The organism is Nitrospira sp. (assembly GCA_015709715.1).
GTDB lineage: Bacteria > Nitrospirota > Nitrospiria > Nitrospirales > Nitrospiraceae > Nitrospira_A.
Map to the genome: position 1 here is coordinate 915001 of CP054184.1, position 57671 is coordinate 972671.

The following is a 57671-nucleotide window of genomic DNA, read 5'->3' on the forward strand; positions in this document are numbered from 1 at the left end:
TGTCATGCTCGCGTTCCTGATGAATGGCGAGAAACTCCCGAAGGAGCATGGGTTTCCTCTGCGCCTGCTGGTTCCCGGCCTGTATGGGATCAAGAATGTGAAATGGATTGTGGAGATCGAGGCCTACGCCGGTGACTATAAAGGCTACTGGCAACGCAAAGGCTGGACGGATGACGGCACGATCAAGATTTTTTCCCGCATCGACTCCCCAGGACACTATCAAACCTTACGCGGCCCCGAGCAACGGTTTCGCGGCATCGCGTTTGGTGGGCCCAATTCGATCAGCCGTGTCGAGATCAGTTTTGATGCGGCGAGAACATGGGACTCGTGCGAAATCGAAACGCCGATGTCACCCTACTCATGGGTCATTTGGAACTATTCCTGGCGTCCGCCGAAACGAGGGAAATATCAGGTCGCAGTCCGTGCGATCGACACTAAAGGTCAACTGCAGATTTCCGAACTGATCCGTCCGCAGCCGGCAGGAGCCAGCGGACTCCATACGATCATCGCGGACGTGGACACTATCGAGTCAGCGCAAAGCTAAGCGTTTGCGGTCACTGCCCGCCGCTTCCACTTCGCGCTGTTGCAACGGTGGTGGTAAACAACTCGACCATGGCACGCACACCCTTCCGCACGGCTTCCAACACCTCGTCCTTCGGCCCATATCCCAGAATGGCTTGATTCCAAAGACTCCCCGGCGTTTTCTGTGCGGTATAGGCACCTGCGCTGCAATCCACATGGTAAGCCGCGATATACTGCTCGCCCACGGTCCAGACTTCGCAAGTAAAGAATCCCAGCTGATTGAGTCGTTCCGTCGCTTCCGGGGAGGGGCCCGTTGAACCTTCAAGCGCAATCCCTGGCAATTTATTCAGGAGAGTCGCCCTGGTCACGTCGGTTAGTTCAGCGCCGCTGATACCGAGTTTCTCTGCTGTTCCCTGCGTCTGCACTTCCACCGACACGAACTTCTTGATCTGTCGCAGATCAGCCAAGGCCGCAGGATCAAGGTTGGCCGCCAGTGCGGAAACCGCCGATCCACAGATATACAGCAACCACGCCAACACCACCGCTTCTCGCGCCAATCTCATGAGCTATCCCCCAATCATCATCGGTCGTCCACCTCAACCAAGCTACGCCCACCTATAGTCGCTTCATATACCTCAGGGCGATCATCGAGGTCCAGTTCGGGCGAAGATCGGCAGAACGCCCCTAACCGTTCTTCAGTAGCGAACTGCACCTACCTGCGCCGCATACTCCTGAAATATGAGGCGAGCCTCCTCCGCCAGCAATTGGACCTCCGGAACCGTCCGATCTTGAGGGGCACGGCCCAACTGGCGATAGAACTGGTCGTCGTCAAAGCCGATCGCAGCCGCATCCTTCACGCTATTCCCGTAATAGATCCGGTCGAGGCGCGCCCAGTAAATGGCACCCAAACACATCGGACAGGGCTGAGCACTCGTATAGATGTCGCAGCCCTTGAGGTTAAAATGCTTCAGCGTTTGGGTCGCCGCGCGAATCGCCACGATTTCGCCGTGGGCAGTCGGGTCGTTCGTGGCAACTACGCGGTTCCATCCTTCGCCCACGATCATACGGTCTTTCACAATCACAGCACCGAATGGGCCGCCATCCCCTGACTCCATGCCTCGACGGCTCAGCTCGATCGCCCGCCGCATGAAGCCTTCAGCTATATCTCGGTCGAGCCGCTCTCCCGTCGGCACCGCCGAGGCAGTTCGAGTCTCTCCGAGCCGCCAGACACTCTCCATCGCCAACAGTACAACAGCCGCGAGTTCCCGCATCATCCTACGACGGCCGATGTCAGGACCACGGCTGACTCGCCCGTTCCTCGGTGTGCCGCCCCTTGCCGGAATCATGTTCGTACCCTCCTGCCGGATTCGCGCTGCGGTCCGGACTGGCCGGCCTGAACAATCCCGGTGACCTCCTCCCTGGTCAACTCACGCCATTGTCCTGGCAAAAGCCCCCCCAAGGCGATCGGACCGATGGCGACCCTCACCAGCCGTAGCGTCGGATGCCCCACGGCAGCGGTCATACGCCGCACTTGCCGATTCCTTCCTTCGTACAACGTGAGCTGGAGCCAGGCGGTCGGAACGTGTTTTCGAAACCGGATCGAGACCGGTCGATCAGGTAACCGTGGCTCCGCCGTCAATACATGCGCTTGCGCAGGCCTCGTCCGTCTGCCGTTCAGCAGGACTCCCTGGCGCAGATGCTCCAATGCCCTGTCATCCGGGATCCGCTCGACTTGAGCCCAATAGACCTTTGGAAGGTAATGCCGAGGATCGGTAATCGCGCGAGCCAATGCGCCGTCGGATGTCAGCAAGAGCAGACCTTCGCTGTCCCGGTCCAGCCGCCCGGCGGCATACACGCCCCGGACACGGATGAACTCGGCCAGGGTCGTGCGTCCATCGGAATCGGTAAAACAGGGCAACACGTCGTAGGGCTTGTTGAAGGCAAGGGTCCGGCTCGCTGATCGCATCATAGTGACTGCGCCCTCCTCACGCGCGGTGACGATGAGTGACCGTGGCACAGAAGCGGTGAACCCGGTGGCTGTGTGAATGGATCCGCCGATGATTGAAAGACTCGGCCCTGCACACTCGTGTTGTCAGTCGAGGCGTCTGAAGCGGGCCGCGTACTCTTCAAGGGGAACCGGAGTGGTAAAGAAGGCCGATTTACTCTTGGACCGGATACGCATCCACACCAGCAACGTGCCATCCTTCTCTACTGTCAGCTCCTGCGCAATGTCGGAAATGTTCCGCAGCGGTTCTGGAACCTCGCCGCCCTCGAACCGAGTGCGTCGGATTGAAATGTGGTTGCGGCTGCAGGTCACTCGATCCTCCGGCTGCAGATCCAATTGATGGGCGGCAATCGCCCCTCCATGCCGGTTGACAAGTTCCAACGTATCGTCCTGAAGCACCTCGACCCGTGCGGCATCCTGCACGAGCTCCGCCGGCGCCGAAACTCCTAACATTGCATTGAGGGTCAGGCGATTGCTCCGGTCGCGGTAAAAATCCATCGTGCCCGGTAAGGGCTCCCCCTGCAATTCGTAGATCCCACCGAGTTTCGGACATTCGGGTGCTGCTAGGCTCGGTTTCAGATTCGCGCTGGGCGGTAAGCCCACCGTCGTAGCCTGGCATCCGGCCAAAGAGAGGGCCAAACTCAGGCCGCTAAAGACCAGCGAGGGCAGATACAAGCGGGAGACACGAGACTGAGGCGTGGACATGGGCGAAGTGTAACGAACCATCCTCTCGCCTGTCCAGCCTGCCAATGCCGATGGGAGCAGCCGTGCCCCTCAGCCGATGGCCAAGCGGCGCTGCTTGACTTGGCCTCGCGCATCCATCAGCCTGATCCTACGGAAGGCACCTCATCTCGCACGGAGGAGATCGGTCATGCGATGGGAAGGCCAACGGCAGAGCGGGAACATCGAAGATCGACGAGGGTGGGGACCGGCAAGGGCTGGAACGGGCATTGGGTTGGGTGGGCTCGTTCTGGTGCTCGCCATCAGCGCGCTGACCGGCACCAATCCACTGACGCTTCTCAACCTGCTGAGCGGCGTACAGAACATGACCGTCTCCACCGATAGCGACCAGCGCGGACCGACCGGGCCACCAGGGGACAAGCTCGGAGCCTTCGCGTCGGTTGTTCTCGCGGACACGGAGGACACCTGGCGGGCACTGCTCCCGAAGGTAGGACGCCCCTATGGCGATCCGCAGATGGTGCTATTCACCGGTGCGGTTCGATCCGCTTGCGGCACGGCCTCATCCGCTGTCGGCCCGTTTTATTGCCCGGGCGACCGCAAGGTCTATTTGGACCTTTCTTTTTTCCAAGAACTGGAACAGCGGCTTGGTGCTCCGGGTGACTTTGCTCAGGCCTATGTGATCGCCCATGAGATCGGTCACCACGTCCAAAACCTGCTCGGCATCGCAGAGAAAGTCCACCGCCTCCAACAACGGAGTTCCATCGTCGAGCGCAACGCCCTCTCTGTGCAGATGGAACTACAAGCCGACTGTTTCGCCGGAGTCTGGGGCTACCATGCACGTCAGGATCGGAACCTCATCGAGCCTGGCGACTTCGAAGAAGGGCTGCGCGCCGCAGCCGCGATCGGCGACGACCGGCTCCAGAAGCTGGGGCAGGGCTACGTGCAGCCAGAAAGTTGGACCCATGGCTCGTCCGAACAACGCATGACCTGGCTGCGACGGGGTCTGCAATCCGGCGATCCCGCTGTCTGCGACACCTTTGCCGACAACTAAAATCCGATGCCGATTCCTTCGCCGCTTCTGATCCCCCCACCGCCGCCGATCCCGAACCCGCCGAACACACCCCAGTAGGGTCCCGGGATGCGCTGCTCATCGAGCTGATTCGGCTCCCAGCGATGCAGATGTATGACTTCCAGGGTGGGGTAACGGTAGTCCGCCTCATCCAACTTGTCGACGGCCGCACCTGTCACCTCACCGACGATCGTGACCCTGGTACCGTCGGTGACCGTGGCCGGATCGAGAAACTCTCGCTGCCAGGCAAAGAACCGCCCCCGCGACGCTGTGCGTTGTGCCGTAGGCGCGTCGCCTTCATCCAAGGGCAACTGCAAGACCTCAAACTGCGTCCCACCCTGAAGGGCTTTCGTCTTCAACACCTCGCCACCCCACACCACCACCTTGCCTCGATAGGCGTCGGGCGACTCCCATACCGTCGGGAAGGTGCCGGTTCGATCGATCTGTGGTTGAAGCGCGTCGGGAACGACGGAGGTGGTGGCGCAGCCGGACATGACGACCGGCAGCAACAGGAGCAAGGACAAGAAGAACGCCATATCGGGCAGTATAGCCGACGGCAAGATCGGATACCATGACCGCGGAAGCTTGGAGTCTGGATCGCCCATAGGCACGTTCCATCCGACCGCACCTCTGGATTATACTGTCGAATCGACGAATCCCTACGAAAGGACCGACGTGCGTATGAGTTGTTCAACAGTCGCGCAACCAGCCGCAATGATCCGCTGCTCCCTTGCTCTCCTTGCCGGTCTCAATCTAATGTCAGGCCCGTGGGCTACGGATGTAGCGGCCCTCGATGCTGCCGCCCTCGAACGCGCCAAACAGGCCACCATCGGCGTCCTGGAAGACACTCAGGATCAACGAACCCCCGACAAGCCCGGCAGGATCCTCGTGCGTGGCACCGGGTTTCACCTGCGTGACGGATACATCGTCACGGCCCGCCACGCTGCGGAGAAAAACGATCCCACCACCGGCAGCGTCATTCCGAAACAGATTCGGATCCTGACGACCGATCTCCACGAATTACCGGCCGATCTAGTCGGAGACAGCGCCTTCATGGATGTGGTGGTCTACCGCGTCGCCGAGGCCCATCGCGCGAAGGTGGCGGTCGGCACGGCTTTCGCGGCCGGTGACGTCCAACCAGGCCAGGAAGTCTTTACCGTCGGGTATCCCATGGGCTGGGGCCCGACGATGTCGTTCGGCCACCTCGGCAACACCAGCACGTTCCTGCAAACGGTCGACACAAGACTCCTTCAAGCCGACGTCGCCGCCTGCAGCGGCAACTCTGGCGGCGGGCTCTACAATGAGCGCGGTGAAGTGGTCGGCATCATGCATGCGATCATTCAAACCGAACGGGATGACTCCACCGCCCGCTGCAGCCGAATGGCCTTTGCGATTCCCGCACTGCTGGCTGAACGGATCGTGAACGCGGCGCTGGAAGGGAAACCCTTGACCTTCTCCAAGATGGGCATTCAAATGGCGGCCGTACGGGACGGCACGAAGTGGCGCATGGCAGTCAAGGATGTATCGGAACCGGCCAAGTCGGCGGGGATTCAGAAGCATGATGTCATCATCGCAGTGGATGACACCGAGATCGACGACGCGGCCCATCTGAAGAATTATCTCATTGAGCGCACGAGTCCCGGCCAACAGGTCCGCGTCAAGGTCCGTCGTCTCGATGCCGCCCTCACCTTCACCGTCACGCTGGGCGGAGGGTAGGCTCTCAGTTCCTACGCAGGCAGGGCCTGGTACCAGCCGCTCGCCTGCACCAGTTGGAGCGGCACGTCGAAGAGTGCGCTCAGCCGCTGCTGTGTCAAGACGTGAGCCTTGTCACCGTCGGCCATGATACGCCCGGCCTTCAGCAGGATCACCCGCGAAACCTCGGGCGGAATCTCGTGCATGTGGTGGGTGACCAAGATGATGGTCTTGCCCTGCGCGATCAACCGCCTCAAGAGCGCCAGGTAATGGAAGCAGGCTTGGAGATCGAGTCCGCTGGTGGGCTCATCAAAGACCAGCACTCCCGGGTCATGCACGAGGGCCCGCGCCAGCAGGACCCTGCGCTGCTCACCCGTAGACATCTCACCGAACGATCGTGCCTTTAGATTCCCGGCACCCAATTCATCCAGCAACCGCCCGGCCCGCAGCAGATGGGATTCGCTGAACTCCTGGTACCGATAGGTCCCGATACTAGCATAGAACCCGGAGAGCACGACATCCAGCCCCCGCACATGGTCCATGTAGCGATGTTGGAGATCATGCGACACCACACCGAGCCGCTTGCGCAGGTCCCACACGTTCCATCGGTCTTCCCCGAACACGCGGAGGGAGGGGGTCTCTTTGGGAACCGGGTGCAGTTCACCGGCGATCAGTTTGAGGATCGTCGACTTGCCGGCTCCGTTCGGACCGAGGATGACGGTCTGCTGCTTCTCCTCCAACACCAGCGACAACCCATCGAACACCAGCGCATCCCCACGATATACGGCGGCCTGGTTGAGTTCGAGGATCGTCATGGACCGAAGGGAAGCCGGGTCACCGCATTGAGCCGGGAATTTTGGGAGTCGACGTGGACACATCGGCGTTTTGCGCCCGATGCAGCAGCGCATGGTCCATCAGGACGAGGGCCATCATGGCTTCAGCGATCGGCGTGGCCCTGATCCCGACGCAGGGATCATGGCGGCCGCTGGTTTCGACCGTCGTGGGACGGCCCTCCTTATCAATCGACCGGCGTGGAATACGAATGCTCGAGGTGGGCTTGATGCCGATCGTGACGACCACATCCTGGCCCGTAGAAATGCCACCGAGGATCCCGCCGGCATGGTTCGTGATGAACCCCTCCGGCGTCAGTTCGTCGCCGTGTTCAGAGCCGCGCTGAGCCACCGAGGCAAAACCCGCGCCGATCTCCACCGCCTTCACGGCGTTGATGCTCATCATGGCTCCCGCGAGATCCGCGTCCAATTTCGCATAGACCGGCGCCCCCCACCCCACCGGGACCCCTTCAGCCACGGTCGTGACCTTGGCCCCCACGGAATCGCCGGCCTTTCTCAGCTCATCCATAAAGGATTCGAGCCGGCCCACCACCTCGGCGTCGGCGGCAAAGAAGGGGTTCCTCCCGACGGCGTCCCAACTCCGAAACGGTACGTCAATCGGCCCCAGTTGGCTAAGGTATCCGCGGATGAGAACGCCATGCCTCTCTTGCAACCACTTCTTCGCAATCGCGGCGGCCGCTACCCGCACCGCCGTTTCCCGCGCCGAGGCCCTCCCACCTCCCCGATGGTCGCGGATGCCGTATTTCTGCCAGTAGGTATAATCGGCATGGCCGGGCCGGAAGGTGTCGATGAGATTGCCGTAGTCGCGGCTACGCTGGTCTTCGTTACGGATCAACAGGGCGATCGGCGTACCGGTGGTCCGGCCTTCGAAAACCCCTGCAAGGATTTCGACCGTATCGGATTCTTGCCGTTGCGTGACGTGGCGGGAAGTGCCGGGTTTGCGCCGATCGAGATCCTGCTGGATATCCGCCGCACTAAGGGCGAGACCAGGCGGGCACCCATCAACCACGCCACCGATCGCCGGGCCGTGACTCTCGCCGAACGAGGTCACGGTAAAGAGCCTACCGAAGGTGTTGCCGGCCACGCGCGATGGACTCCCTATTCCACGAGGTCGAGCTTGATGCGCAGTTCCTTCAATTGGTCTGACGCCACGCTGGAGGGCGCCTCGGTCAACGGACATTGCGCCCGCTGCGTCTTGGGGAAGGCGATCACGTCGCGGATGGAATCGGCTCCGCCCAACAACATGATCAATCGGTCGAGGCCGAACGCGATCCCGCCATGGGGCGGGGCGCCATACTCCAACGCTTCCAGCAGGAAGCCGAACTTGGCCTGCGCCTGCTCCTTGCCGATCCCCAGCAGATCCAGAATACGCAGCTGAATCTCGCTCCGGTGGTTGCGGATGCTCCCGCCGCCGATTTCGCTCCCGTTCAGCACGAGGTCGTAGGCCTTCGCCCGTGCCCTCAATGGGTCCGTATCGAGGAACGGCAGGTCTTCGTCCATGGGGGCGGCAAAAGGATTGTGCATGAAGACGTAGCGCTTCTCCTCCGGAGAATAATCCAGCAAGGGAAACTCCGTCACCCACAGGGGCTTCCAGGCCTGTTTGTCGATCAGATTCAATTCCTCGCCCAGAAGCAGCCTGATCCGGCCCAACACATCGTGCACGATCGCCGGCTTGTCTGCGCCGAACAGGACCAAGTCGCCCGGTTTCGCCTCTGGCAGCGCGGCCGCGAAGGCCTTGGCGTCGAGGAACTTGGCGATCACCGACTCCAGTTGGCCTTCCGGCGTGAGCTTCAACCAGGCCAGCCCTTTGGCGCCGAAACTCTTGGCGGTCTCGCCCAGCGCATCAATGCGGCTCCGCGCAATGGAAGCCCCGCCGGTCACGATCAACGCCTTGACGAGCCCTCCCTTGGTAGCGGCGTCCTTGAACACCTTGAACTCGCTCGCAGCGGCAAAGGCCGTCACGTCATACAGCGGCATGCCGAACCGGAGGTCAGGCTTATCGGACCCATAACGCCCCATCGCCTCCGCGTAGGTCATGCGAGGGAACGGCGTGGGTAGCTCCACCCCCCCGGCCTGCGTGAACACCGAAACGATCATCCGCTCCATCAAGGCCATGACCTGTTCGCGGTCGACGAAGGACATTTCCAGATCGATCTGGGTAAATTCCGGCTGGCGATCGTTGCGTAGGTCCTCATCCCGGAAGCAGCGGGCAATCTGGTAGTAGCGGTCGACCCCACTGACCATCAGCACCTGTTTGAAGAGCTGCGGCGACTGGGGCAACGCGAAGAACATTCCTGGATTCACCCGGCTGGGCACCAGGTAATCTCTCGCCCCTTCCGGTGTGCTCTTCGTGAGGACCGGTGTTTCCACCTCCAAGAACTGCTCGGCATTCAGAAACGCCCGCACGGCCTGCATGATGCCGTGGCGCAGGCCCAGCAGCCGTTGCATCTTCGGGCGCCGTAGATCGAGGTACCGGTATTTCAGACGCAGGGCTTCGGTGATCTCGAGGTCGTCCTCGATCATGAAGGGTGGCGTCTTGGCCTCGTTCAGCAGATCAAGGGTGTCGACGAAAATTTCGATTTCCCCCGTCGACAGGTTTGGATTGCGCGATTCCTCAGGGCGCGCCATGACCTGTCCGCTGATCGACAGCACGCATTCGCTCCGCAACGTTTGTGCCGCCTGATGGACCGCCGCATTCCGCTCGGCGTTGAAGACAATCTGCGTCAACCCAGTCCGGTCGCGCAGATCGATGAACAACACCGCCCCGTGATCGCGGCGTCGCTGTACCCACCCGTTCAATACGACCTGCTGGCCGACGTTGGCCTTGGTCAATTCTCCGCATCGATGCGTCCTGATCTTCATGGTCGTCTCCGCGTTCCCTCTCTGGCCCGTCCGCCGGTCGTACGTCGTCCTCGGCTGGCATCCGTCACCCCGCTCCGCTTCGAGCGCAGGCCCGCTGGACCGACTGTCCTCGTCCGTCTCCCAGGGGCCGGCTGCCCCGACGCTTTCGGCCCCCGCCCGGTCCGCGCCGGTTTTGGCGGTCGAGGAGGGGCCGGCTGCTGAGGGGCCGTCCAGGGAACAGGTTTTCCGGATGCATCCAATCCCGGTCGTTCAACTCTCGTGATGCGGTCCTCGACCAGCTCGCGTAGACGGTTGGCCTCACGGTCGGTGAGGAAGCGATAGGCCCCTGGCGCCAAGTCGCCTAAGAGAAGAGGCCCCATGCGGATGCGCGTCAACTTGATCACCGAACTGCCGACCGCTTCGATCATGCGTTTGACTTGGTGCTTGCGTCCCTCATGAATGGTGACCTCCAGCCAGGAGTTACTTTCCGCCTTGCTGACCTTGACCACTTTGGCCGGCGCCGTGTAGCCGTCCTCAAGTTTGACGCCGCGTTCCAGCGCGTCGATCTTGGCATCGTCGAGGACGCCTTTCACCTTGATCAAGTAGGTCTTGGGCACGTGGTACCGCGGATGAAGCAGCGCCTGAGCCAGGTCTCCATGATTAGTCAGCAGCATCAGTCCTTCGCTGTCGAAGTCCAATCGGCCGACCGGAAACACCCGCACCGTCACGCCGTGCAGGTAGTCCTTCACCGTGGGCCTTCCCTCGGGATCATCCAGCGTCGACATGACGTTCTTGGGTTTGTTGAGGATCAGGTAGACATACGGCTGCGCCGCGCGCAGGTGCTTCCCATCCACTTTCACGTGGTCGCGCTCGGGATCGACCTTCGTCCCCAGCTCACGGACAACCTGCCCGTTGATCGTGACCCGTCCGGCGATAATCAGCTCTTCCGCCTTACGCCGCGACGCGATTCCGGTTCCCGCGATGAGTTTTTGCAATCGGACGTTCATCGTCTCTTCGTTGCGATCCCTCTTCCCGTCACACCCTACTCCCACTCAATGGTTGAAGGCGGTTTCGAGCTGATGTCGTATACGACGCGGTTCACGCCCTTCACTTCGTTGATGATGCGGTTGGACATGCGACCCAGCACATCCGCGGGAATCTTGGCCCAATCGGCGGTCATCCCGTCAAGGCTGGTCACGGCGCGAATCGCCACCACATGTTCGTAGGTCCGTTGGTCGCCCATGACCCCCACGGTGCGGATCGGGAGCAGCACCGCAAAGGCCTGCCAGATCTCGCGGTACAATCCCGCGCTCCGAATCTCTTGATCGACGATGGATTCCGCCGCCCGGAGAATGGCAAGCCGGTCTTTCGTGACCGCGCCCAGGATACGAATGGCCAGTCCCGGCCCCGGGAAGGGTTGTCGCCAAATGATGGCATCGGGCAACCCAAGCTCCTGCCCCAACACCCGCACTTCGTCCTTGAACAATTCCCGCAAGGGCTCGACCAGCTTCAGCTTCATCTTGGTCGGCAACCCACCGACATTATGATGTGTTTTGATCGTTGCCGAAGGTCCCTTGAAACTCACGCTTTCGATCACGTCGGGATACAGCGTGCCCTGGACCAAATACTTGATGCCGGTAAGGCCTTTCGCCTCTGCCTCGAACAGCTTGATGAACAGCCGACCGATGATCTTGCGTTTGCGCTCTGGATCCGTGACATTCTTGAGCGCGGCCAAGAACTGCGCTGACCCGTTCACGACCCGCAGGTTGAGATGCTCGTGCGCGGCAAAGGTCTTCTCCACCTGTTCCCGTTCGCCGCTCCGCAAGACGCCATTGTCGACGAACACACAGGTCAGTTGGTCACCGATCGCGCGATGAGTCAACGCCGCGGCCACAGACGAGTCCACCCCACCGCTCAAGGCGCACAGGACCCGATCCTTCCCAACCTGTTGGCGGATCTGTTCCACCGCCGTGTCGACATAGGACCGCATGGTCCAAGTCGGCTTGCAGCCGCAAATGCCATAGACGAAGTTCTTGAGGATCGCGGCACCTTCAGGGGTATGTGCGACTTCGGGATGGAACTGCAGGCAATAGACCCGCTGTTTGGCGTCGTGCCGCTTCATGGCGGCCACCGGTGAGTTGTCCGTGTGGGCGATCGACCGGAAACCCGGCGGCATGCGCTCAATGCGATCGCCGTGCGACATCCACACGACCGTCGAGCCGCGAGTCCCGATCCCCTTGAACAAATCAGACCGATCATCCAGCGTCAGGTCGGCACGGCCGAATTCCCGGTGCGGCGCCTTTCCGACCTCTCCCCCCTCAAGATGCGTCACGAGCTGCATTCCGTAACAGATACCGAGAATGGGAATACCCTGCTCGAACAGCTGCTTTGGCACCGACGGGGCCTTCTTGGCATACACACTGGAGGGCCCGCCCGACAACACAATCCCCTTGGGGCGATAGGCCAAGATGGTGGCGAGCGACACCGTGCAGGGCAGGATCTGTGAATAGACCTGCACTTCGCGGATGCGCCGTGCGATCAATTGGGTATATTGCGAGCCGAAATCCAGAACGAGGATTCTGTCGTGCCAAAGTTCCATGAGATCGTATCTCGTCAGGCGTGGGTGATCGTTCGTCTCGTGAGGGGATTTACCGTGCGAGAAACGCTTCGCGAGGAACGCATCACGCGGGATTATTCCCAATCGGTGCGATAATTGGGCGCTTCCTTGGTGATGATCACGTCGTGCACGTGCCCTTCGCGCAGCCCGGCCAACGTTTGTCGAATGAAGGTTGCTTTCTGCTGCAGATCGGGAATGGTCTTACAGCCGCAATACCCCATGCCCGACTTGACGCCCCCGACCAACTGGTAAAGATGGGGGGCCAGCGGGCCCTTGTAGGGAACACGGCCTTCAATCCCCTCCGGCACCAATTTCTTGGCCGGCCGGCCGCCCTGCCCGTAACGGTCGCCGCCTCCCCGCTCCATGGCGCCGATCGAGCCCATCCCGCGATAGACCTTGTAGGTCCGTGCCTGATAGAGCACGGTTTCGCCGGGAGATTCCTCCGTCCCCGCCAACAAGCTCCCCAGCATGACCGAGGACGCACCAGCTGCGAGGGCTTTGGTGATGTCCCCGGAGTACTTGATGCCGCCGTCCGCGATCACGGGCACGCCCGTGCCGGCCAGCACCTTGGCGCAGTCTGCAATGGCAGTCAATTGAGGCATGCCCGCACCGGACACGATACGCGTGGTGCAGATCGAACCGGGCCCGACTCCCACCTTCACAGCATCTACGCCTGCCTTGACCAAATCTTTTGCCGCCTGCGCGGTGGCAATGTTGCCGGCGACGACATCGAGTCTGGGATGCGCCTTCTTGACCAGCTTGACGGTCTCCAAGACCGCCTGCGAATGCCCATGCGCGGTATCGACCACGACCAGATCCACCCCGGCCTTGACCAACAAGGCCACCCGTTCAGGGGTCTCGGGACCGACGCCCAAGGCGGCGCCGACCCGTAACCGACCGTGGGAATCCTTGCAGGCATTCGGATACTTGATCCGCTTCTCGATGTCCTTGATCGTGATCAGCCCCTTCAGCTCGAACTGCTTGTTCACGACCGGCAACTTTTCAATCCGGTGTTCGTGCAAAATTTCCCGGGCCTTTTCCAGGCTGGTGCCCTCCGGCGCCGTGATGAGTTTGTCGCGGCGCATGACCTGAGACACCTTCATGTCCATCCTGGTTTCGAATCGCAAATCGCGATTGGTCAAGATGCCCACCAACTTGCTGCCCTTGGTGACGGGAATACCGGAAATCCGATACCGAGCCATCAACTCGTGGGCATCACGAATGGTCTGATCCGGCGAAATCGTGATGGGATCGAGGATCATCCCGCTTTCGGATTTTTTGACCTTGTCGATTTCGGCCGCCTGGTCGGCAGGAGAGAGCACACGATGGACGATGCCGATGCCGCCCTCCTGGGCCATGGCGATCGCCAATCGAGCTTCGGTCACAGTGTCCATAGCCGCGCTGACGATGGGAATGTTCAGGACGATGTTCCGAGATACGCGCGTCCTCGTGTCGACCTCGCTCGGAAGCACATGCGACTTGGCCGGCACGAGCACGACATCGTCATACGTCAAGCCGACCCGGACCTCCTTTTCCAACATCGCTCCCTACCCCCTCCCGGGCTTCCTGCCCGCTGCCTGCTAGACCTTCGTGGATTTCTCGACCTGTCCCAGTTCCGCGACCGCTTCCGCCTCTTCCTGGAGCCGCTCGCTCCCCTCTTCGGCGGGCATGAACTGCTGCACCCTGGTGTTGCCGCTGTCGACGGCAAAGACGCTGCCCCTTGCATCCACCGCAATCCCGTAAGGGAAATTGAACTGCCCCTGCGCGGCGCCGAACCCTCCCCACTGCGCGATGAAGTTGCCCTCGCGATCGAACTTTTCGATGCGATGGTTGCCGGTATCGGTCACATACACGTCTCCCTGGCCATCGACCGCAATGCCCCACGGTGACCGCAACTGGCCAGCCTCTTGGGCCTGCGGGCTGCTCGCATGCCCAGCTTCCGAGCTGCCTCCCCACTTGGTCAGCAACTGCGGCAAGACGTTTGTGCTCGTATCGAATTTCTGAATGCGATGGTTGCCCATATCGACGACATAGACCGTACCATCGCTCTGATCGACGGCCACGCCGCGCGGGAAGTAGAATTGGCCGTCACCATTGCCGAAGCTCCCCCAGGCCATGATGAATTCGCCCTGCATATCGAACTTTTGCACCCGGAAATTGGCGCTATCGACGACATAGACGTACCCGCGCACCCGGTCGATCGCGATCCCCCACGGCGCGTTGAACTGTCCCTCTCCGTTGCCGCGCGAACCGAACTTCATGAGATAGCCGCCCAACTTGCCGTCGAACTTCTGAACCCGGTGGTTGTTCGTGTCCACCACGTAGACGTCGCCTTTGGCGTCGCAGGCGATGCCGGTCGGGTTATGGAAGTTGGAGTTGGCCGACCCGAAGCTCCCCCAGAGGATAATGAAATTCCCGTTGGGATCGAACTTCTGAATGCGGTTGTTGCCGTTGTCGACGACGAAGATGGACCCCTGCTGATCGATCGCCAACCCGTAGATCGGCGCCATGAATTCGCCGCCGTGCAGGAGGGATGCGCCGCGTCCCGGTTTACCCCACTTCGACACGCAGAGGTAGCCCGACGTATTGACCAGAATGGAAGCGCTGGCCGGCGTAGAAATATTGTTGCCGGCATCCTTGAACCACACGATGACGGTCTTCTGGCCGTCGCCCGGCGAGAGGATGAAGGGAATGGTCGCCCCGAACTTAATCGCGGGTTCGACCTCGACCCACCCCGGTGTCCCGGCCATCGGCGTCATGGGATTTTCGGAAATGTAGTACGCTGCGACTCCGGTATCGAGGTCGGTGGCGGAAATCGTGACTACGACTTCCGGCGAGTTCGTCATGAAGGCGCCGTGATTGACGACCGCATAGGGATTTTGCGGCGCCGTGATGTCGATCAAGACCGGCGTCGCCGACACCTCTTCGGAGAGGGCACTTTCCGTCTCATCCTCATACACCGCAGTCAAAACGTAGTGATAAGCTTGGTCGTTGGTGAGGCCGGTGTGGTTGTAGGGACTAGCGACCCCTTCGATTTTCGTGCCTCCTTCCTTGGTCACATTCGGCGACGTGTGGAAGTACAGGTTGTATGACACCGCCCCCGGCACGTCCATCCAGCTCAGGAAGGTTTCCGTGTCCCCTGCCTTCACCGCCAAGTTGCGCGGAGCCGGATGGTCACCGGCCGCCTGAGCTCGCTCATGCTCGGCCTTGCCCCGATTCAGCTCTTCTTCGGTCGGGATGTACTTAATGACGCGATGGTTGCCGCTATCGACGACATACACCGCGCCCTCTTTGTCGACCGCGACCCCAGACGGAAAGTTCAGTTGGCCCTCGGTTTTGCCGCGATTACCCCAGGCGCACAGGAAGGTACCATTGCCGTCGAACTTTTGGATACGATGGTTGCCCTGATCCACGACATACACATTCCCGACGGCGTCGCACGTCACACCCCAGGGGGCCTTGAATTGGCCCGGTCCGCTGCCCTCTCGCCCCCACTTGGTTAGGAAGCTTCCACGCGTATCGAACTTCTGGATCCGGTTGTTGCCTTCATCGGCCACGAAGATGTTGCCCACGAAGTCCACCGCCACGCCGCGCGGAAAGAAGAATGCGCCGTCGAAACTCCCGTCCCGCCCCCACTTCAACAGCGGCGTGCCGTCGCCCTTAAACTTTTGAATGCGGGCGTTGTTGGTATCGGTCACGTAGATGTTGCCGTCCTGGTCGGTCGTGACGCCCCACGGCGCGTCGAACTTGTTCATGTCGGCGCCGCGCCAGGCGAATCCGAATTTGCCCCAGGTCTTCATGGGATTCCCGTCGCCGTCCACCCGTTGCACGCGATTGTTACCGGTATCTGCGACATAGACATGCCCGTCGGCATTCGTGGTAAGGCCTCGCGGATAGTAATAGCTGCCTTCCGCACTGCTGGCTTCTCCGCCCCAGCGGCCCAGGAACTTCCCGTCCTTATCGAATTTCTGAATCGAATGGTTGTCCGTATCGGCGACATACATGTTGCCGTCCTTGTCCAGCGCGATCCCGGTGGGGGAACTGAACTCACCCTCCTCTACCCCTTCCTGGCCGATGATCTTCGCGATGAGATAGGGCGACGGAATCGCCATCACTTCTTGCGATTCGGGACTTTCACCCTTCTGCGTGACCACCGTGACGACATAGTGATAGCAGGTCCCGTTCGCCAGATCGTCGTGTATGAACGGCGACTGCGCGCCTTCGATGCAGGTTCCCTTCTCCTTGGTTACACCGATGACGGTCTTGAAATCGTCGACGCTGGCGATCGGTCGGGTGAGCTCGGAAAACTTGATCTGCACACCCTTCGTAGTCATGAAATAGAGGTTGTAATACATCGCGTCCGGCACCGGGTCCCACGTGATCATGACCCGACCGTTGCCCGGCGTTGCGGCCACTCCGGTCGGCGCGGGGGGCAGGTCTTCCTCTTCGGCGACCGAGTCCCCGGCACCCCATTCGCTCTGACTTCCATCCACCGTGAGATGATGCCGGTCAAACCGAAACATTTCGTCGAGCAGCCAAGCCTTGATCATGGTGTTCCTCGTGATACGGGATTGGTGGAGATTTGCGGATGTTTCAACAACTTAGAATGGGGGAGTCTAACAAAGCGAAAAGAAGAGAGTCAAGGTGAGGTCAACTCGATTTGTCGTCGGTCTTGGCCCCCCTCTTCATCCCTCCAAAGCCGGATGGACGCATTTCCAACGGATCGCATAGGCTCGGCACTCTCACGTATGGAACAGCGTGACTTCGCTCAGTACAATGATCAATTGGAGGTGCATTATGTGGCTCCCAAGACTGGCGCTCGCTACCCTGATGGCAGGTTTCACCTTCAGTTCCGTTGCGCAGGCGAACGACTCGCCCTCCGTGGAAATGTGGGAATGTCCCGGTCCAGACGGCACGACCCTCTATACTAATAAAGAGCGACCGGGCTGTCAGCCCAAGGTACTTCGAGCCCTGTCCATCGCACCTGCCCTGCCAGACTTGCCCAATACCCCGACACCCGGCCATCCCTCCTTCCAGCCGAGCCCACGAGGGCGAGATTTTGCTTACGATACCCCCATCGGCGCCTTGCGGAATTTGACACAGGTCCCGGACTCGGGACGAGACTGGTTTGCGGGGAACTTGATCGGGGGCTCGGTCCAGGCCGAGGTCTGCAGCATGTACGGGGAATGGATTCAGCTGAACCAGAAAAACCGTGGCGGGTTCTTCTTCGGAACCGACCCCTCGTACGGCGGGGACCCCACGGCTAGATATCGGAATGCCCCAAGCTACTCGTTTTACGACAACGCCCGGTACGTGGCGCTCTCGCGGATCTTTGGGGCGGGATTTATTCCTATCGGCTGCTACTGAGGACGGCGTGCTGGGGCGGGTGACTGGTCGAAGGATCGGAGCGTGGTTTCGTTACGATTCTTCTTGGATGTCCGCCACCACAAGAGCCTCCTCAGCGCCGGCCTCCCCCACGGTCTCTGCCGGAATCTCGGTCGGCGCACCGTTGGACGTCTCGAAATGAGCATCCGATGCGCCGTTTGTGCGCCCGCCTTCCTCCTGGACGGCCAGGGGCGATGGCTCGACAGCGCCGCCGATCGCCACCGACTCCTCGATCGGCAGCATCGCCTGTTCGGCCTCGCCTAATTCCTTGAATTCCCTCAACGGCGGCAATTGGGACAGGTCGCGCAACCCAAAATGTTCAAGGAAAAATTTCGTGGTGCCGTACATGATCGGGCGTCCTGGTTCCTCCTTCCGACCGACGATGCGCACCAGCTTACGCTCCAACAACGTACGGATCACCCCCGACGTTTCGACTCCGCGAATCTGCTCCACCTCGGCACGGACGATCGGCTGTTTATAGGCAATGATCGCCAGGGACTCCAGTGCGGAACGAGACAACTTTGAGGGAGCCTTGGTTTTCTCCAGGCGCTTGAGCCACGGCGCAAATTCTCCTTTGGTGACCAGCCTATAGCCCCCTGCCACCTCGACCAGCTGGAGTCCTCGTCCTTCTTGCTCATAATCTCGGCTCAACTCGGCCAGCGTCCGTTCGACATCCTGCCGGGTGACCGCTCCAAGCAGAGACACGAACTTCGCGGTCGGAATCGGTTCAGTCGTGACGAATAGCAGGGCTTCGAGAATGCCTTTCAATGCGCGTACGTCGGACAACACTGAGTCGGAGGCTGTAGACGCCTCTCCGGGGGCGGAAGCGTCCTCAAGGATCACCGTTCCGCTGGCCTCCTCAGCAGCTGCAGTCACGGACTCGGCCACCACTTTGGCCTCGGCAGACTCCTCCATCGCCCCCTCGATGCCGACAGTCATAGGTTCTTCCATTCAGAGTCCTCCACCACATCTCCTTCAGTGACGGCCGAAAACGCTCGCGACACGAGAATGTTCCCAAAGGTTTCAGCTTGAAAGACCCGCACGACCTTGATGCGAATCAGTTCCAGGAGCGCCAAGAATGTCACGATCACCACCAATCGATGGCTGGACACCTCGAACAGGGCCGTAAAGGGCATGGACTCCTTCGCTTCCAAGGCCTCGATAATGGCGCTCATGCGGGTCCGCACCGTGAGATTGTCGGGAATGATTTCGATGAGGGGTTTGCCGGGGTGTCTGGCCAACACCGCCTGCAGCGCGTCGACCAGATCGAAGAGCGACACTTCGTCGAGCAGACTCTCATCCTTCTTGAGATCGGTCGGCGGCCCAGACTCACGCGGGAAGACATCGCGCCACAAGCGTTCCTTGTAATCCAACTGCGAGGCCGCTTCCTTGAACTGCTTGTATTCGAGCAGTCGACGGACCAATTCCTCTCGTGGATCAGGCCCCTCCTCTTCGTCCACCGTCGCTTCTTCCACCGGTAACAACATACGAGATTTGATGTGCAACAGGGTCGCGGCCATGACCAAAAACTCCCCCGCCACCGCCAGATTCAGCTCCTTCATCACTGAGAGGTAATCCAGATACTGCCGGGCGATCAGCGCGATGGGGATATCGTAGATGTTGATTTCGTTTTTCTTGATGAGGTGCAGCAGCAGATCGAGCGGACCTTCGAAATTCTCGATCTTGACTTGGTAGGGCAGTTCCGTCTGGTCCATCAGGTCCAGGTGCTTTCCTAGATAAATTTCGGATCTTATACCAACTTATGGGGTGACGGGCAAGGTCAAAACCATATGTTGTGGTGAGGCAAGTCGTTATCGCGATTTCAGAAGGTAGAGCAGCAGACCCAGGGCGGCCAGAAACAAGGAGACCGTCACGGCTTGCGACGAGGCGGTGCCATTCGATGAGCCGGGCATCGCCGCCGTGGGGCGAATGGTGCGGGTGAGGAGCGGCGGGCGAGCGAACCAAGCGCCGGCAAGGTCGTCGTTATCCAGGAAGAGCGCATCCGAAAAATCCGCCTGGCCGCCGAAACGCGCCTCGGCAAACGTTACCGGCCGGTGAAAGCGAGCAAACAAGAAAAACGCTTCGCGATCGAATCGTGCCCCTGAAAAGTCGCACTTGCCCCGACATTCCGCCCCCGAGAATCCCGTTCCCATGTGGAACGTGGCTCGAGCAAAACTTGCATCCTGCGTGAACACGACCTCCAGAAACTCGCTCAATCCGTTGAAGCTGGCGCCTCGAAAGACGGCGGGGGCCCCGAACTGGGAACGGTGAAACCGAACGTGAGGACCGAATTTCGTGCCGGAAAAGATGGCGCCCTGGGTGAATTGATCCTGCACAAAAAAACTTTCCTGGTCGAACGTGGCCCCCGACCCATCCACCACCCCGAGGAACACCGTTCGTGACAGGTCCAGCGCACCGTTGAAGTGGGTGTCGGTCAATACGACCGGACCCGTCACCAACAAGAAGCCCTGCTTGAGGCGATTGAGGATATGCCCCTTCACCGACACATGCTTCAGCGCGAACGGACCACGGATGACATGGACCTCCTGCCCCTCCAGCCCTTCCAAGAGCCGTTGATCTTCCGTCGTCAAATCCTTGAGCGACCCCGCCTTTTGCGACGGCAGTTCATCCAAAAACAGGTCTCCCTGAATCACCGCCCCGGCGAGATCGATCCCCTTGCCGGAGGCCAGTGCGTGCAGCAACTCCTGCGCCGACACAGCTTGAGCCTCGCGCTCCGCCTGGGTGCAGGTCTGACTCAAATGCACGGTAAAGGTCGCGGACCCTGCCGACCCCTTCTCGACCCGGCATTCCGCAGATGCCCTCCCCGCGTCCGCCACAATGAGTAGCAGGATGCCCCAGGCGATGACGGAAACAATTCTCACGGAGACTTTACTCCACAAGGTCGTTTGTTAGACTTGCCCCATGCGAGCCGGAAACCGAGCAACCTGGAACGGTCGAGGCCTTCGCCATGCCGGCGCCCTTGCGCTCTGCATCACCCTGCTCCAAGCGGGACCGCCAAGTGCCGCAATGGACACCGTCGTCGAACTTCCCATCCTCGCCGCAATCCAGTCGAACAATCAGGGCGTGTTCGAAGTGTTGCTCTTACGATGGGATCACTCGCCGACCCCCTCGCCCATCGTGCTTCAATGGCAAGGCGGCAACATCCAGCTGGGTCAGGCCAACTTCAGCTCCATGGTCCAGGCATTCCGTTATGCGCTCGAGCAGAGCGAGGCGGTCGAGCTAACGGGAACAGTCACGGCCACCGGTATCACCTACATTCCCATCAACAGTGACGGGCCAAGCGCCGGCGCCGTCATGACTATCGGGTTTGCGGCGCTGCTGAAGGGAGATCAGCTCTTGCGCGGCATCGCCCTGACCGGCACAGTCACCGGGGACGGCGATATCGGTCCGGTCGGCGGCATTCCCGACAAGGTACGCGCCGCCGCCAGGGAAGGATACCGTACCATTTTGATTCCAAGCGGCCAACGATATGGTCCACATTGGAACCTCGACCGACTGGCCATGGATCTCAATGTCGAGATCGAGGAGGTCGGGACGATCGCTGAGGCCTACCACCTGATGACCGGCGAATCCCTCCGCTAGCCACCCGCATTCGATCGAAAGCCCGGTCAGCCCTCGCCGTTCAACCCCTCGACGAGTGCTCGGTACTCGTCCTCCGCCAGCCGATGCATGCCGAGACTGAGCCGCCGCGTCAACTCAGCCTGTTCTTGAATGCCCAAGGTGTTTTGCAGCAGCTGATGCGCGCGTAGCGCGTGCCTCGGCCAACGTCGCACCGGCGTCACCCGCACAAACCCAAAGCGGGCTTCGGTCCTGAACTCATCCTTCAGTAAGTCGTCCAGCGCGTGAAAGGGCTGAACCGGCGACACGATCGCGAACTCAGCGCAAATCCCCTCCTTCAGCACGTACACCAACCCTCGGGAATCCAGCGTGATGAACTTTTGCAGGTTGTCCCGTATCAGAGCCGTACAGAGCCCCCAAATCCCGGCGCCAAGCTGTAACTCCGCACTTTCTTGGGAGCTTCGTTCGCGCAGAGCGCCGGCGATAAAGAGAAAATGGCTCATGAGATCTAGGAAGAAGGGAATTCAGCGGTAGGGGGAGGTGGCGCGGTCAGACTGCCCACAGCAGTACATCGGCAGGAATTGACGTGTCAGCCCACGAAGGCGCAAACCGCCGCTGATGTCGCACGGCATCTCCCTCACGATCCGGAGACTCTGCCGCCCCACTCTCTCAGTTGTTTCGAAACTCGTCGGTATCGTCGAGCAGATCCTCAGACTTTTCCAGATAATCGACGTCGTCATCTTCGCTGTCGAGATCGAGTTCTTCATCGAGTTCGTCCTCGATTTCCTCTTCCATCTCGTCTGACATCTCATCCAGGTCCTCGGCCAACTCGTCTTCCTCATCCAATTCCACCGCGCGCGGCTCCACCTCGACCTTGGGCGGCTTGGAAACTTCGGCCAAAGCAGGTTTCGCCGACTTCTGTTCTGGAGCGGCGGCGACCGGTGCAGCGGCGGCCTTCTCCTTCACCTTCGCTGCGGGCTTCGGCTGCATTGACGACTTGGCAGGCTTCGCCGCCGGTTTCGGCTTGGACGCACGTGTGGGTTTGGCGGTTGCCCGTTTCTTGGCTGCGGGCTTGGCAATCTTCTTTGCGGGCTTCTTCGCCGCAACCTTCTTGGCCTTGGCTGGTTTACGAGCCGAGGATTTCTTGGTCGCCGCGGCCTTCTTGGGTTTCGCAGCCTTTTTCACGGCTTTGGGGACCCGCGCTGCCTTAGCAGGAGCGCTCTTTTTTTTCACGCGTGTCTTCGCCATTCCACGTCCTCCTCATCAGGTCTTCAACTTGGCACGTCGGTGGTAAAGCGGCCTCCATCTAGCATGAACCGGCGGGTCGATGCAACCGTATGGGGCCGCACCCGATCACAGCGGGAAGGAGTCGTCCGCGAATCCTTCCGCCCGCCCCCTGTCTCTATGTATAATGAATCCATTATTCACACATGTGGTGAAGGCTCCATGACTCGTTATGCGCTCTCGTTTCTCATTGCGACAGGCGCCTTGGCCGCCTGGCCGACTCACGCGACTCCACCCACCGCCCAGGTGAGCATGGATAGCGGATCTCCTTACTATGTGCCTGCTTCCGTGACGGTCACCGCCGGGGCGGCCATTCGGTTCGACAATCCGACTCCCACTCATCACACCGTGACCCACGACGGGTGCTTCGAGGAGGGAGGCCGATGCGCCTTCGATTCGGGCGCAGTGGAACCGGACGGGAGCTTTACTATTCCCAACCTGCCGCCGGGCCGGTACCCTTACCAATGTCGCATCCACCCGATCATGCGCGGTATCATCATCGTGACCGACTCCCCTATGTTGCCCTCGCAAACCTAACACCGCCCGGTCCGAGGTTCTTGCAGGTCGCGGCTGCCGTCGTGTAGGCTGCGGCTTCCATCATGGATCGCCGAGATCGATGAAAGCCGCCGCAGCCGTCCAAGAACCTCTCAGCTTGAGTGGTGATGTCCTTCGCCTGCTCGCTTGGCGCATTCCCGATCTGGTCGCCTACCAACATGGGTACGACGAATGGTGGCTGGCCCCTCTCGACGACGATGTTCCGTTGGTGCGCCTCAATCGGACCGGCATCGAGATGCTGACCTCCATGAACGGTCACATTACGGTCGGTGCGCTCCTTGAAAAGTACGGCAGCCGCGTCTGCGGTCCGGACGGCCAGCCTGGCTCCTGGCACTTGGCGCGATGGTCCACCCCGAACTATTCGCTCTGTTATTTCGGCACCGAGCCGCCCGGCGGCCATCGCCACAAAGCCAAGTGGGATCTCCTCCTGCAGCAGATTCGCGAAGGCTGGTCGGGACAACAAAACTTCGAAGGGGAAGAACATCTCGAGGATTTTCATATCCACGAGTTGAAGGAAAGCGACCTGGAAGACGGCCACTTCGACCTGATCGAAACGACGGTCTCACACCTTTTCCGGGAACCTTGTGAGGCCCTCGGCGGCACGACGTACGGTCGCCTCCTCATGCGTCAACTGCGGCGCTTGGGCTGGTTCAAGCCTAAGCCGAAGGTCATTCTCGAAATCGGCGGAGGCCTCGGCTATGTCGCCCGGGAGTTGGGGCAAGAGCTGCTGCCGTTCGAGCGGCAAGGTATTCATTACGTCTCCCTAGACGTCACCCGTCCGTTCCTGCGGCTCCAAACCAAGCGGGCCTCAAGCGCCGGCTGGACCTGTACCGGCACCCATGCCAACGGCGAATGCCTGCCCTTCAAGGACAATTCCGTCGACCTCATCATCGACAACGAGAACATGGCGGACATGACGCCGGTGAAGCTCACCCGAGAGGAACTCACCGACGGGCGCGGGGAGACGGCCCAACATCAGGAAGCACTGGACTGGATCAGGCGACTTCGGCTCCCCCTGGAAGCCGACCTCCCCGAGGAGGTCATCTTTAACTTGGGACCGATCCGATTTGCCGCCGAAGTGTGGCGCGTGCTCAAGCCAGGCGGGCGGGCGTTTCTGACGGAATTCGGCATTGAGGAAGGCTGGCCGGCTGCCGTCAAACTGCCCCACCACACCGAATACGAAGTGCAGTACAGCCACCTCCGACAAGCCGTCCGCTGGCTCGGCTTTCAGGAACGGTATCTGCCGCTGCCGCAGTTCCTGCAAATCAAGCCTGACACGAAGGTCCTCTGCACGGGCGCAGCCTATACGATTCAGCGTTTTTGCCAGGGGCTGGGGCGAGATTTTGCCGTACGAGCCTACACGGAAAGCGAGCTGAACAAGGCCCTGGGCGACATGCTTCCCAAACTACAGGGCTGCCACTACCACGACATTGCCGATCCCGCTTGGTTCGGACTCGTCGACTTCAAGGTACTCCTGCTGGAAAAGCCGGGCGGCACCCCCCAACCCACCTATACCGAGCAGAAAAGCGGGCTTCGTTGGTACTCGCAACGGTAAGAAGCGTTGCTCCATCTAGGGAGACTGCAAACGCATACTCAAGCCCACGCATCGCCCTCGGATCTGCCTGGCTGCTGCAAGACAGACTGACACCGTAAGCTCCCCCGTCAAGGAGACAGTGGCAAAGGAGAACTTTTGGCTTCTGACGTTGACCCCATTCCGAGACAGCTCTTAAGGAGAGCAGACGACTTTTTCGGTGTCCTGTTCTTCCTGACGTTGCCTGACGAACTCGCTTGGCGTCAGGTGCCCAAGTGAGCTGTGGGGACGGCGGGTATTATAGTCCACGCGCCAGGCTTCGATGATCGCCTGGGCCTCAGCCAGCGAGGCGAACTGATGTACATTCAAACACTCATCCCGCAGCCGTCCGTTGAATGATTCAATGAAGGCATTTTCGACGGGTTTCCCCGGTCGAATGAAGTCGAGCTGCACGCCCCGTCGATACGCCCACTCCTCGAGCGCACGGGACTGGAATTCCGTCCCATGATCGACCGTGATGGAGCGAGGCCGCTGGCCCTCTCCCAGGACGCGATCCAGTACCTGACTCACCAGCGCTCCAGACATCCGAAATCCGGCCTCTAGGACAGGACTAGAGCGACTCCAGTTATCAACGACGGTCAGAATCCGATAGGGCCGACCTTCACTCAAGGTATCATGCACGAAATCCATACTCCACCGTTCCGACGGGCCGACCGGCACGGGAGCTGGCCCACGATGCAGGGCGATATGCTTTCGTCGGCGCACCCGCATGCGCAACTGGAGCCCCTCTAAGCGATACCAGCGCCGGACCCGCTTCCGGTTGACCGCCCAACCTTCCCGCCGCAGTAAGACCCAGATGCGCAGATAGCCAAACCGAGGCCGCGCATGCGCCAGATCGCGAATGCGCAGCCGCAGGGCGGTCTGATCCTTGGCCTGACTCTTCCGATACCACGACGCGCGACCAAACTGCGCCAACCGACAGGCCCGCGCACAGCTCACCTGAAACGTCCCGTGAAACCACTGGGCGAGCTCCCGACGGCGCGCGGGCCTTAGACTTTTTTTCGCAACGCCTCCGACAGCATGTGCTTATCCAGCGAGAGATCGGCCACCAGTCGTTTGAGCCGGGCATTCTCCTCTTCCACCTGCCGCAGTCGGCGCAGTTCACTCACGCCGAGATGCGCATACTTCTTTTTCCAGGCGTAGAAGGTTTGCTCGGCGATGCCGAGCTGTCGACAGACATCCCCGATGGGGGTGCCACTCTCGGCTTGCCGGATGGCATAGACGATTTGCTCTTCCGAGAATCGTGACCGCTTCATCGATCCACTCCTTTCGTCGAGGACCGCCGAAGCCGCCATTCTACTCTCGTTTTAGATTGCCGTCGTTTTTGGGGGAGACGTCAACACAAGACTAATCCTAACTCCGTCAATTCAATAGTGCGACACAGGTTATCGGCTATCTGTTTGTCGTTGGCAAGACCCTGCCGTGGCATAACCGATGGCCCTGAACTTGACGCATCACGCAGAGCGACAAGAGGGAGGCGACAACACCACGCACACACGATCAAGTAGATTTACATCCTAAGGACGATGCTCGGTGATATGCGTAGTAGAAAATCAACAAGGTCGTCCGCTGCTCTCTAAACGAAAAAAGACCCTCTGAAATCTCTCCCAACTTTCATTTGATATTTTATAGGAAAAGGTCTCCTTGTCTCTTCGGCACTCAATTGAGAAATCTTCCTCGATTTTTTTCACAATGGCCAAAGCAGTCTTTCGTGCATATTGGATTGGAGCTGTTTCCTTGAGTGGATGGGAAAATCGTCGCCCATCTTCCGGTCGACGATTTTCCGAACGTGGAAATTTTGTATGTATTTTGTCATTTCTTGGAACCGGATATCGCGCTTCGATGTAGGCTGCCTTTAGGATCCGAATCAATTCATCTTCAGAATAAGGCTCGAACTTCTTATTCTGGCCATGCCCTCGGTCCTGCTTTGGCGGAGCTATCGGTAGGACGCCTCTCGATCGAAGACAACTCAGCAACTTTTCCAGGTCATGCCCTAAATCTTTGGCTATTTTGTTAATTCTCTTAGAACGGCGATCCTCCGGCAAGTGTTCCCAAACTGATGCTGAACGGGCAAGAATATATGCTTTACAGATCTTTTCCAGACCTTGATAGCAAAAAAATGTGCTGTATTCAGGCCACTTCCTTGCCGATTCAAATTCAATACTAATGTAAAAATCCTTTATCCCAGAAGTAATCCAATTTTGGATCACTTGGGTCTTGTTCGTGCGGCTCGACTTCATTCGCTCCGCCAAATCGATCAACACTCCCTCCCGCAAGCCCAAATCACTCACCAAAACCTTCGCCGTTCCCAACGTCTCCATCACCGTCCTGAGAATGATCGCGCCGGCGACGATGACCTCTTCTCGACCACGCTCCAAGCCTGGAAGCCCCTGCCGTTGAGCCTTGGAGCGGCTCAGAAGCTGCTGCTCCAACCCGGTCACTGTTTCCAGCGTGAGAATGTAGTTGTGAATCCTGGCCGGCTCATAGGTCGGTAGCTGCTGCGCCATAGCGGCCAGCGCGGTAATCGTGCCGGCTGTGCCGACAAAGGTGAGCCCCTCCCGCCTCGGTATATCCGCCAGGGCCGCGGCTGTCTCACTCCGCACCCAGTCCCTCGCCTGCGCCACTTCGTCACCAGTCGGCGGGTCGTGATGCAGCAGCCGTTCGCTCAACCGCACGACCCCGACGTCGATTGAGCGCACCAGTGGAGAGTGGGCCGGCCGATCCAGGATGAATTCCGTGCTTCCCCCGCCGATGTCGAGGGCCAACATGTCGTTCACACCAGGGGGCAGGCCCGATCGGATGCCCAACAAGGTCCGGCGCGCTTCCTCTTCACCGGAGATGATTTCAACGTCAAACCCCACTTCTTGCCGGACGAACCCGAGGAACTCCTCCCGGTTATAGGCATCGCGCACCGCACTGGTCGCGACCACGGCGGTCGCCGAGACGTGGTGTTCGTTGATCGCGTGCCGCCATTCCTGCAAGGTCGCGATCACCCGTTGCATGGCGTCTGGCCGGATGACTCGATTCCGGTCGACACCTTGGCCCAAATGCAGGATGCGACGGTCGGAGCGAAGCTCACGCAGGCCACCCGATGGCTGCCGCTCCGCGATCAGCAGACGACAGGTCAACGTGCCGATATCGATTCCCGCCAGGATGAGCGGCGCCGAACTAGAACCGACGGTCATGACGGGCTCCTCATGGTCCATCGATTGCGATGTCATTCATTTCCAACAGGAGCTTCGTGCGTTCCTCCTGCAGCGCCTTCACTTGAGCCAACAGGCGGACGACTTCCCCATCCGTCAGAATGCGGTCCAGTGAATCGCCGCGTTCGTGCAGTTCGATAGTTCGCTCGCCGATATCGGCATGCAGGTCATCCAATTGTTGATCGAGCTTGCGCAGTTCCAACCGGTACCGGAGCAACTCGCCTTCTTCCATCGCACGCGTGGCGACCTGAGCCGTGCCCTGGCGCACAGTCACCCACCCAGCACGCAAATCGTGACTCAATCGTTGGAAAAGTCCCATCACTGACCCTCCACGTGAATGGACCGGTTTATGACGGTCAACTTACCTCGCCCAAGGCCAGTTTGCCTTGCCAGCGCCGCAACATCGCCGCCTTCAAGGCCTGATGCTGCGGGGATGCCAACATGGGATCCTGCGCCACCAGCGCCTTGGCTTCCCGCCTGACTTGCTCCAAGAGGTCGACGTCCCGGACGAGATTCGCCGCATGGAATTCCGGCAGTCCCCACTGTCGCAAGCCCCAGAACTCGCCGGGCCCGCGGATCTTGAGATCTTCCTCCGCAATCACAAACCCGTCGTTCGACGAAACCAAGGCCTGGAGGCGTTGTTGGGCATTGGAGAGAGTCTGTTCCGGTGCCCCGTGACGCGCCAGTCTGGATCGCCCCTCGCGCGGCAGGTAACTCGCCATCAGCAGACAGAGGGATTGGTGCGCACCCCGCCCCACACGCCCGCGCAACTGATGCAATTGCGCCAGCCCGAAGCGTTCGGCATGCTCGATCACCATGACGGTCGCATTGGGCACATCGACGCCTACTTCAATCACGGTGGTGGCGACAAGAATCTGAATGGTGCCCGCCTTGAAGGCCGCCATGGTCTGTTCCTTCTCGGCGGCCGAGAGTCGTCCATGCAGCAACCCGACGCGTGCCTGGGGAAAGATCTCGCGTTGGAGTTGTTCAGCCCCCTGGATCGCCGCTTTGAGATCGACCTTCTCCGATTCCTCGACCAGCGGATACACGATATAGGCCTGGCGACCGGCCTGCAGTTCATCGCCGACCGACTGCCAGGCCTTGCGACGCTGCCCCTCGCTATAGAGCATCGTTCGGACCGGTTTGCGGCCCGGCGGCAATATGTCGATGACCGACACCTCAAGATCGCCATACACGGTCATCGCCAAGGTGCGGGGAATCGGTGTCGCCGTCATCACGAGCACATCCGAACGATAGCCCTTGTCGAGCAGGGTTTTCCTCTGAAGCACTCCGAACTTGTGTTGCTCATCTACGATGGCCAACGCAAGATTGGCAAAGGTGACATCCTTTTGAATCAAGGCATGGGTTCCGATCGCAACCTGAGCTTCGCCGTTCGCCAATCGCTTCAGCATCTCCTTCCGATCCTTTGCCTTGCCGCCGCCCTTCAGCAACACCACCGTCAGTCCCAGGGCCTCAAGCGTCGATTTGAGATTCAGGTAATGCTGTTCGGCCAGAATTTCAGTGGGGGCCATCAGGGCCGTTTGGTAGCCTGCCCCACAGGCCAGCACCAACGCATGAAGCGCCACGACCGTCTTGCCCGACCCGACATCCCCCTGCACCAGACGGTTCATGGGCCGGGACGATGCCATGTCGGCCTGAATTTCACGGAACACCCGTTCCTGCGCCGAGGTCAGTTTGAACGGCAGCAGCCGGGCCAGACCGGTCAGGTGCGGCGGGTGCGGGTTGATGTGAAACGGTTTCCGCTCTTCGTGGATGTTCCGTTGGCGCCAAGCCATGGCCGTTTGTAAGAGGAACAACTCTTCAAAGGCGAGCCGGCGATGGGCCGGCGAGAGGCCGCGATTGAGCACGTCAAGATCAGATTGTGCCGACGGATAGTGAACCTGCCGCAGTGCCTCTCCGATTGGCAGCAAGCGATGCCGGGCTCGTAGGGCAATCGGCAGCACCTCTTCCGCATCGGTCTCATGCTCGGCCAGCAACCCATGGACCAGCACACGCATCTGACGTGAGGTCCAGCCCTTCGTCTCATGATAGATCGGGACAATCCTCCCGACGTGGAGCAACTCATCGTCTTCGCCAAGTAGTTCGAATTGGGTCGCCTCCAGCCGCAGATCCATCCACCCACGTCGGCCGGCCGCCACACGACCGGTCATCATCACCCGCAGGCCCTCGACCAAGACGTCCGACAGATAAGGCTGATTAAAAAAAACGGCGTGCGCCACACCGGTCTGATCTTGCACGTCCACTTCGAGAATCGATAACCGGCGAAACCGTGCACGCGTCAATTGAGTATGCACAATGATTCCACAGATGGTCTGGGTCGCGCCCGGGACGAGCTTCCCCACAGGAGTCACCACTGATCGATCGTCGTACCGCCAAGGTAGCGTCCAGAGCGCCTGTTCGACGGTACGAATGCCCAACCGATCCAGCAGGCTGCTGCGTTTCGGGCCGACCCCCTTGACAAACTGAATCGGTACAGCCCAGAGAGGCTGCTGGGAAGGGGACCGACGGGCCTGAGGGGCTGATTGCCCCCCTAGCTGTACGCTGTAGGAGCGATGGGGCTCCTCCACGCTCCCTTGCAACCGCCGAAGCAGGACGAGGGCCTGGGCCAGCCGATCCTGCTGTTCAACCGGAGTCAGCGCCGTATGAAAATCCACAAAAAGATTCCGAAGCACCAGGAGGTCATTTTCGACCGCACGCGGATAGACCCGCTCACTCAAGGCGCCGATGACCTGCTCCGAGACAAACCGGTCGAGGTGTTTGACGGTCGCCAGATGGGCACCGGCATCACGGCAGGCGAATTCGAGGGGTCTGGCGACACGCTGAAGGAAGGCCTGGAAGGGATCGGGCCCATCAGGTCGTGACATGCTGGGCTCGGATCGTACCACAGCCCTCCCTGCCGCTCAACGAGAGGGGCCGGGCGGGAACCTCGCGTTTCGACGCCCCGTCGGTGTCTGGCTTTTCTGACTTTCCTTGGCGCTCGTTCTGCTCAATGCTAGAGTGATTTTGCGTAGGACGGACAGAAGGAGCACTATGTATCGACGCAACATCAAACACATCCTGGTACCGCTGGCGGTCGTGATCGGCCTGTTCATCTTCTACCAAGTGAAGGTGAAACCGACGTATTTTCAGGACCCCGCGCCCCTCCCGCCGCACATCGTCGCCGAGGAAAACCCGTCCAACGCCTCCACTCCGGTGGCCTCTCCACAGAATACGTCCGAGATAGAACGGAAACGCCCTCGCACAATCGATCCCGTGAGTATTCCGGTTCCCAGACATCTTGAACTGCTGAGCGCCATTCACGAGGAACTTGAAAAACATAACGTCGTACTGGCAGAAACAAAACTGACGGACCTGCCCTCCTCGATTCTCACGGAGTCCGCAACCAGGCGGCACGTCGCAATTCTATGGAACAACCTCGGGATCTTGCAGGAAAAAACCGGCGGGACCGAAGTGTCCGTGAAGGCATTCAAGAAGGCGGTCTCGCTTGATCCGCAAAATCCCGTCGCCCACCTCAATCTGGCCAATGCGTATTGGGGCCTCCGCGACCCGGCGCTGACGGAAGAGTTCTTGCGGAAGGTGATGACCCTGGCCCCGGACGAGCCGTTCCCTCACCTGGCTTTGGCCGACTTGCTGCAAGAGAAGGATCAACTCACTGAAGCAGGCAAGCAACTGGCGCAGGCGCAGGCACGCATCAAGAAAGATCCCGCCTTGCAGTCCTACCTGAAAGCGGTCACCGCGAAGGTCCACCGCGCAGAAAAGGCGGAAGAGCACTTCTCAACGCGCAGCAGCGTGCACTTCACGGTGAAATACGACGGGACAGCCGATCCGACGACGTGGACCACCGTCTTGGACATTCTCGAAGAGGCCTATCGAGACATCGGGCAGAAGTTTCAATTCCACCCGTCCCATCCGATCATGGTCGTGCTGCACACCAAAGATCGGTTTCAGCAGGCCTCGGGAAGCCCCGCGTGGGCCGACGGCCTTTTTGATCCTGTGCTGGGACGGATTCAAATTCCCACCCAGGGCGCCGCCACGGATCATGCTTGGCTGACCCGCGTGTTGCGCCATGAGTTTGTCCACGCCCTCGTGCATGAACAATTGGGAGGAGCTGGCGAGCCGATCCCCACCTGGCTGAATGAAGGGCTGGCCATGCAGCTGGCGGGAGACCACTGGCAAGACATCACGGGCACGGTCCCAGCCGAACGGAGTTTGATTCCGTTAACCGCTTTGGAGGGAAGTTGGGAAACGCTCCCTGCCGAGCACGTCGGCATGGCCTACTACGAGGCCAATGCGGCCACCCACTACTTAATCGAACGATATGGCATGCATAAGGTGCACGAGGTGCTTGCCCACCTGAAGGCGCGACAAACTATCGCCGCCGCCATGCAAGACCGACTGTTGGTATCGTATGACCACTTTCAGCAGCAATGGGCCGACAGTCTGGCAAACACCCTTGTCCAACCACGGTCATAACCCCTAGCGCCACCGTACAAAATACGCGTCACGACGCGGCTGTCCGAACCCGTTCCAGAGAGGAATGGCGTGAGGATGGGCCTCCTGCTCTGTCACAGTCGGTGGATCCCCAATCCCCTCCAACTGATCGAACGAATCCTGCCACAGCAACGCCCCGGACATGGTGTCGTAGGCCTGTACAACCAACTCAAACACAGGTGCCGGCGAAGCATCGACCAGACTAGGCGATGCCGATCCAAGCGACGACTGGTCCCACCGAACCGGCTTTCCGTTTCCAGGAGCAAAGCGGTCCTGCCACAGGAGGTTCCCGCTTACGGGATTGAGGGCCCGAACGGAATACAACGTCTGCAGCGTGTTCTGGCTCCGATCCGCAACGGAGGCGGCTGATGGCGTAGTGGGTCGAAGGACGACATCCGCCCCCATCGCGCCCCCATCGCCAGGTTTCAAGAGGTTCAATTGTCCTTCCCAGAGAAAGCGACCGGTCTCGGCGTCGTACACGCGCAATAGAAACATGCGGTTTCCCTTGGAGTCCGTCCCGATCCCGCCGGCAAAGATGCGCCCTCTATTTCCATCCGTTATGGCTGCCCCCTCTTCCTTCACATTTACATCGAAGGAATCTTCCGACAGAATGGTTCCCTTCCGCGCCTCATACGTTCTCACCGTCAGTAGCGAGGAATCGGCGACCTGAAAGCCAAAACCTGCGGCGACGACCTCTGCATGCTCGCCAGATGGTTTGGCCGCAGCCGACACCTCCCTGGGCAAAGGCTCGGCTCCGTCCACCGACGAGCCACCCATCCAATAGCCCAGAAGCATGAATCCGAGAAGTAACCGCAATCTGTGCGGTTCGGCCCCTTGACCGACCTCCCGCGCTCTTGCCAGCCCTTTCGACCCGGAAGCCCCCCCTGTCATGCGTGGAAATGTATAGGACAACACATCCGCCTCCTTATGTGAGGAGCGGATTGTCACTCGATGTCTTGCTGACGGTAAATCACCCGGCGGAGCACCCTTTCCCCTCCTATGCGGGAGAGGAAATGCCGGACGGTAAGGCGCCTTGCAGGCGATGAGGGTGGTCGCTATAGTACACCCCATGGTCTCCACCACCCCTCTGGTTCTGCTACTTTGCGCTATCGTTGCCACAGAGGGGGGACTGCGCTTGGTCGGCTCGCTGCCCTCTCAATCCTCCACGCAGCAGAGTGTGCTTCTGGGGTTTCTCTTTGGCCTTCCGTTGCTCCTGGTGGCGGGACTGCTGACGAATCGACGGCGATGGATCGGCATGGCCACGGTCATGTATAGCACGGTCGCGCTGGCACTGAACCTTGCCACCATCGTTCAGGAAGCTGGGCGGCCTTCGCCTGCACCGTTGGTCTTGGGCCTGACCCTGTTGAGCAGCGTACTGAATTTTCTCGTCATGGTCTTCGGCGGGCGCTTCGTTCTCGCGGACGGATCGGACGCGAGGCCGCTACAATCCCCCCCTCCCAATCCCCGGTTCCCCTCTTGAGGACGATCGGACGGACTTTTACATACCCGGCCTTTCGCAACCATGCGGCAGTCTCACGGAACGGATAGGTATTGCCCCGCTCGGTGAACAGCAGCATGCTCACCGCGAACAAACTGGCCTCTTCGGAGTGCAGGTCTTCGCGCCCATGTAAAAAGGCGTCTTGAATGATCAGCGTTCCCCCGGGGGCCAACGCGTTCAGCACGCGGTGGAAGAGCGCCAGATTTTCTTCCGGCGAGTAGATGTGCAGCACGTTGGAATACCACACCACGTCGAACCGACCGGGAATCGGCTCCGACATGAAATCGAGCGGGAGGTACATAAGGCGCTTCCGCGCCGGATGATTCGCTGCAATATCCTTTGCGACCTCCAAGGCCGCGGCCCGATCACAGAGCGTCGCCGAGAGGCGAGGATGCCGTTCCATGAACGCCAACGCATAAGTTCCCGGGCCGCCGCCCAGATCCAGGATGCTACGAGCCCGCCCCAAGTCCAGCTGCCGAGCAACCCTCGCGGCCACCTCCAGCGACCGATGATGCATGGCCCAGGAAAACTGCCTGCGATAGTCCGGAGTCTCCTGCTCATCCCGATCCACGGGATGCCCGCTGCGCACCGCCTCAGTCAACCGAGACCAGTCCTGCCACTGGCTTTTCAGCAGGTCGAGATACGCTCCCCGGTAGGCTTGATGGCGGGCATTTAACACGGTCGCGGCAAAGCGGCTTGCACGGTACAGCTTCCCGCGCTTCCGCAACAAGCCACAGACTGCCAGGTTGCGGCAAAGAATATCCAATCCGCGCTCGCTGACTTTAAGTTTGTAGGCGAGCGCCGCGATCGGCCAGGCCTTAGTCCCCATGGCCGTAAACAGGTCCAATTCCAGCGCCGTCAGCATGACCCGGGGAAGCCGATAGGCAGCTACCAGATCGCGGAAGGTTTCGATCGAATTGATCGTATGCGGCATGGAGCGTGGAAGTCTCGACGCGACTCGGTCAGGAACGACTCACGAAAAGATTACGGCACCAGCGAACGGTCGTCAGCAGCTCGTCGAGCCGGTGAAAATCACAGAGTTTGAGAAACGTAATGGCGACATACTCGTCATTCATCTCCACCTGTTCAGTAAACCCAGCCTTGAGCAGCATCGGACGCATCTTAGATACAGCGGGGCCCAGAAAATACTTCGCTTGTTTCGCTACCTCATCGGTTCCCAAATCCTCTGTCGTTCCATCGCACATGAGACTTTTCACATCATCCATGGCCACGCCGTGTTGACAGAGTATGTGCCCGTCCGGTCGCACCTCCAGTAGCCAGCCGTCGTCAGAGAGATCCACAGCCACGGCTCCGCCGGGCTCCAATTCGTAGAATTGAGGAACTGCCGCTTGGAGACGAGATCGAACTTCATTCCATGAGACCAGCGCAGCACCGCTCATGAGTGGGACTCCCGATGTCGAGGCATCGTTCCTTCGGCGGCTACACGCGCCCGAAGTGTCTCCAGACGCCTGGTGTTTTCCTCCAATTTGGGGAGACCGTATTTTCGATCCATACGGACCACCTGTTCCAGCAGGTTTACCGCGGTCTGCAGTTGGCCGAGGTCCTCATAACACTGAGCCAGCACGTAACGGGCTCCTCCGGCACGCAACTCGTCCCGGTGACGCTCCGCGATGGACTGGCTGGTGTGGCAGCAGGCGATGGCATCTTCATATCGTTTTTGAATGGCAAAGGTCCGCCCCATCATTCGCCAGGCATCGGCCACGCCACCTTGGTTGTTCAGACGTCGCATCAACACGAGCGATTGTTCATAATGCCGGATGGCCTCGTCAAACTGTCCGGTCTCCCGCGCCACTAGGCCAAGATCCGAAAAGAGCACCGCCTTCCCCAGCTCATCATGGACTCGGGTCATGATGTCGAGCGCCTCAAGATAATAGGCCCGTGCGCGTTCCCATTCGCCGGCATCGGCACGAAGGTTCCCGAGGTTCGCTAAAGTCGTGCCGATCCCCTTTTCATCCCCCAACACCTTCTGGATTTCGAGCACTTCTTGATAATAGATTTGAGCTGACTCGCGCCGCCCGCTGACGGCACAAATGTTACCGAGATTTCCCAACGTGGCACTGAGGGCTCGCTGGTCGCCGGTCAGACGGTCACATTCCAAAGCCTTGGCATAGCAGGCATAGGCCTCCGTGTAGAGGCCGCGGGCAAAGTGTTCATTGCCCTGCCGGTTGAGCTCTTCAGAGAGCCCGTTTCGAAGTGCCATGATTCGCCTACGCCTGAAGAGTTTGGGCCAGTGCGTTTTTGGCCCCACCGACGATACTCGCCCCATCGCCTACCAGAATCGAGTCGAAGGTATATTTCAATAGTCGCCGGAGCCCTTCTCTGGCTTGACCGACATCCAGATATTTCTCCGGCGGCAAGAGGGTCAATGAGCCAACCGGATTGCCGATCACGGCGTCCCCGACGATGAGCACACCTTTTCCCTGCTGGATATAGAACGCCGATTCACCGGGAGACTTTTGATCCTTCAATTGGACGACCCAGATACCGCCCGGCAGCAATTCCCCATCCACGAATGTCTTCGTCGGCGTGACTTCCATCTGCGGCGCGTCAGCCGCCGGAACGTACAACTGGCAGCGAAACTCGGGCTGGTAGGCGGCTGCCTCGCGCACATGGTCCCGATTGGTGACAAGAATGTAATCGACCGGTCCCTGCCGCTGAATGAAGACTCTGGCTTCGGTGGTCATGGGCGGAGGGTCCACCAGAATCTTGTGTTCGCCGACATGAAGGAACAGGCCGTTGAAGTCGAGTTTCTTCTCCTCTGAATACCAAGACCACTGCCAGATTCCTGGAAGGACCGCCTTCATCTCGTCCGCTCCCGGCATTCCATCACAACCCCGCAACCGCATCCTGCACGATCTTCGTCACCTTCGTGCGGATACCGGAGTCGGCCGGAAGGTCGATGATATCGTCCTCGGAAACCGTCATGAACTTGCGGTTGGGTCCCTTGGTCAAAGAGATGAGGAACATGCTGTTCGTCGGCTTGGTAGGAATGACCACCTCCACCGCACCGTTAATCCCCTTGACCACCTCAAGAAACGCCTGTTTCCCCTCTTCCCACTCGTCCATGCGTCCTCACTTCGCGATTACATCGCCCCCGCACCTTGAGCAGGTGTCGAGGCCAACAATTTGTCCACCTCTTGGATAATGACCTCTGCACCGGCCAATTCCATATTCCCGACACGTTGCCATCGGATCACCCCCTGCTGATCAATGACATAGACGTTGGGAATGAACTTGCCGCCGCCATAGAGTTTGTCGGTGGTCTTATTCGGATCCAGCAGGTACGGATAGGTCACTTTGACCGGAAAGGCGCTCAAAAACTCGCCCACATCCCGCTTCGAATTGCCGGATGAGTTCACTCCGACCACGGCGACGTTTTTCCCGCTCAAGGCCTCGTGCACTTTCTGCAGGTTGGTACCTTGCACCATGCAGGGATCGCAAATGTGGAACAAGCCCAACACCACAACTTTGCCCTTGAGACTCTCGAGGGCAAGCGGATCACCCGTCACCGACGTGAGAGAAAAAGCTGGAGCCTTTTCGCCGACCTTGAAAAATCCTGCCGCCAAGACAACTTCTGCGACCCAGAGGGGAGTCAAGAGTATGGCCGCAACGATCAGCAGTCGCTTCATGAGTGCCTCCCTTTCCGCATCCGGATTGGCCTCTGCCTGCAAACACCCGTGGAGCAGCCGGCCCATCTTTGCCGCTCCGCTCGACACCAACAGTAAGGCATCCTAGCACGCGAATTTTTTCGGGAGCAACCGTCTTGGCTCGACGACTGATAGGATTTGGATGCGAAACAGCCCGGCGCAGGAAATCGACGTTTATGCGGAACGCTGCAACCACCGCACGATCACCCGACGCATCCGTGCCGAAGGCAAACACTTGACAGCCAACCAGTGGAACGGCCTGAGCCACACCGCCAACTGCCGCAGGGCCGGCTGCGATACGAACCACGGTAACGGTCGTCGAATCACCGCGGCCTCACTGCGGCAGAGCGAGATCCCGAACTTCCACCGTTCCCACCACGAATCCTTCAGCAGGAAATGCAGCCCCTCCACATTCTGTTCGTCAATGCCGGAGGCGGGAAATTTGAGCAACTGCTTCGGCATATGGCGGAGCAAGCCGGGAATGGTCCGGTCTGTTTCAATCGCATCGAGCACGGCTCGCGGCAAGACGATGTCGAAGAGCGACTTCGCCAAGGCCAGTCCCAGCAAAACCATGCGCCGGCACCGCCATTCCTTTGCTAGGAACAGCAGCCGACTCCAATCCAAGGTTTGACGACGAGTGACCAGTTCCGCCACGTCGCACGCCCACTTCAGCTGCTCCCACCCGTGTTTTGCGCCGTGCACACAGAGGAGCAACAATAATTCTTCAGGACAAAGTCCCGGCACCGATTTGGTTGGCAGATCGACGGCTCTCACACGAGCCCATAGCTGGCTTCGATCCAATCGAAACTCAAAGCGAGGCCCGGCCATGGTCCACTGTAGATCGACCGCGATAATGCCGTTACGCTTCTGAAAGAAATGGTAGGGCTCATCGGAGGATTCGTCGTAGTGCCCGTTCCGACTCGTCAGTTGATAGCCCTGAGACCACAAGACCTGTCGAGCCTGAGACACCGAGGTCTGATCGACGATCAAATCCAAGTCGGCGCACTCCCGCAACGCAAGGTCTCCATAGGCGAACTGGGCCAAGGTGACTCCCTTGAACGGAATGGTCCGGACCCCTTTCGCCGCCATGGCCTCGACCACGGACGCCAATTCCTTGGCCAACAGTGAGTTCAACAGAGCATTGGCTTGAATATGACGTCGGAAGAGTTCATGGACGGTCGCGGGGACCGCAGCAGGACAGATCGCGACCAGATTACGATATACTAGGGGTGCTACTCCGTGAGCCCTGGCCAACCGCCAAATCAGATCCCACTCCACGCCGTCATCGACCAGGTCCGCCACTTCGACACGGATAAAGTCGTTGATCCTCGTTCGGGCGCACAGCACGAGCAAACGCCCTTCCGCGTGCAAATGAGCGAGCCCCGTCGATGGCACAAGCCGCTTTGGCATCGCTCCTCTCCGGCTCGACCGTTTCCAGCCTGTCGTCGTGGGTGTCACCCCTTGCCCCATGTCAGATCTCTCCCTTGCCTGTCCGTTCGAGTAATGGCGTCACCAGCCATGGTAGTTCCAACACATCACGGCCGAAATGCAGCCGGTACGCATCCGCCTGTTCGACGAGGCGCGTCAACGCCTGAAATTCCCTGCGAGCGATATCCGCGTCATACACCAGCAGCGCGTGCGGAAGTATGAGTTGCAGCGCCTGTTTCTTGGACAAGGGCTCCAGGCAACTGTGAGCGGAATCCACAACTTCGGGGAATAGGATCACGGCAGGAAGGCAGGGATCGCCCAACGGTGCCGGATAGAGATCCTGAACACGGAAGTATCGTTTGGGGATCCCGGGCCGGAGAATGGATGTGGGAGCCTGCTGCAATTCAGGAAAGAAGGCGACGGTTTGGTCGGTCACATTGACCTTGAGCGGAAAAGGCAGCAGTTCGACTTGTCCGCCGGACAATCGAAAAAACGGATGATCGTCCGAGAGATACCGGTATCCCCCTCGAAGCAAGGAGAGGAACGAAGTCGTTTTGCCACGGCCGCTGAATCCCGGAATCAGCACTCCCCGACCATTCTTTTCGAGAGCAGTGGCATGGAAGGTATACAGACCGCGCCGCTTGAGCAGTTCCGTCACGCCGAAGTGCACGAAACTCGCACGGATGTCGGCGGTCATGTCATCCGGTCGAACAACGTAGCCCTGCACGTGCCGCTTCGCTCCGTCGATCACAACCATGCCTTCTTCGTGAAAATCAGCCAGGATCAAGCCACGCGCTTCGTACACATCGCAACGCCAGGTCATCCGACGTCCCGTACCCACCGTCAGCCCTGAGCTTCCAAATAGTCGACGGGCATCGGCAGGCAGGCGCATTGGAATGTCGGCAGGGCAGGCGGCTGCCTCAAACTGCATCGTCATCGGCACGTCGCAGAAAGCTGTACACCTGAAAGCATAGAGGAGATCCTCAACCGCGTTCGCCACGGATGGGGACTCGGTCAGGAAGCGGATCTCTACGCCGTGAATAGAAAAGAGCAGTTCATGTGCGGCGATCGTCATTGCCATCGCAACCGTTCCCTTCGGGTTGCTGGTCGGCCATCGTCGCCGACCAGCCCTGACCCTTTGCTCGTGCCGATTACGAAAACTGTTCGTTCTGGACGCGAGAGATGGCAATGGCCGTCACATCACGCAACAACTCATGTGCCACTAACTCCGGCTTGACATACTGCTGCTTTGGCTGCTCTTCCATGCTGATTCACCTCCTTTCAATGTGAAGTAATCCTTCCTCCTCCAAGTGCCGCATCAGCTCCATGAGGTCGCGATGCGCCTGGTCCGCAGGCACATCGAACTCACGGCATACCGACTCCAGAATCTCCGCCAGCGAACGGTCTCCTTGGCACTGATTCCAAATCAGGGCTCCCACTGGATTCAGTGTGTAATAGCGACCGGTGCTCAGATTCAGCACGACGCTCTCCCAGTCCAGCATGGTGCTATGCACATCCTGTCTCTGCTTGGGAACAAGCAGGGAGAGAGACATGAGATCTTCCTTCGAGACTTGGACCGCGTGAGACATGCAGGCCTCCTGATTGGACAGAGTAACGATGAAGTCGTCCGCCGCCATGGAGCGGAAAGGTACCGTCACAGCTCAGCATTCTCTATTCCCACTGCGTCTGGACGACGCCCTCTTTTGAGGGAAACCATTGGGAGGGGATGTGAGGCAGGAACTCAGCTCCAGCGCCCTGCCAGAATTTTCCGCCGTTCGAAACTACGCAGAGACAGGCGGGTGTTCGTGGGATGGACTCGAAGTAGGCGGACAGGCGACGGTAACGGTGAATGATTGCCAATACGGCGAGGGCTCGAGAAAGGCTCCGCCGTTGAGCATGAGCCAGGCATGACCTTCCAAACGCTGATGAAGTTTCATAACGCCGCAGCAGAATTGAACCGGTAAGCCGCGTCGACGTGCGAACCAATAAAGTGCCAACGTACGTGGGAAGCAATTGCCTTTGGGATTGTAGGGGAACAGCGTCAACCAGCGGTCGACGTAGTACACGATTTTGTCCAGGGGAGCCGGCCTGCCCGCCCCCTCCGCAGGTCGACAGGTCAACCAGCGCAACAGGCGCGGCAGTGACACCAGCCGGAGGCTCAACCTGATGACGACCAACGTGATCCCGGTGCCAAAGATCAGCCGATACCGATCAACCACAGACATGCGGGTCAGTGTAACAAGGCATGGAGAGAAGTCCAGACGATCTCAGCTTCGGGTAGCCACGAACGCGAGCAGTGGGGGTCAACGAGAGGGTTCGAACAGTCCTAATTGTAATTCTTCGGCGCGGGTAAAGGAGATGGGGTAGCGTTCGGTGAAGCACGCATTACAGTACTGTTCCGGCCCTCCCGGCGAAGCCTTCAACATGCCTTCCAAGCTGAGATAGCCTAAACTGTCGGCCGTGATGTATTTCCGAATTTCTTCCGTCGTATGGCTCGACGCGATCAGCTCCTTCTTCGTAGGCGTATCGATGCCATAGAAACAAGGCGAGAGAATGGGCGGCGAGCTGATCCGCATATGCACTTCCTTCGCCCCGGCGTGACGCAACATCTTCACGATCTTACGGCTGGTCGTCCCTCGCACCAGCGAGTCGTCTACAACCACGACGCGCTTGCCTTGCAGAACCTCGGGCACGGCATTCAACTTTACCTTCACGCCGAAGTGGCGGATGGACTGCTCAGGCTCAATGAAGGTGCGCCCCACGTAGTGGTTGCGGATCAGCCCCGTTTCAAACGGTACGCCGGCTCCTTCCGAATAGCCCAAGGCCGCAGGCACACCGGAATCAGGCACCGGAATGACGATATCAGCCGGCACCCATGATTCCTCCGCCAATTGACGGCCGAAAGCCTTACGGGTAGCGTACACCGTGCTACCTCCGAAAATCCGACTGTCCGGTCTCGCGAAGTAGACGTACTCAAATACACACATGGCGGGAGTCGTCGCTCCGAACGGCTTGTAACTTTTCACCCCGTTATGATCCAGCACGATCAATTCACCCGGCTCGATTTCACGCACATACTCCGCATCCAACAAGTCAAAGGCACAACTCTCCGATGCGACGATCCACGCATCTCGAAGCCGGCCCAAACAGAGCGGTCGAAAACCGTGCGGGTCACGGGCCGCCACGATGCCGTGGTCGGTCATCAGCACGACGGAAAAGGCCCCACGGACCTGCGACAAGGCATCAATGACTCGATCCAGCAACGTATCCGCCCGAGAATGGGCGATAAGGTGGATGATGACTTCGGTGTCGGAGGTCGATTGAAAGATCGCCCCATAGGCTTCCAGCTCGCTTCGGAGCATGGTGGCATTAATCAAGTTGCCGTTGTGCGCGACGGCCAGATTTCCGAACGCGAAATTGACGCTCAGGGGTTGCACGTTCTTCAGACCAGCCCCGCCGGCCGTCGAGTAGCGGTTGTGGCCGATTGCCATCGTTCCCGGCAACCTCGCCAATGCCTGCTGCGAAAAGATGTCCGCCACCAACCCCTGGCCCTTCTCGATGTAAAAATGCTCACCGTCGTTCGAAACGATGCCGGAGGCTTCCTGTCCGCGATGTTGGAGCGCATAGAGCCCCAGATACGCAAGATTGGACGCTTCTTTATGGCCGTAAATGCCGAAGACGGCGCACTCGTCGTGAAATTTATCCGATGAGAGGAGCGGCAGTTCTTTCGCCATACCGAAATCTATTCCTGTTCCAACGCCCGGGGAATCGCCTTAGACCACTTCTCGTGCAACCGCGCGACGTCGAGGTCGACGATGCACCCGGCCGTGCGCTGATCGCCCGCGACTCGTATCACCAAGCGGTCGCCTCCCACCATTCCGATCCGTGCAGCGGGCACCCCGGCTTCCTGAGCCAGACGAAGCACACGGTCTTCCGCCTCGGCCTTGACGGAAAGCAGCACGCGCGATTGGCTCTCTCCAAAGAGCACGGCATCCCGACGAAGGCCGTTGAGGGCTAATTCTACCACAGCCCCCAGCCGCCGATCCGAACCCGAGATGCAGCATTCCGCCAACGCCACTGCCAATCCGCCGTCAGAACAGTCGTGCGCCGACTGGACCAGCCCCTCCCGTATGAGGTGAATCGTGCAAGCCTGCACGGCCCGCTCCGCTTCCAAATTCAGAAAGGGAGGAGAGCCCTGCTCGCGATGGTGCAGCACTTTCAGATATTCGGTTCCGCCGAGATCTTCGCGGGTCCTCCCCAGCAGAAGAATCACATTTCCATCCTGCTTAAACCACTGGGTGGCTGTACGATCGGCATGTTCGATCAAGCCGACCATCCCGATCATCGGCGTGGGATATATCGACAACTCATTCGTCTCGTTGTACAGACTGACATTGCCGCTCACGATGGGGACCTGCAGCGCTTCGCAGGCATCCTTCAGTCCCTCGATCGCCAGAACAAACTGCCACATCACCTCCGGCCGCTGCGGATTCCCGAAATTGAGACAGTCGGTCGCCCCGATCGGTTCCGCTCCCGAACAAGCCAAATTACGCGCGCATTCCGCAATCGCGATCTTGGCCCCTTCGTAGGGATTCAGCAAGCAATAGCGTCCGTTGCAATCCACCGACAGCGCCAGCGCCTTGTCCGTTCCCTTGATGCGCAACACCGCCGCGTCCGATCCCGGCCTCACCACCGTGTTCGTGCGCACCATGTGATCGTATTGCTCGTAGACCCAGCGTTTGCTCGCAATCGTGGGGGATTCCAGCAACGCCAGCAGCGCCGCGTCCGCATCCTTCACATCAGGCAGCGCGTCGTAATTCAACGACTGCAGCATCTCCTGATACGCCGGCGGCGCACTCGGACGGTCATACCGTGGGGCTTCATCGGCCAGAGCCTTGGCCGGCACTTCGGCCACTACCCGCCCATTCTCCTTCAACACGACCTTGCCCGTCTCGGTCACCCGCCCGATCACCGCCACATCCAAATCCCACTTCCGGCAGATGCGCAGGACTTCCTCTTCCCTACCGGCCTTGGCCACCATCAGCATGCGCTCCTGCGATTCGGACAGCATGATCTCATAGGGTGTCATGCCCGGTTCCCGCCTCGGCACATGGGCCAGTTCCAACTCAACACCGGTCCCTTCGCGCGAGGCCATTTCACAGGCAGAACTGGTCAAGCCCGCCGCGCCCATGTCTTGAATGCCGACCAGCACATCCCCCGACATCAACTCCAAACAGGCCTCGAGCAGCAGCTTCTCCGTGAACGGATCGCCCACCTGGACGGTCGGCCGCTTCTGCATGGCCTGTTCATCGAACGAGTCCGACGCCATGGTGGCTCCATGGATTCCGTCACGCCCCGTTTTGGATCCGACATAGATGACCGGATTCCCGACGCCCGCCGCCTTGCCGAGAAAAATCTTGTCCGCCGATGCGATACCCACGCAAAACACATTCACCAAAGGATTCAATGCATAAATGTCGTTGAAGACGATCTCCCCGCCCACCGTGGGTACACCCATGCAATTGCCGTAACCGGCAATGCCGGCTACCACCCCCTTGAGGAGATGACGCGTATGCGCCTGGTCCAGGCTGCCGAACCGTAACGAATTCAGCAGCGCGATCGGTCTCGCGCCCATCGTAAAGATGTCGCGCAGAATCCCGCCCACCCCCGTCGCTGCCCCCTGATAGGGCTCGATGAACGAGGGATGGTTGTGCGACTCCATCTTGAACACGGCACAGAGGCCGTCCCCGATATCTACAGCCCCGGCGTTTTCACCCGGCCCCTGCACGACGCGCGGTCCGGTCGTGGGCAGTTTCTTCAGATGAATACGCGAACTCTTGTACGAGCAGTGCTCGCTCCACATGGCCGAGAACATGCCGAGTTCCGTCCAGTTCGGCTCGCGCCCCAGAATCTCCAGGATTTTCTTATACTCGTCCTCGCTCAGCTTGTGCTGCTCAAGGACGGCTTTGGTGATGACCGGTGCATTCATAGCGATTCATTCTCGAAGGTCAGAAAGGTCAGAAATGGTCCGCCAGGGTGAGCTGCGGCGCCGAACCTTTCAGGCTGTCCAGCATCGACAAGAAAATGAGGCGGCCGTCTTCGTTGCCCAAGAGCGCCTCCGCGCTCCGTTCCGGATGCGGCATCATGCCCAACACGTTACCGTCGGCGTTCATGATCCCGGCGATGTTGTCCATGGAGCCGTTCGGGTTGACTTCAGGCGTCACCGCACCTTCGGGCGTGCAGTAGCGAAAAATCACCTGTGCGTTCGCCTTGATGCCGGCGAGCGTGACCGGATCGGTGAAGTAGTTGCCGTCGGCGTGGGCGATGGGGATGCGCAGAACTTGGCCCGACTCGCAACGGCTCGTAAAGCGCGTGGCGGCATTTTCCACCTTCACGCACACGTCTTTGCAGATGAAATTCAGCGACCGGTTGCGCAGCATCACGCCGGGCAGCAGGCCGGCTTCCAACAAAATCTGGCACCCGTTGCAAATACCGATGACCAACCCGCCCTTGGCCGCAAACTCCTTCACGCCCGCCATCACGGGAGAAAAGCGTGCGATCGCGCCGGTGCGCAAGTAGTCGCCGTAGGAGAAGCCTCCCGGTAACACCACCGCATGGATGTCGGCCGGCAAGAGGTCCTTGTGCCAGACCATCTCCACGTCTTGCCCCAGCACGTCCTGGAAGATGTACCGGCAGTCATGATCACAGTTGCTCCCGGGAAACACCACCACGCCGATCTTCATTTCACTCACCCTCGCGTCTCCACCGTACTCACTGCAGCTCGTACCGATAATCCTCGATCACCGTGTTCGCCAGGAGTTTCTCGCACATCTGCTTCACCTGCGCATCAGCCTTGGCGCGATCCGACTCGTTCACGTCCACTTCCATGTATTTGCCCACCCGCACGTTCGTCGCGTTCTTGAAACCCAGAGAGTCCAACGCGTGCTCAATCGCTTTTCCCTGCGGGTCCAAAATACCTTGCTTCAACGTCACATGAATCTTGGCCTTCATTGTGCCTTCCCCGCTTCCCGCTGCTCTTTGGTAACCCGCTTCACATATTTCCGAATCTGAAAAATCACCCACACCGTGCCCAGCCCCGCAAGGGCCAGCAGCACGAAGGCCCACCGCCAGGGGGACTCCTTGAGATGGTAGGCCATCAAAGCCACCGTCGCGGCCCATACCAGAATCGCCGCCACCAGGCCGTAGTTCAGGAACAACTGCAGCAACCGATTCATCGCCTCTGCCCTACTCACAGACCCGCTTCAGCACCTCCTGATACGCCTCCTCCACCTTGCCCAAGTCCTTGCGGAATCGATCCTTGTCCATCGATTCCTGCGTCGCCTGGTCCCAGAACCGGCAGGTATCGGGCGAAATTTCGTCTGCCAGGATCAGGCGGTTGTGAAACACTCCGAACTCCAGTTTGAAATCGACGAGAACCATGCGCCGCTCCTTGAAAAAGGGCTGCAGTACCTCGTTGACCTTGCGGCCCAACTCGCGCATTTCCCGCAGCACGGCCGGCGTCGCCACGTTCAGCAAACGCAGGTGATCGTCGTTCACTAAGGGATCACCGAGCGCATCGTCCTTGTAATAAAACTCGATGATCGGCGGGATGATGGCGGCCCCTTCCTTGAGGCCCAACCGTTTGGCCAAACTCCCCGCGACGACGTTCCGCACGACCACCTCGACCGGTACGATCGTCACCTTCTTGGTGAGCATCTCGCGGTCGCTGACGCGCTCGAGGAAATGTGTCTCGATTCCCCGGTCCTCCAGGAGTCGAAACAACCGCTCCGACACCTTGTTGTTGACCACGCCTTTGTCGGCGATCGTCCCGCGCTTCTGCGCGTTGAACGCCGTAGCGTCGTCTTTGAAGTAGTGCAACACCTGGTCGGGCCGATCGGTCGCAAAAATTTTCTTGGCCTTGCCCTCGTAGATCATCGTCCCCTTCGATTCGCCAGCCATCACCGTCCTCCGCTATCGTGCGAACGATTCGAGAATGTCATCCAGCGGGCTGAGGGTTCCCAACAGTGTGGGGTGCCCGATTCGGCGCACGTGCCGGTATTCCTTTACCTGCTCCAGGGCCCGCATCAAACGCTGGAACTCCTCCAACCGGTCCGTTTCGAAATAGGTAATGAAGTCGAAATCGTCCAGGCCGGTCGAGTGGTAGAGTTTCCGCTTCACGACGGGCGTATAGGCCAATGCGGCCTGCGTGTGCTCTTGGATGAGCGCCTGACGCGCCGTTTGATCCAGCGCCCACCAGTCGGCATCCTTACGGATGGGAATGACGATCACATAGGGCCTCGCCCCCACCTCGGCCTGCCCCTTCAACGCTGCCTTCAGCTCGTCGGAAAACTCCGACGCATAGGCGGCTGGCTTCGTGACCCCTTGCAGATAGGTCGCGGCTTCCAGATAACGCCCGAACCTGGTTCCCAAGAGCGACACCAAGAACTGCTGGTTATCCGAGAGGGACCGGGCATGCAGCCGGAACATGAAGTCCGCGTGGTCCGAGAGCCCGCGCAGCAAGTAGGTCTCAACCACGATTTTGCTCGAAAACTGCTCGATCAGCCCCTTCACCTCCGACACGGCAATGACCCGCGCCTCCCCCGTGAGGTTCCACCACTCATGCTTCATCTGAAACGCGGCAAAGGTTGCGTAAACGCCGGGATCCGACAACAGCTTTTCCCGTTCGGCGGAACCAGCCGCCTGCGCCGTCCCTCCCATCAGCAGCCCCGTCAGCAATGCCACAGCACATACCCACCGTAGGATCATGCCCGCCTCCTGCGCTTCCGAGCGGATCGAGCGGCACCCGAACTGAACACGCGTCGAAATACCTGGTCGAGATGTCGCAGATAGTAGGTGGGATCGAAGCAGGCGGCGATCTCCTTGGCGGTCAGGTGGGTGATAATGAAGGGGTCGCGACTCACCAGTTCTTGAAACCCGACGCCGCCCTTCCAGGCCGTCATGGCGTTGCGCTGCACCGCCTCGTACGATTCCTTCCGCTGAGCCCCTTTCTCGATCAAGGCCAACAGCAGCCGTTGCGAATAGACCAACCCGCCGGTCAATTCCAAATTCCGCTTCATGCGGTCGGGATAGACGATGAGGTGTTTCACCAGGTCGGTCACCCGAGCCAACATGTAATCGATCAGGATCGTGCTGTCCGGCATGATGACCCGTTCCACCGACGAATGGCTGATGTCTCGTTCATGCCAGAGCGCCACGTTTTCCATCGCCGTCAGGCTGTTCGCGCGCACCAGACGGGCCAACCCGCAGAGGTTTTCGGAGGCGATGGGATTCCGCTTGTGCGGCATCGCCGACGATCCCTTTTGTCCCTCGGCGAAGTATTCTTCCGCCTCCAGCACTTCCGTCCGCTGGAGATGTCGGATCTCCGTCGCGATCTTTTCAATGCTGGCGGCCAACAGGGCCAAGGCAGCCACGTAGGCGGCATGGCGGTCGCGCTGCACCACTTGATTGGATACCGGATCGGACGTGAGCCCCATCTGGGCACAGACGTACTCTTCGATTTCCGGCCCCTGGTGTGCAAAGGTGCCCATCGCGCCCGACAGTTTGCCCACGGCAATGTCCTGCCGTACCGCCTGCAATCTGGTCCGGTGGCGACAAGCTTCTTCGTACCAAATGGCCAACTTGAAGCCGAACGACACCGGCTCCCCGTGAATGCCGTGCGACCGCCCGACCATGACGGTCCGCCGATGTTCGTAGGCCCGTTTCTTGAGCACGGCGATCAACTCGTCGAGGTCTTCGAGAATCAGATCGAGGGCTTCCGTCATCTGCACCGCGAGCGAGGTGTCGACAATGTCCGACGAGGTCAACCCCATGTGCAGGAACCGATGTTCCGGGCCCACCGAATCCATGAGCGATTCCAGAAAGGCGATCACGTCGTGTTTGGTGACCTTCTCGATCTCGGCAATGCGCGCCACGTCGATCCTGGCCTTCTTCCGAATCCTGGCGCTCGTGCCGCGCGGGACCTGGCCGTCGCGCTCGAACGCGGCACAGGCCTGCAGTTCGACCTCGAGCCAAATCTCATACTTGTGTTTGAGCTCCCAAATGGCGCTCATCTTGGGTCTGGTATACCGATCAATCATGGCGGTCTCTGTTGTTCGCCTCTCGTGAATCGTCGTTCGTGCGCGCGCCGACGTTACGCAGCCGGACGGCAGTGTTACGCCCCTTGCGACACCTCGTTGCTGTCGGCTCCCACCACCGGCAGTTCGGGGAAAGCCCGTTTCCGCTCCAAGCGGTTGTCCGAACTCAGCACTTTGTCCAGGATGCCGTTGACAAACTTGGAGGCTTCCTCGTCGCCGAAACTCTTGGCCAATTCGATGGCCTCGTTCAGGGTCACTTTGGCCGGCACTTCCGGCACGTAGAGTAATTCGAAGCAGCCCAGCCGCAGGATATTGCGGTCGATGATCGGCATCCGGCTGACCTTCCAATTGGTCGCATGCCGCCCGATCAACGCATCCAGGTCCTGCCTATGCGTGAGCACGCCGGCCACCAACCGATCCGCAAAGGCACGCAGCTCCTCCGACAAGGGATACTGCACCCAGAAGTCTTCCAACCAGGCCCCGGCCTGGCCGTGGATGTCGTACTGAAAGAGGACCTGTACCGCCCGTTCACGGGCCTGGTGTCGAGAGGCCATAGGATGTCGCCGGTCAGCGCGCGCGCCTCGTCGCGTTCTTCGAGGGTCGCTGCGAAGAAGCAGGCTTTCGAAGAAGTTTCATGAGATTCGCCATTTCGATCGCCGTGCGAGCGGCATCGGCGCCTCGATTGAGCTTACCGGGATCCGCCCGCTCGGTTGCCTGCGCCACCGTATCCGTGGTCAGGACGCCGAACACCACCGGCACGTCCGTCTCCAGCGACGCTTGAAGGATGCCCCGGCTGACTTCAGTACTGATGTACTCGAAATGGGGCGTGTCGCCGCGAATGACCGCTCCCAAGCAGATCACGGCATCCACTCGACCAGACCGGGCCAGTTGGCGGGCGACCAAGGGAATTTCAAAGGCGCCTGGGACCCGGACCACCTCGATGGCGCCCTCCACCACCCCTGCCTGCTTCAGCACCGCCACACAGGCAGTGAGCAGACGTCCCGTCACAAACGTATTGAATTTACTCGCAACGATGCCGAAGGCCAGCCCCGTCGCGTCATGGGATCCTGTACGGATTTTCATCGCACCGTGTGATGGCTCGCCCGTCTCATCCCGCTGCCTGGGAGAAGAAGGCGCGATCATACCTGGAATGGGCCTCAAATGGCTATACGTTTCGGGGCGATGATCGGTGGCAAAACCGCGGACGCCGGCCGCTACACTTTTTTCAGGATGTGGCCGAGCTTGGCTTTCTTCGTGCGGAGATAGCGTTCGTTATGGGCACGGGGGGCAATCTCGATCGGGACACGCTCGACGACTTTGAGTCCGTAGCCTTCGATGCCGACGATCTTGCGTGGGTTGTTGGTAATCAGACGAATGTGATGCAGCCCCAGCTGCACGAGGATTTGAGCCCCGACCCCGTAATCGCGCAGATCGGCCTTGAAGCCCAACTGCAGATTCGCTTCGACGGTGTCGCTGCCGTGGTCCTGGAGACCGTACGCCTTGATCTTGTTGAGCAGCCCGATGCCGCGGCCCTCTTGATTCAAGTAGAGCAGGACGCCGCGCCCGTCCTTTTGAATAATCTCCATGGCTCGATGCAATTGGTCGCGGCAATCACAGCGCAGTGAGCCCAACGCGTCGGCCGTCAGGCAGCCGGAGTGGACGCGAACCAGGGTCGGGTTTTCATCCACCTGTCCCTTGACCAGCGCAATGTGGGTCGCACCGTCGATCTCGCTCTGGAAGGCGACGGCCTCGAACTCCCCAAACGACGTGGGCAAGGCGGCGCTCGCCGCCCTGGTCACGAAGGTTTCCCGATGCATGCGGTATTCGATCAGAGCCTTGATCGTCACCATTTTCAGCTTGTGTCGTTTGGCAAACTTGGTCAATTCCGGCACCCGGGCCATCGTGCCGTCTTCGTTCATGATTTCGCAGATCACCCCCGCCGGATAGAGCCCTGCCAACCGCGCCAGGTCCACCGACCCTTCGGTCTGACCCGCTCGACGCAGTACGCCTCCCACCTGGGCCTTCAAGGGAAAGATGTGGCCGGGACGCGCCAGGTCCGCCGGCACCGACTGAGGATCGATGGCCACATGGATGGTCGTCGCCCGGTCGGCGGCGGAAATACCGGTCGTGATCCCCTTCCTGGCATCGATAGAGACGGTGAAGGCCGTGCCGAAGGTCGCGGTGTTTTCCACCGCTTGTGGCGGCAGCTGCAGTTGTTCCACCCGCTCCGGCGTCAGCGCCAGACAAATCAGCCCGCGCGCATGCTTAGCCATGAAATTGACGGCCTGCGGCGTCACCTTGCCGGCCGCCATGACCAGGTCGCCTTCGTTTTCGCGATCCTCGTCGTCGACCAGGATGATGAACTTGCCCTTTTTGATGTCCTTGATTGCGTCTTCGATGGGATCAAACAGTTTCGCCATGGTGCCTCAGCTAACCCTTTTCGCCCCGCGCCTGTCAATGGGGAACACCTCGGCATCTGCCTCCTGGCCGAGCATCCGTGCCTGACACCGTAAGGCCGAGCAGACCGTCAGGGCCGCAGCCACGCTCACCAGGGCCAGCCCCGCAAAGCCGATGGCATAGGTGCCCGCGCTGCCGCGCAACAGACCGAACCAGAGGGGCAGGATGAATCCGCCGATCCCCCCGGCGGCCCCCACCAATCCCGAAGCCAGACCGATATCCCGGGGAAACCACTCCGAGACGATCTGGAAAACCACCCCGTTGCCGAATCCCAACAGCGCCACGGTTCCGACGAGCAACCCGACGGCCCAGCCCAGTGGCGGCAGAAACCCTGTGAGGGTGTTCAACAAAGCAAGCCCGAGAAAGACTCCCGCCAGCAGGCGCAGCCCACCATAACGGTCGGCCCACCGTCCACCGAACGGCCGGATCACGCTGCCGATCAACCCGCAGAGCGCAGCCACCGTCCCGCCAAAGACAGCCTCACTCCCATACTGGTCGTGCAACAACACCGGCAGGAAACTCGTCAGCCCGACGAATCCACCGAACGTGATGCCGTAGACCAGGCAGAGCCAATACACCGACGGCTGCCGAATCAAGTCCCACGCGGCTTGCCACCAAACTCCGCCCACCGCCGCCTCTCTTGGCCGCTCTTCCCGCACCGCCAGGGCAAACAGGATGAAGGTCAGGCAGAGCGGAATCAGCATCAGGCCGCAGGCGCCCTGCCAGCCGAGGGTCCCCGCCCAGCGGGGGGTCAGCCAAAAGACCAGCACGGTCCCGATATTTCCCGAAGCCACCAGTCCCAACACCAAACCTTGGTGAGCGGGAGGATAGGCCTTGCTCGCCACTGGCAAGGCCACGGCGAAACTCGCTCCGCCCGCGCCCAGCAATGAGCCAATCGCCAGCAGCTCGGAATAACTGCCGCTACCTGTGGTGGCCCAGATCACCGCGAGGGCTTGGAGCCCCAGCACGGCCAGGCCGGTTACTTTCGTGCCGTACCAGTCGCAACTCCAGCCCGCCACAATACGCAGAAGGGCGCCGCTCAGCAACGGAAGCGCGATCAACAACCCCTGCTGACCCGCCGTCAGCCGCAGCGCGTCGCCGATCGGTACGGCCAACGCACCGAATAGCAACCAAACCATAAAGCTCACGGTCAGGTGCAACCAGGCTCCCACCAACGTCGGAACATGTCCTGTCCGCAGGGCCGATTTCACCACGACAGGGGCTCTCCTACTCCTTGCATCACAGGACCCGTCGCACCTTGCGACAGCAGCCCGTGCAGGCTCCACGCACTATACGAGGCACCATTTCGCCGACGCAAGGACTCCTCACATCTGTTATAGTCTCCATTCGTACCAACCGATTCCCGATGGCATGAGCGACCGCAAACACATCGACGAAGCCGACGAAGAACTCACCGAAGACCACGTCGAGGCCGAACTCCTGGAGCCCACGGACGATGAAGTCACGGAGGAGCACGAAGCGGCGGACCGGGAACAACAGAAGGACGCGGAGGAGCCTCCCCTCTCCACGTCGCTGGTACCCGTCACCACCCTGCAACAGTACCTGACCGAAATCCGTCGATATCCCTACCTCTCCAAGGAAGAGGAGTTGCTCCTCTTCGAGGAATACCAGAAACGAGGCAGCCGCGAAGCCGCCGTGAAGCTGATCCTGGCCAACCTGCGGGTGTCGGTCTCGATCGCGTCCGAGTACCTCCATACCGGCGCCGACCACATGGATTTGATCCAGGAAGGCAATGTCGGGCTGCTACAGGCCATTAAGAAATTCGACCCGACGAAAAACGTCCGTTTTTACGCCTATGCCGCCTGGTGGGCACGCGCCTACATCCTGCGCTACCTGCTGAACACCTATCGCCTTATCAAGGTCGGCACCACGCAAGACCAACGAAAGCTCTTCTACAACCTCAAGAAGGAGAAGGCCAAACTCGAACGGGAAGGCTTCGCGCCTGACAGCAAACTGCTGGCCGACCGCTTGAACGTGCGCGAACGCGACGTCATCGAGATGGATCAGCGCCTGGGCAATTGGGAACTGTCGCTCGACCAGCCCATCGGCCCGGAGCAGGACGGCACCTTGATGGATGTCCTGCCGGCCCATGAACAGCCCGCCGACGAACAACTGGCCGACACGCAACTCAAGGCCCTGTTCCGGCGGAAACTGGCGGAGTTCATCACCACCCTCGACGAGCGGGAAGAAGATATTCTCCGCAACCGCATCCTGTCGGAAACGCCGCTCACACTCGAAGACATGGGCGCGAAGTACGGCATTACCAAGGAGCGCACGAGACAGCTGGAGGCGCGGATCATTAAACGGTTGCGCGACTTCATCAAGAAGGACGTGAAGGACTTTGACCGCCTTCGCATGTAGGGCAAGCTGTCGCTTCCTGGCTTTTGTTCTGAGCCTTCTTGCCCTCACGACCGCCGCTCACGCCGCTTCTCCCATCACGCGGGAAAATGCCAGGCCCGGCACGGCCGAATGGGTCCTGACCGACCCTGCCGACCACGAGGTCGAGGGCTACGCATCGGCCACCAGCATCCAACGGGGCGATATCCTCCGTCTCTTCGTCAGCAGCACGGACCCCAGGGTCTGGCTCACCATCTACCGTATGGGCTGGTATGGGGGGACCGGTGCGCGGCTGGTCCAAGGCGGCATCGTGATCCCCGGTGCAAGGCAACCGGTGCCCTCGCCCGATCCGGTCACCGGACTCATTGAATGCGACTGGCAGGAGTCCTACCGCCTGTCCACCAGCAGCAAGGACCAGCTGGAATGGCTGAGCGGCGTCTATCTCATCAAGTTGACCGCTCAGCCCAGCGGCAAGCAGAGCTACATCATCTTCGTCGTGCGTGAGGACAATCGAACATCCGACTTTCTGTTCCAATCCAGCGTCACCACCTTCCAGGCCTACAACAACTGGGGCGGGAAATCGACCTACCCCTCCAACAGTGTCGGCGAACGTTGGGCCAGAAAGGTCTCCTTCAACCGGCCCTATGCCATGAGCCAGCATCCCCGCGGCGTCAGCGGCACGGGCGCCGGAGAATTCTTGACCGCTCTCTCCATCCACCCCACCCGCACGATTTCCCCCGCTGGCTGGGAATACAACATGGTTCGCTGGCTGGAGCGTGAGGGCTACGACGTGACTTACAGCACGAATCTCGACACCCATCGCCAGCCGGATTTCTGGAAGGGCCACAAGGCCTGGCTCTCGGTGGGCCACGACGAATACTGGTCGCTGGAGATGCGGCGACACGTGGAGGACGCCCGCGACCATGGGGTGGGGCTCGGCTTTTTCTCGGCCAACACCTGCTACTGGCAAATCAGGCTGGAACCCAGTGTCCTCACCGGCGAACCGGACCGTACGATGGTGAGTTACAAGGAGGTCGCGCCGACGGAGGATCCTTTCGCCCTGGATGCCGACCCGACGAACGACCACCTCATCACCGTCCAATGGCGCGACCCTCCGGTCAATCGTCCGGAACAGGCGCTGGTGGGTGTCATGTTCGAAACGGTGCCGGTGGAGGGCGACATCCTCATCACCCTGCCTTCTCACGCGCTGTTTCGCGGCATAGACCTATCGCCGGACCGTCGCCTACATGGCCTGCTGGGCTACGAGATCGACCGAGCCTTTCCGAACGGCCCGCCAGGACTGACCATCCTGGCCCATTCCCCCTATCACAAGGACGGGCAGGAGGTGTTTGGCGACATGACGCTGTATCACACGGCTGGGGGTACGCCGGTCTTCGCCGCCGGAACCATCCAATGGAGCTGGGGACTCGACGACTACAACGCGCCCCAGTTACGGACGGCCCGGGCCAGCGAGCCGGTGCGGCAGATCACTCGGAATGTTCTGGCATTGCTGGCAGACCGGTGAATCCCAAACAGATATAAGCAAATACGTCTTGTATAATCAAAGAGTTACGCATTGACTGCCAAGTTGAACCGGAACTAAATATTTTTATGCCACCCATCCTATTGACTTGCCACACTTTGGCACTATCTTTCCCAACGAGTTTTCTGCAAGGTACACGTCAGAGCTGAGTTTCCAGCTTTCACACACTGTACATCAGGGCCTAGACGCTCATCACTAGTAAGGAGGGAATGGGTATGGCTACGGAAGCGAAGGACAAGAAGTCAACGGCTGCGAAGAACTTCCAACCGCTCGGTGACCGGTTGTTCGTCACCTACACCGAGGAAATGGAACGGACCTCGGGCGGCATTTACGTGCCGGACTCCGCCAAGGAGAAGCCGCAACGGGGCATCGTGCAGGCCATCGGAAAGAAGGTCGAAAACATCAAGGTCGGCGACCAGGTCTTGTTCGACAAATATTCCGGCAGCAAGCTCCGCATCGACGACGAAGAGTGCCTCATTCTGAAAGAAGAAGACATTCTGGGCATCTTCACCCACTGAACCTACCTGAACCAACCGACGAGCAGACGATCAGATTAGCTTAATGGAGGAAGACTATGGCAAAGCAACTGTTGTATAGCGAAGCGGCGCGGGCATCCATCCTGAAGGGGGTGAATCAGCTCGCCGATGCCGTGAAGGCGACGCTCGGCCCGAAGGGTCGTAATGCAATTCTCGACAAGAAGTTCGGCGCCCCGACCATCACCAAAGACGGTGTGACCGTGGCGAAGGAAGTCGAGCTGAAGAACCCGTACGAGAACATGGGCGCTCAGCTGGTGCGCGAAGTCGCCAGCAAGACCAGCGATACGGCCGGTGACGGCACCACGACCGCGACCGTGCTGGCTCAGGCCATCTACCGGGAAGGCGTGAAGAACATCACCGCCGGCGCGAACCCGATGGAAGTGAAGCGCGGCATCGATCGGGCGGTGGAAGCCGTCATCGCCGAACTCAAGAAGCTCAGTAAGCCCTGCCAGACCAAGACCGAGATTTCTCAGGTCGGCACCATCTCCGCGAACAACGACAAGACCATCGGCGACTTGATCGCCGAGGCCATGGAGAAGGTCGGTAAGGACGGCGTCATCACGGTCGAGGAAGCCAAGTCGATGACGACCTCGCTGGACGTGGTCGAGGGCATGCAATTCGATCGGGGCTACATCTCCCCCTACTTCGTGACCAACGCGGAACGGATGGAAGCCGTCATGGACGAGCCGCTCATCCTCATCAATGAGAAGAAAGTCAGCAGCATGAAGGACCTGTTGCCGGTCCTCGAGCAGGTCGCCAAGATGGGCAAGCCGCTCGTCATCATCGCGGAAGAAGTCGAAGGCGAAGCGCTGGCCACCTTGGTGGTCAACAAGCTCCGCGGCACCTTGAACGTGTCGGCGGTGAAGGCGCCGGGCTTCGGCGACCGCCGCAAGGCCATGTTGGAAGACATCGCGATCCTCACCGGCGGCCAGGTCATCTCCGAAGATCTCGGCCTGAAGCTGGAGAATGTGAAGCTCACCGACTTGGGCCGCGCGAAACGCGTCACGATCGACAAAGACAACACCACGATCGTGGAGGGTCATGGTGATCCGAAGAAAATCGAAGGCCGCGTGAAGCAGATCAAGGCCCAGATCGAAGAGACCACCTCGGACTACGATCGGGAGAAGCTGCAGGAGCGGTTGGCGAAGATCGTGGGCGGCGTGGCCGTCATCAACGTCGGCGCCGCGACCGAGACGGAAATGAAGGAAAAGAAGGCACGCGTGGAAGACGCGTTGCACGCGACCAAAGCCGCCGTCGAAGAGGGCATCGTCCCGGGCGGAGGCACGGCCTACCTGCGCTGCCTGAAGGGCTTGGATTCGATCAAGGACCTCCCGGCCGAGCAGAAAGTCGGCGTGGACATCGTGCGACGGGCGCTCGAAGAGCCGATCCGGCAGATCGCAGCCAATGCGGGTGCCGAAGGCTCCGTCGTGGTCGGACGGGTCCGCGAGGACAAGAACCAGAACGCGGGCTACAACGCCGCGACGGATGAGTACGTGGACATGATCAAGTTGGGCATCATCGACCCGACGAAGGTATCGCGCTGCGCCTTGCAGAACGCCGCCAGCGTCGCCGGCTTGATGCTGACCACCGAGGTCATGATCACGGAATTGCCGGAAGAGAAGAAAGAAGCCGCCGGCCATGCGGGTCATAACCACGGCATGGAAGGTATGTACTAAGGTTTCCGTTTCTTCTTCGCTGTCGA

57 protein-coding genes (2 of these 57 only partly in view) are annotated in these 57671 nt (G+C 59.9%); 12 read left to right on the plus strand and 45 right to left on the minus strand.

The annotated features are described in order from the left end of the window. Positions 1-544 carry the 3' portion of a molybdopterin-dependent oxidoreductase gene (locus HRU82_04215; GenBank protein QOJ37101.1) on the plus strand. Its footprint begins 500 nt before the window's first position, so only the last 544 of its 1044 coding nucleotides appear in the window; its start codon lies beyond the left edge, outside the window; its stop codon occupies positions 542-544. A gap of 10 nt (positions 545-554) precedes the next feature. Here the strand turns inward: HRU82_04215 and HRU82_04220 are convergent, their stop codons facing one another. The 4 genes from HRU82_04220 to HRU82_04235 all read right to left on the minus strand — a co-directional run bounded on the left by HRU82_04220 (position 555) and on the right by HRU82_04235 (position 3232). After that, a complete protein-coding gene (locus HRU82_04220; protein ID QOJ34204.1) occupies positions 555-1085 on the minus strand; it encodes a hypothetical protein in 531 nt (176 codons plus the stop codon). A gap of 132 nt (positions 1086-1217) precedes the next feature. Beyond that, positions 1218-1670, minus strand: a complete 453-nt coding sequence (locus tag HRU82_04225; GenBank protein ID QOJ37102.1) for a nucleoside deaminase — start codon at positions 1668-1670, stop codon at positions 1218-1220. A gap of 194 nt (positions 1671-1864) precedes the next feature. After that, positions 1865-2491 carry a pseudouridine synthase gene (locus tag HRU82_04230; GenBank protein QOJ34205.1) on the minus strand — a complete coding sequence of 209 codons (627 nt, stop codon included), beginning with the start codon at positions 2489-2491 and terminating at the stop codon, positions 1865-1867. A gap of 123 nt (positions 2492-2614) precedes the next feature. Next, complete coding sequence (locus HRU82_04235; GenBank protein QOJ34206.1) at positions 2615-3232, minus strand: hypothetical protein; 618 nt, start codon at positions 3230-3232, stop codon at positions 2615-2617. A gap of 166 nt (positions 3233-3398) precedes the next feature. Between HRU82_04235 and HRU82_04240 the strand changes: the two genes are divergently transcribed. After that, positions 3399-4259, plus strand: coding sequence for a zinc metallopeptidase (locus HRU82_04240; protein ID QOJ34207.1), 861 nt, complete (start codon positions 3399-3401; stop codon positions 4257-4259). Here the strand turns inward: HRU82_04240 and HRU82_04245 are convergent. Then, positions 4256-4813: a Slp family lipoprotein gene (locus tag HRU82_04245; GenBank protein QOJ34208.1), complete on the minus strand. Its 558-nt coding sequence runs from the start codon at positions 4811-4813 to the stop codon at positions 4256-4258. The genes HRU82_04240 and HRU82_04245 overlap by 4 nt on opposite strands. Positions 4814-4958: 145 nt before the next feature. On the opposite strand from HRU82_04245, the gene HRU82_04250 reads away from it, so the two are divergent. Beyond that, complete coding sequence (locus HRU82_04250) at positions 4959-5993, plus strand: serine protease (GenBank protein ID QOJ34209.1); 1035 nt, start codon at positions 4959-4961, stop codon at positions 5991-5993. A gap of 11 nt (positions 5994-6004) precedes the next feature. On the opposite strand, the gene HRU82_04255 is transcribed toward HRU82_04250, so the two are convergent. The 7 genes from HRU82_04255 to HRU82_04285 form a co-directional block, all read right to left on the minus strand. Then, a complete protein-coding gene (locus HRU82_04255) occupies positions 6005-6784 on the minus strand; it encodes an ATP-binding cassette domain-containing protein (protein QOJ34210.1) in 780 nt (259 codons plus the stop codon). Between the two features lie 19 nt (positions 6785-6803). Beyond that, the gene (aroC, locus tag HRU82_04260) at positions 6804-7904 is read right to left on the minus strand and encodes a chorismate synthase (protein QOJ34211.1); all 1101 of its coding nucleotides are present in this window, start codon (positions 7902-7904) and stop codon (positions 6804-6806) included. 14 nt (positions 7905-7918) lie between these two features. Further along, a complete protein-coding gene (aspS, locus tag HRU82_04265; GenBank protein QOJ34212.1) occupies positions 7919-9682 on the minus strand; it encodes an aspartate--tRNA ligase in 1764 nt (587 codons plus the stop codon). Next, positions 9679-10668, minus strand: a complete 990-nt coding sequence (locus HRU82_04270; protein ID QOJ34213.1) for an rRNA pseudouridine synthase — start codon at positions 10666-10668, stop codon at positions 9679-9681. The genes aspS and HRU82_04270 overlap by 4 nt, the downstream gene beginning before the upstream one ends. 35 nt (positions 10669-10703) lie before the next feature. After that, positions 10704-12260 carry a glutamine-hydrolyzing GMP synthase gene (guaA, locus tag HRU82_04275; protein ID QOJ34214.1) on the minus strand — a complete coding sequence of 519 codons (1557 nt, stop codon included), beginning with the start codon at positions 12258-12260 and terminating at the stop codon, positions 10704-10706. 92 nt (positions 12261-12352) lie between these two features. Next, the gene (gene guaB / locus HRU82_04280) at positions 12353-13819 is read right to left on the minus strand and encodes an IMP dehydrogenase (GenBank protein ID QOJ34215.1); all 1467 of its coding nucleotides are present in this window, start codon (positions 13817-13819) and stop codon (positions 12353-12355) included. A 39-nt stretch (positions 13820-13858) separates the two neighbouring features. Beyond that, entirely contained in the window at positions 13859-16828 is a 2970-nt protein-coding gene (locus HRU82_04285; GenBank protein QOJ34216.1) for an SMP-30/gluconolactonase/LRE family protein, read from the minus strand. A gap of 247 nt (positions 16829-17075) precedes the next feature. Here HRU82_04285 and HRU82_04290 point away from each other — a divergent pair, with 247 nt between their 5' ends. Next, positions 17076-17645, plus strand: coding sequence for a hypothetical protein (locus HRU82_04290; protein QOJ34217.1), 570 nt, complete (start codon positions 17076-17078; stop codon positions 17643-17645). A 51-nt stretch (positions 17646-17696) separates the two neighbouring features. Here HRU82_04290 and scpB read toward each other — a convergent pair whose 3' ends face one another. From scpB to HRU82_04305, 3 genes are all read right to left on the minus strand, one after another. Continuing rightward, complete coding sequence (gene scpB, locus HRU82_04295; protein ID QOJ37103.1) at positions 17697-18578, minus strand: SMC-Scp complex subunit ScpB; 882 nt, start codon at positions 18576-18578, stop codon at positions 17697-17699. Between the two features lie 20 nt (positions 18579-18598). Then, positions 18599-19378 (minus strand): segregation/condensation protein A, encoded by a 780-nt coding sequence (locus HRU82_04300; GenBank protein QOJ34218.1) that lies wholly within the window; start codon positions 19376-19378, stop codon positions 18599-18601. Between the two features lie 96 nt (positions 19379-19474). Continuing rightward, on the minus strand, positions 19475-20545 hold the full coding sequence (locus tag HRU82_04305; protein ID QOJ34219.1) for a pentapeptide repeat-containing protein: 1071 nt from the start codon (positions 20543-20545) through the stop codon (positions 19475-19477). 40 nt (positions 20546-20585) lie between these two features. Here HRU82_04305 and HRU82_04310 point away from each other — a divergent pair, with 40 nt between their 5' ends. Continuing rightward, positions 20586-21266, plus strand: coding sequence for a hypothetical protein (locus HRU82_04310; protein ID QOJ34220.1), 681 nt, complete (start codon positions 20586-20588; stop codon positions 21264-21266). A 26-nt stretch (positions 21267-21292) separates the two neighbouring features. Here HRU82_04310 and HRU82_04315 read toward each other — a convergent pair whose 3' ends face one another. Together HRU82_04315 and HRU82_04320 are read right to left on the minus strand one after the other, a co-directional pair. Beyond that, positions 21293-21745, minus strand: a complete 453-nt coding sequence (locus tag HRU82_04315) for a hypothetical protein (protein ID QOJ34221.1) — start codon at positions 21743-21745, stop codon at positions 21293-21295. A gap of 166 nt (positions 21746-21911) precedes the next feature. Then, complete coding sequence (locus HRU82_04320; protein ID QOJ34222.1) at positions 21912-22490, minus strand: hypothetical protein; 579 nt, start codon at positions 22488-22490, stop codon at positions 21912-21914. A gap of 198 nt (positions 22491-22688) precedes the next feature. Between HRU82_04320 and HRU82_04325 the strand changes: the two genes are divergently transcribed. Both HRU82_04325 and HRU82_04330 read left to right on the plus strand, forming a co-directional pair. Further along, entirely contained in the window at positions 22689-23063 is a 375-nt protein-coding gene (locus HRU82_04325) for a cupredoxin domain-containing protein (protein ID QOJ34223.1), read from the plus strand. A gap of 79 nt (positions 23064-23142) precedes the next feature. After that, the gene (locus HRU82_04330; GenBank protein ID QOJ34224.1) at positions 23143-24636 is read left to right on the plus strand and encodes a class I SAM-dependent methyltransferase; all 1494 of its coding nucleotides are present in this window, start codon (positions 23143-23145) and stop codon (positions 24634-24636) included. 171 nt (positions 24637-24807) lie between these two features. Here HRU82_04330 and HRU82_04335 read toward each other — a convergent pair. The 4 genes from HRU82_04335 to recG all read right to left on the minus strand — a co-directional run bounded on the left by HRU82_04335 (position 24808) and on the right by recG (position 30760). Next, positions 24808-25928, minus strand: a protein-coding gene (locus HRU82_04335) for an IS3 family transposase (protein ID QOJ34225.1) whose coding sequence is annotated in 2 segments (ribosomal slippage) — positions 24808-25682 and positions 25682-25928 — 1122 coding nt in all. Because the reading frame shifts where the segments join, the coding sequence is not laid out codon by codon here. Positions 25929-26225: 297 nt separating this feature from the next. Further along, a complete protein-coding gene (locus HRU82_04340) occupies positions 26226-27857 on the minus strand; it encodes a hypothetical protein (GenBank protein ID QOJ34226.1) in 1632 nt (543 codons plus the stop codon). Positions 27858-27867: 10 nt separating this feature from the next. Beyond that, positions 27868-28194 carry a hypothetical protein gene (locus HRU82_04345; GenBank protein ID QOJ34227.1) on the minus strand — a complete coding sequence of 109 codons (327 nt, stop codon included), beginning with the start codon at positions 28192-28194 and terminating at the stop codon, positions 27868-27870. A 37-nt stretch (positions 28195-28231) separates the two neighbouring features. Next, entirely contained in the window at positions 28232-30760 is a 2529-nt protein-coding gene (gene recG, locus HRU82_04350) for an ATP-dependent DNA helicase RecG (protein ID QOJ34228.1), read from the minus strand. Positions 30761-30926: 166 nt separating this feature from the next. Between recG and HRU82_04355 the strand changes: the two genes are divergently transcribed. Then, positions 30927-32369 (plus strand): tetratricopeptide repeat protein, encoded by a 1443-nt coding sequence (locus HRU82_04355; GenBank protein QOJ34229.1) that lies wholly within the window; start codon positions 30927-30929, stop codon positions 32367-32369. A 3-nt stretch (positions 32370-32372) separates the two neighbouring features. Here HRU82_04355 and HRU82_04360 read toward each other — a convergent pair whose 3' ends face one another. From HRU82_04360 to HRU82_04470, 23 genes are all read right to left on the minus strand, one after another. Continuing rightward, a complete protein-coding gene (locus tag HRU82_04360) occupies positions 32373-33302 on the minus strand; it encodes a hypothetical protein (protein QOJ34230.1) in 930 nt (309 codons plus the stop codon). A gap of 473 nt (positions 33303-33775) precedes the next feature. Continuing rightward, positions 33776-34819, minus strand: coding sequence for a methyltransferase domain-containing protein (locus HRU82_04365; protein QOJ34231.1), 1044 nt, complete (start codon positions 34817-34819; stop codon positions 33776-33778). Between the two features lie 28 nt (positions 34820-34847). Continuing rightward, positions 34848-35285: a hypothetical protein gene (locus tag HRU82_04370; protein ID QOJ34232.1), complete on the minus strand. Its 438-nt coding sequence runs from the start codon at positions 35283-35285 to the stop codon at positions 34848-34850. Next, a complete protein-coding gene (locus tag HRU82_04375; GenBank protein QOJ34233.1) occupies positions 35282-36106 on the minus strand; it encodes a tetratricopeptide repeat protein in 825 nt (274 codons plus the stop codon). The genes HRU82_04370 and HRU82_04375 overlap by 4 nt, the downstream gene beginning before the upstream one ends. A 7-nt stretch (positions 36107-36113) precedes the next feature. Beyond that, the gene (locus HRU82_04380; protein ID QOJ34234.1) at positions 36114-36710 is read right to left on the minus strand and encodes a hypothetical protein; all 597 of its coding nucleotides are present in this window, start codon (positions 36708-36710) and stop codon (positions 36114-36116) included. Positions 36711-36732: 22 nt separating this feature from the next. Then, entirely contained in the window at positions 36733-36972 is a 240-nt protein-coding gene (locus HRU82_04385) for a hypothetical protein (protein ID QOJ34235.1), read from the minus strand. 17 nt (positions 36973-36989) lie between these two features. Continuing rightward, the gene (locus tag HRU82_04390; GenBank protein ID QOJ34236.1) at positions 36990-37535 is read right to left on the minus strand and encodes a TlpA family protein disulfide reductase; all 546 of its coding nucleotides are present in this window, start codon (positions 37533-37535) and stop codon (positions 36990-36992) included. 192 nt (positions 37536-37727) lie between these two features. Further along, the gene (locus HRU82_04395; GenBank protein QOJ34237.1) at positions 37728-38963 is read right to left on the minus strand and encodes a nucleotidyltransferase family protein; all 1236 of its coding nucleotides are present in this window, start codon (positions 38961-38963) and stop codon (positions 37728-37730) included. Between the two features lie 61 nt (positions 38964-39024). After that, positions 39025-40062, minus strand: a complete 1038-nt coding sequence (locus tag HRU82_04400; protein QOJ34238.1) for a hypothetical protein — start codon at positions 40060-40062, stop codon at positions 39025-39027. Between the two features lie 190 nt (positions 40063-40252). Continuing rightward, complete coding sequence (locus HRU82_04405) at positions 40253-40570, minus strand: PqqD family protein (protein QOJ34239.1); 318 nt, start codon at positions 40568-40570, stop codon at positions 40253-40255. Between the two features lie 192 nt (positions 40571-40762). Beyond that, complete coding sequence (locus HRU82_04410) at positions 40763-41206, minus strand: lasso peptide biosynthesis B2 protein (GenBank protein QOJ34240.1); 444 nt, start codon at positions 41204-41206, stop codon at positions 40763-40765. A gap of 78 nt (positions 41207-41284) precedes the next feature. After that, positions 41285-42715 (minus strand): amidophosphoribosyltransferase, encoded by a 1431-nt coding sequence (locus tag HRU82_04415; GenBank protein ID QOJ34241.1) that lies wholly within the window; start codon positions 42713-42715, stop codon positions 41285-41287. A gap of 8 nt (positions 42716-42723) precedes the next feature. Beyond that, the gene (gene purL, locus HRU82_04420) at positions 42724-44970 is read right to left on the minus strand and encodes a phosphoribosylformylglycinamidine synthase subunit PurL (protein ID QOJ34242.1); all 2247 of its coding nucleotides are present in this window, start codon (positions 44968-44970) and stop codon (positions 42724-42726) included. 28 nt (positions 44971-44998) lie between these two features. Then, positions 44999-45724, minus strand: coding sequence for a phosphoribosylformylglycinamidine synthase subunit PurQ (gene purQ / locus HRU82_04425; GenBank protein ID QOJ37104.1), 726 nt, complete (start codon positions 45722-45724; stop codon positions 44999-45001). 28 nt (positions 45725-45752) lie between these two features. Then, a complete protein-coding gene (purS, locus tag HRU82_04430) occupies positions 45753-45992 on the minus strand; it encodes a phosphoribosylformylglycinamidine synthase subunit PurS (protein ID QOJ34243.1) in 240 nt (79 codons plus the stop codon). Beyond that, entirely contained in the window at positions 45989-46216 is a 228-nt protein-coding gene (locus HRU82_04435; protein QOJ34244.1) for a hypothetical protein, read from the minus strand. The genes purS and HRU82_04435 overlap by 4 nt, the downstream gene beginning before the upstream one ends. 10 nt (positions 46217-46226) lie before the next feature. After that, the gene (locus HRU82_04440; protein ID QOJ37105.1) at positions 46227-46916 is read right to left on the minus strand and encodes a phosphoribosylaminoimidazolesuccinocarboxamide synthase; all 690 of its coding nucleotides are present in this window, start codon (positions 46914-46916) and stop codon (positions 46227-46229) included. A gap of 36 nt (positions 46917-46952) precedes the next feature. Continuing rightward, complete coding sequence (locus tag HRU82_04445) at positions 46953-47747, minus strand: chlorite dismutase family protein (GenBank protein QOJ34245.1); 795 nt, start codon at positions 47745-47747, stop codon at positions 46953-46955. After that, a complete protein-coding gene (locus tag HRU82_04450; protein QOJ34246.1) occupies positions 47744-49078 on the minus strand; it encodes an adenylosuccinate lyase in 1335 nt (444 codons plus the stop codon). Before HRU82_04450 ends, HRU82_04445 begins: the two co-directional genes overlap by 4 nt. A 74-nt stretch (positions 49079-49152) precedes the next feature. Then, entirely contained in the window at positions 49153-49629 is a 477-nt protein-coding gene (gene nusB / locus HRU82_04455; protein ID QOJ34247.1) for a transcription antitermination factor NusB, read from the minus strand. 13 nt (positions 49630-49642) lie between these two features. Then, a complete protein-coding gene (locus HRU82_04460; protein QOJ34248.1) occupies positions 49643-50158 on the minus strand; it encodes a 6,7-dimethyl-8-ribityllumazine synthase in 516 nt (171 codons plus the stop codon). Between the two features lie 131 nt (positions 50159-50289). Next, the gene (locus HRU82_04465; GenBank protein ID QOJ37106.1) at positions 50290-51486 is read right to left on the minus strand and encodes a bifunctional 3,4-dihydroxy-2-butanone-4-phosphate synthase/GTP cyclohydrolase II; all 1197 of its coding nucleotides are present in this window, start codon (positions 51484-51486) and stop codon (positions 50290-50292) included. A 15-nt stretch (positions 51487-51501) separates the two neighbouring features. Further along, the gene (locus tag HRU82_04470; protein ID QOJ34249.1) at positions 51502-52746 is read right to left on the minus strand and encodes a NarK/NasA family nitrate transporter; all 1245 of its coding nucleotides are present in this window, start codon (positions 52744-52746) and stop codon (positions 51502-51504) included. Positions 52747-52903: 157 nt separating this feature from the next. Here HRU82_04470 and HRU82_04475 point away from each other — a divergent pair, with 157 nt between their 5' ends. The 4 genes from HRU82_04475 to groL all read left to right on the plus strand — a co-directional run bounded on the left by HRU82_04475 (position 52904) and on the right by groL (position 57645). After that, complete coding sequence (locus HRU82_04475) at positions 52904-53914, plus strand: RNA polymerase factor sigma-32 (protein QOJ34250.1); 1011 nt, start codon at positions 52904-52906, stop codon at positions 53912-53914. Continuing rightward, positions 53895-55415: a hypothetical protein gene (locus HRU82_04480; GenBank protein QOJ34251.1), complete on the plus strand. Its 1521-nt coding sequence runs from the start codon at positions 53895-53897 to the stop codon at positions 55413-55415. Before HRU82_04475 ends, HRU82_04480 begins: the two co-directional genes overlap by 20 nt. A gap of 233 nt (positions 55416-55648) precedes the next feature. Continuing rightward, positions 55649-55951 (plus strand): co-chaperone GroES, encoded by a 303-nt coding sequence (locus HRU82_04485; protein ID QOJ34252.1) that lies wholly within the window; start codon positions 55649-55651, stop codon positions 55949-55951. A gap of 56 nt (positions 55952-56007) precedes the next feature. Beyond that, the gene (groL, locus tag HRU82_04490) at positions 56008-57645 is read left to right on the plus strand and encodes a chaperonin GroEL (protein ID QOJ34253.1); all 1638 of its coding nucleotides are present in this window, start codon (positions 56008-56010) and stop codon (positions 57643-57645) included. On the opposite strand, the gene HRU82_04495 is transcribed toward groL, so the two are convergent. After that, positions 57642-57671 carry the final stretch of a hypothetical protein gene (locus HRU82_04495; protein QOJ34254.1) on the minus strand. It continues 1734 nt past the right edge of the window, so only the last 30 of its 1764 coding nucleotides appear in the window; its start codon lies off the right edge, out of view; the stop codon is at positions 57642-57644. The genes groL and HRU82_04495 overlap by 4 nt on opposite strands.

Coding starts and splice junctions, on each gene's coding strand:
- HRU82_04220 (QOJ34204.1), bottom strand. CDS start 1,085: ATGAGATTGGCGCGAGAAGCGGTGGTGTTGGCGTGGTTGCTGTATATC.
- HRU82_04225 (QOJ37102.1), bottom strand. CDS start 1,670: ATGCGGCGGGCGATCGAGCTGAGCCGTCGAGGCATGGAGTCAGGGGAT.
- HRU82_04230 (QOJ34205.1), bottom strand. CDS start 2,491: ATGATGCGATCAGCGAGCCGGACCCTTGCCTTCAACAAGCCCTACGAC.
- HRU82_04235 (QOJ34206.1), bottom strand. CDS start 3,232: ATGTCCACGCCTCAGTCTCGTGTCTCCCGCTTGTATCTGCCCTCGCTG.
- HRU82_04240 (QOJ34207.1), top strand. CDS start 3,399: ATGCGATGGGAAGGCCAACGGCAGAGCGGGAACATCGAAGATCGACGA.
- HRU82_04245 (QOJ34208.1), bottom strand. CDS start 4,813: ATGGCGTTCTTCTTGTCCTTGCTCCTGTTGCTGCCGGTCGTCATGTCC.
- HRU82_04250 (QOJ34209.1), top strand. CDS start 4,959: ATGAGTTGTTCAACAGTCGCGCAACCAGCCGCAATGATCCGCTGCTCC.
- HRU82_04255 (QOJ34210.1), bottom strand. CDS start 6,784: ATGACGATCCTCGAACTCAACCAGGCCGCCGTATATCGTGGGGATGCG.
- aspS (QOJ34212.1), bottom strand. CDS start 9,682: ATGAAGATCAGGACGCATCGATGCGGAGAATTGACCAAGGCCAACGTC.
- HRU82_04270 (QOJ34213.1), bottom strand. CDS start 10,668: ATGAACGTCCGATTGCAAAAACTCATCGCGGGAACCGGAATCGCGTCG.
- guaA (QOJ34214.1), bottom strand. CDS start 12,260: ATGGAACTTTGGCACGACAGAATCCTCGTTCTGGATTTCGGCTCGCAA.
- guaB (QOJ34215.1), bottom strand. CDS start 13,819: ATGTTGGAAAAGGAGGTCCGGGTCGGCTTGACGTATGACGATGTCGTG.
- HRU82_04285 (QOJ34216.1), bottom strand. CDS start 16,828: ATGATCAAGGCTTGGCTGCTCGACGAAATGTTTCGGTTTGACCGGCAT.
- HRU82_04290 (QOJ34217.1), top strand. CDS start 17,076: ATGTGGCTCCCAAGACTGGCGCTCGCTACCCTGATGGCAGGTTTCACC.
- scpB (QOJ37103.1), bottom strand. CDS start 18,578: ATGGAGGAGTCTGCCGAGGCCAAAGTGGTGGCCGAGTCCGTGACTGCA.
- HRU82_04300 (QOJ34218.1), bottom strand. CDS start 19,378: ATGGACCAGACGGAACTGCCCTACCAAGTCAAGATCGAGAATTTCGAA.
- HRU82_04310 (QOJ34220.1), top strand. CDS start 20,586: ATGCGAGCCGGAAACCGAGCAACCTGGAACGGTCGAGGCCTTCGCCAT.
- HRU82_04315 (QOJ34221.1), bottom strand. CDS start 21,745: ATGAGCCATTTTCTCTTTATCGCCGGCGCTCTGCGCGAACGAAGCTCC.
- HRU82_04320 (QOJ34222.1), bottom strand. CDS start 22,490: ATGGCGAAGACACGCGTGAAAAAAAAGAGCGCTCCTGCTAAGGCAGCG.
- HRU82_04325 (QOJ34223.1), top strand. CDS start 22,689: ATGACTCGTTATGCGCTCTCGTTTCTCATTGCGACAGGCGCCTTGGCC.
- HRU82_04330 (QOJ34224.1), top strand. CDS start 23,143: ATGAAAGCCGCCGCAGCCGTCCAAGAACCTCTCAGCTTGAGTGGTGAT.
- HRU82_04340 (QOJ34226.1), bottom strand. CDS start 27,857: ATGACCGTCGGTTCTAGTTCGGCGCCGCTCATCCTGGCGGGAATCGAT.
- HRU82_04345 (QOJ34227.1), bottom strand. CDS start 28,194: ATGGGACTTTTCCAACGATTGAGTCACGATTTGCGTGCTGGGTGGGTG.
- recG (QOJ34228.1), bottom strand. CDS start 30,760: ATGTCACGACCTGATGGGCCCGATCCCTTCCAGGCCTTCCTTCAGCGT.
- HRU82_04355 (QOJ34229.1), top strand. CDS start 30,927: ATGTATCGACGCAACATCAAACACATCCTGGTACCGCTGGCGGTCGTG.
- HRU82_04365 (QOJ34231.1), bottom strand. CDS start 34,819: ATGCCGCATACGATCAATTCGATCGAAACCTTCCGCGATCTGGTAGCT.
- HRU82_04370 (QOJ34232.1), bottom strand. CDS start 35,285: ATGAGCGGTGCTGCGCTGGTCTCATGGAATGAAGTTCGATCTCGTCTC.
- HRU82_04375 (QOJ34233.1), bottom strand. CDS start 36,106: ATGGCACTTCGAAACGGGCTCTCTGAAGAGCTCAACCGGCAGGGCAAT.
- HRU82_04380 (QOJ34234.1), bottom strand. CDS start 36,710: ATGAAGGCGGTCCTTCCAGGAATCTGGCAGTGGTCTTGGTATTCAGAG.
- HRU82_04385 (QOJ34235.1), bottom strand. CDS start 36,972: ATGGACGAGTGGGAAGAGGGGAAACAGGCGTTTCTTGAGGTGGTCAAG.
- HRU82_04390 (QOJ34236.1), bottom strand. CDS start 37,535: ATGAAGCGACTGCTGATCGTTGCGGCCATACTCTTGACTCCCCTCTGG.
- HRU82_04395 (QOJ34237.1), bottom strand. CDS start 38,963: ATGCCAAAGCGGCTTGTGCCATCGACGGGGCTCGCTCATTTGCACGCG.
- HRU82_04400 (QOJ34238.1), bottom strand. CDS start 40,062: ATGGCAATGACGATCGCCGCACATGAACTGCTCTTTTCTATTCACGGC.
- HRU82_04405 (QOJ34239.1), bottom strand. CDS start 40,570: ATGTCTCACGCGGTCCAAGTCTCGAAGGAAGATCTCATGTCTCTCTCC.
- HRU82_04410 (QOJ34240.1), bottom strand. CDS start 41,206: ATGTCTGTGGTTGATCGGTATCGGCTGATCTTTGGCACCGGGATCACG.
- HRU82_04415 (QOJ34241.1), bottom strand. CDS start 42,715: ATGGCGAAAGAACTGCCGCTCCTCTCATCGGATAAATTTCACGACGAG.
- purL (QOJ34242.1), bottom strand. CDS start 44,970: ATGAATGCACCGGTCATCACCAAAGCCGTCCTTGAGCAGCACAAGCTG.
- purQ (QOJ37104.1), bottom strand. CDS start 45,724: ATGAAGATCGGCGTGGTGGTGTTTCCCGGGAGCAACTGTGATCATGAC.
- purS (QOJ34243.1), bottom strand. CDS start 45,992: ATGAAGGCCAAGATTCATGTGACGTTGAAGCAAGGTATTTTGGACCCG.
- HRU82_04435 (QOJ34244.1), bottom strand. CDS start 46,216: ATGAATCGGTTGCTGCAGTTGTTCCTGAACTACGGCCTGGTGGCGGCG.
- HRU82_04440 (QOJ37105.1), bottom strand. CDS start 46,916: ATGATCTACGAGGGCAAGGCCAAGAAAATTTTTGCGACCGATCGGCCC.
- HRU82_04445 (QOJ34245.1), bottom strand. CDS start 47,747: ATGATCCTACGGTGGGTATGTGCTGTGGCATTGCTGACGGGGCTGCTG.
- HRU82_04450 (QOJ34246.1), bottom strand. CDS start 49,078: ATGATTGATCGGTATACCAGACCCAAGATGAGCGCCATTTGGGAGCTC.
- nusB (QOJ34247.1), bottom strand. CDS start 49,629: ATGGCCTCTCGACACCAGGCCCGTGAACGGGCGGTACAGGTCCTCTTT.
- HRU82_04460 (QOJ34248.1), bottom strand. CDS start 50,158: ATGAAAATCCGTACAGGATCCCATGACGCGACGGGGCTGGCCTTCGGC.
- HRU82_04475 (QOJ34250.1), top strand. CDS start 52,904: ATGAGCGACCGCAAACACATCGACGAAGCCGACGAAGAACTCACCGAA.
- HRU82_04485 (QOJ34252.1), top strand. CDS start 55,649: ATGGCTACGGAAGCGAAGGACAAGAAGTCAACGGCTGCGAAGAACTTC.
- groL (QOJ34253.1), top strand. CDS start 56,008: ATGGCAAAGCAACTGTTGTATAGCGAAGCGGCGCGGGCATCCATCCTG.